The organism is Desulforamulus aeronauticus DSM 10349 (genome assembly GCF_900142375.1).
GTDB classification, from domain to species: domain Bacteria; phylum Bacillota; class Desulfotomaculia; order Desulfotomaculales; family Desulfotomaculaceae; genus Desulfotomaculum; species Desulfotomaculum aeronauticum.
The window spans coordinates 230,686-274,542 of the sequence record NZ_FRAR01000004.1; the positions used below are offsets into that span (position 1 = coordinate 230,686).

Consider the following 43,857-nt stretch of genomic DNA (forward strand, 5'->3'; position numbering starts at 1 on the left):
TCTCCGTGAGGGGTGGCTAGTTTCCCTAACCTTGCTCTGGTGTATTTTTCTTCCTTTTCTATGGTAATTTTTACAGGCATAGTTCCTCCTAAATAATTAACATGGCATCTCCAAAACTAAAGAAGCGATATCTCTCCTGTACCGCCTGTTGATAGGCTGCCAACATTTTTTCTCTTCCTGCTAAGGCACTTACTAACATCAAGAGAGTAGACTTTGGTAAGTGAAAGTTTGTAATCAGGCCATCAATAATTTTAAACTGATAACCCGGGTAGATAAAGATATTCGTTAGTCCAGAGCCGGGTTGAACAATTCCTTCTTCTGTACTGGAGCTCTCTAGGCAGCGAACACTGGTGGTGCCAACTGCAATTACGCGCCCCCCCCGCTTTTTGGCCTGGTTAATGGTCTCCGCGGCCTGAGGTGAAATTTCAAAATATTCTTCATGCATCTTGTGTTCAAGAACATTTTCTACTTGCACAGGTCGGAAGGTACCTAAACCTACATGCAATAATACAGTTTCTGTTTGAATTCCTTGATTTCTAATAGTTTCTAATAGCTCTAATGTAAAATGAAGCCCGGCGGTGGGTGCAGCGGCGGACCCCTCTTGCCGGGCATAGACCGTCTGGTAGCGTTTTTGATCATCCAGGGGCTTTTTAATATAGGGAGGTAGAGGCATGGTGCCAATCCGCTCCAACACCTGTAAAAAAGGTTCCTGGTGACTAAATTCTATGATTCGACCGCCTACCTCTGTATGGTCGATAATGGTTCCCGTCATAAGCCCTTGGCCAAAATCCAGTCTTTCACCAACTTTAGCTTTCTTCCCGGGCTTTACCAGCGTCTCCCAACGATTAGGGGCAATTTGGCGTAGCAAAAGCACCTCAATTTTTGCCCCGGTAGTAGTCTTAATACCAAAGATTCGGGCAGGCAATACTTTGCTGTCGTTCATTACCAGCACATCTCCGGGTTTTAGATAGTCTAGGATATCTTGAAAAATCTGATGTCTAATCTGGTCGTTATTTTTGTTTACAACCATTAAACGTGATTGATCACGTCTTACAATAGGTTCCTGGGCGATGAGTTCTTCTGGTAAATGGTAGTCAAAATCAGATAACTGCAAAGCACTGTTCTCCTTCAATATTTGAACATTTGTAATAGTATTGCAAAATCTTTCCTATTATATAACCACAAAATGGCAATATCAACTCAACATTCATTCGACAATGTATGAACATTTCCTGCTTTGGAAGATGATTTATCCAGACATATAAGAAATATAAGTAGCAAATTTGTTTATTAACGTCTAAGCAAAAAATTCAGCAGCAAGGTCAAGCATATACTTAATAATATTGAGGTTACTACCGGAAAGTAGAAAGTAAAATTGCCTCTTTGTATATGGATGTCACCAGGTAATTTACCTAAACCTGGAATTTTACCGACTAACAAAAGAAGTCCCCCCATGATTACCATCAGAAGCCCAAAAAAGATGAGTAATTTGGCCATGGATGACAAGGGCGTCACTTCTTCTCCCCCTTTTTATTAGGAACATTTTTTTTCGTCTGTCGATAATACCGATCCCGTTCACTATAGATACAACCACAATACTGCTGACGATACATCTCTAATTCCTTTGATTTAGCCGTAGCGGCTTTAAAGCCAGGGCGAAAATCCTCATAATAAAAAGGCACTCCGTACTGTTCTGCTAGGTTTTCACCAATTTCTTTAATCAGCTGGTGGTTCTGAAAGGGGCTTACCAATAAGGTTGTGGAAAAGGCAGTAAAATTTCCTTTTTTGGCCATCTGCGCCGTTCTTCTTAGGCGCATGTTGTAGCACATCTGACAACGTCTTGTCTCTCGGTGCACCACTTCTTGGAGGTATTCATCCAGGCGATAATCATCATCAAAAATAACATGCCAGTTCTGCTGCCTGGCATAATCTTCTAACTGATCTCTTCTTTTTTTAAATTCGGTATAGGGGTGAATATTGGGATTATAAAACAATCCATGAACTTCGAAATCCTTTTCTCGCAGACTATTTAGCGGATAAATCGAACAGGGGCCACAACAGGTGTGTAAAAGTATTTTTTTCATTTACCTTTAGACATTCCCTTTATGCAAAATTTTACTCTATGCAAAAGTATATCCGGATTGATAGCGAAATCATTCTCATACAGAAAGCCTTTCTTTAATGGCAAAGATGTCTTTATCATGTTTGTTAACCATACTCACTGCATAATTAGCATTTAAAGCAACCTCGGAAATAAGGCTAAGGACTTCTTTATGATTATCATCAATCCGAGCAGACTGAGTAAATAGTTCCTCTCGGAATAATTCCTGATTTCTTTTAAGTTCTTTCACATCAGTTTTCAGTACTATTACATCAGTTTTAAGCTCTGCTACATCGGTTTTAAGCTCTGCTACATCAGTTTTAAGTACCGCCACATCAGTTTTCAACTCCGCTACATCATTTCTGGTATCGACTAGTAATGCATTGTTATGACCAACCATTTTAATTAAATCTTCCATTAAAGACTCCAGCCTTGCCAATCTCTCCTCACTCATCAAAAAATCCCTCCTCTAAAAGCATTACCCGTTACCTGATTATACCATGAACCGTTAAAATAAGGTTCCCTGTTCCTGTTTACCTGTCTCTTCCATTTTAACTGGAATACCCAAGTGTTTATAGGCTGCAGGCGTTACAATTCTGCCCCTGGGGGTTCGGCTGAGAAACCCCAACTGCATTAAAAAAGGTTCCAGTACATCTTCCACCGTCTCGGTTTCTTCACTGATGGCAGCAGCTATGGTATCTAATCCCACTGGGCCACCATTAAACTTTTCAATGACAGCAAGCAATAATGTACGGTCAGAATGATCTAAGCCTAGAGGATCTACCTCGAAAAACTCTAAAGCCCTGGCAGCTACATCAGAAGTAATCTCCCCCTGTGCCCTTACCTGAGCAAAGTCCCGCACACGTTTTAATAGACGATTGGCTATTCTGGGGGTACCCCGGGAACGTCGGGCAATTTCTTCAGCTCCGGATGGATCTATGGTAACAGTAAGAATAGTAGCCGCCCGGAGAATAATTCTTGTTAAATCCTCAGGTTGATAGAACTCCAGTCGACTGATGATACCAAAGCGATCTCTCAACGGTGAGGCCAACATACCTGCGCGGGTGGTAGCACCAATTAGGGTGAATTTAGGCAAATCCAATCGAATGGAACGGGCACCGGGACCTTTTCCCAAGACAATGTCCAGGGCAAAATCTTCCATAGCAGGATATAAAATTTCTTCCACTGCTCTGCTGAGACGATGTATTTCATCAATAAACAGCACGTCTCCCTCAGAAAGATTGGTTAAAATGGCCGCTAAATCCCCTTGACGCTCAATGGCTGGCCCGGAAGTAGTTCGTATGTTTACTCCCATTTCATTGGCTATGATATTGCTAAGGGTAGTTTTTCCCAGGCCTGGTGGTCCAAAGAGCAGCACATGATCCAAAGGCTCTCGCCTTTGCCGAGCTGCTTCTATAAAAATGGAAATAGTCTCCTTAGCCTTTTGTTGACCAATATATTCATTTAATTTCTTAGGACGCAGGCTGGTTTCCAAGTCGTTATCCTCATTTTGTATGGCAGCCGATACCAGTCTTTCCGTCATAGTAACCTCCGGTTTACTTTAATGGAGTTAATTCCTTGAGAGCCAATTTAATAAGTCCAGAAACATCCTGCTGAGAATTTTTATGTTGTACTTTGGTGATGGCTTCTCTGGCTTCAGATTGAGAATATCCCAATGCCACCAAAGCAGCCAGAGCATCGCCCGCTCCGCCCTGGACAGACATTTCTGCCACTTCCCCTTGGGACACAATATTCGAACCCTTTAGCTTATCTTTTAATTCTAATAAGATTCGCTGAGCTGTTTTTTTCCCAACACCGGGCACTTTCACCAGTTGGTTAACATCATTTTCAATAATTATTGACCGAAGACGATTAGGAGCTAGACAAGAAAGGACAGCCAATGCTACCTTCGGGCCAACTCCAGCCACGTCTAGTAAGGCCAAAAAACAATCCCGTTGGTCTTCGTCAGAAAAGCCATATAATTGAATACCGTCTTCCCTCACTGCCATGTAGGTAAGTAATTTAATCTCTTGACCAGAACCAGGCATTGGGGTTGACAAAGGAACTTGCATTTGATAACCGATCCCATTAACATCAATCACAGCCCAGCCTGCACCCGAAGTTGCTAAACTTCCTTTAATATAGGCAATCACTTTATTCGACCTCCTGGTGATGAACTCCAGTGGGCATGGCAAATAGCAACTGCCAAAGCATCTGCCACATCGTCAGGTTTAGGAATCTCCTGCAACGCCAAAAGGGTTTTAACCATAAACTGTACCTGTAGTTTTTCTGCCTTACCATACCCGGTTACTGCTTGTTTAACCTGCAAAGGCGTATATTCTGCTACCGGCAAACCGGTGTTGGCTCCTGCCAGCATAGCAATGCCTCTGGCGTGGCCCACCGCCAGCGCGGTCCGGGCATTTTTATTAAAAAACAACTCTTCTATAGCCATGCAATCGGGCTTATATTGAGTAATTACCTCCATAAGTCCCTGATAGAGATATTTTAGCCGTAATGCTAACGGTAATTCCGGACCTGTCCTAAGACAATGATAAGCAATAGATTTATAACTGTTACCCTTAGCTTCCACCACTCCATAGCCGGTAATGGCGGTGCCTGGGTCAATTCCGAGAATGATCATATTGTGCCCCCAGTTTATTATACTGGAAACATTATACTACAAACTGCTGTTCTGTTGGGGAATAATTTGGCAAGTCTATTCTTGCAGTTCATCCAAATTTTCTAAAGCAGCATTCAAACCATCCTCGCTGGAAAATTCCAGTTCATACCGCAACTTAGCCTGTGTTTCGGGATTCATTTGAAAAAAGTCCATGGCTTGCTGAAGTTTTACCTGAAAAGTGGGCTGTAAAGTATTGATGTCAATGTTCTCTTCTATACAGATTAATTTTTGATTATAGCCAAGGGGTCCCTGAAAGATAGCCAATTTATTATTTTGTATCCCAAAATGCCGGAAGGAATTGTGATAATTGCAAAAATCATTTACTTTGGTCTGGGCTAAAAAGTCATTTTTAAGTTTTACTACTGAATAGCCTTTAGCTGCATATTGATTACTTAATTCCTGCTCTGTTTTGATATTTAAGGAACCGACAGTTCTTCTGGCCACCTCTTGTACGTCGCCGCAGATATATACCCTTTCCTCCCTAATTACCACATCCTGGAGAATAGCAGAGTCAGGTTGTTGTGCTAATGCTTGTAGAATAGTTGAATTGTTAAACAAACCAGGATTACTGATAAAACCTACCCCGCCTACTAAAATGAGCACTACCAGGATAGCCAAACTCCACGTTATTTTCTTATTCATACTAACCACTCCTTTAACTGGTTAGTATTGCCATAAGCAAAAAGGAATATTCACCAAAGGGACTAATTGAATATTCTTTTGGAGACGGCTTGCCAAATTTCGATAGACCTTCAAAATAGATCTTTTAGGCCTAAGGCTTATAGCCCATCGTTAAAAAAAGAAGTGACACAAAAAACTTTTTGCGTCACTCTCTTTCGTTATTCTTCTAGCTCAAAATTTGTATAAACCGCCTGCACATCATCATTATCTTCCAATAAATCGATCATCTTTATCATTTTTTCCGCCTCTTCACCCACTATTTTTACAGTGGTTTGGGGCACCATGGTGATTTCGGCATCAGCAACTGGGACACCCTGCTCAAGTAAGGCCGCTTTAACCGTAGGAAATTCCTCTGGTTCCGTGATAATCTCGAAACTATCCTCTTCTACCTTTACATCCTCTGCACCAGCGTCTAAAGCAGTTAGCATCATTTCATCTTCGCTAAGTTTGGTTTCAGATCGATCTATAATAATCACACCTTGCTCCTTAAACATCCAACCGACGCATCCTGTTTCCCCCAAGTTGCCTCCGTGTTTAGAGAGAATATGGCGTACCTCACCGGCTGTACGGTTACGATTATCGGTAGCAACGTGAAGTAGTATAGCGACCCCACCTGGTCCATATCCTTCGTAGCTAAACTCCTCAAAGTTAGCTCCTTCACCACCGCCAACTCCCTTTTGGATGGCCCGTTGGATATTATCATTCGGGATGTTTGCTGCTTTAGCTTTTTCGATAGCAGCCTTAAGCCGCATATTACCGACTGGGTCACCACCGCCGTTCCTCGCGGCAATAATGATCTCTTTAGATATTCTAGTGAAAACCTTACCTCTTTGAGAATCTACTTTCGCCTTCTTGCGTTTGATAGTGGCCCACTTGGAATGTCCAGACATAACAAACCTTCTTTCTATAAAGATAAATAACTCGAAAAAAGCTTGGTTTCAACCCAAAATAAATGGGTAAAACCTAGCTTCGTAGTACAAAATATGCTTTTAAAATTCTGGAGGAATGGGAGGCATATGTCTTTTATGTTCTCTCTTCTTTTCCAGGGCTTGAATCGTTTTTTTCACAGGCTCCGGTACATCACCATGCAGTATATAACTATCTAGATCTTTATAGGAAAAACCCATTTCCTGTTCATCACAATGACCAAACCATAATCCCGCGGTGGGAGCCTTATCAATAATACACTGTGGAACTCCTAACTCCCTAGCTAGCTCTCTAACCTGAAACTTTACCAAATTAGCAAGGGGCTTCAAATCCACCCCACCATCACCATACTTTGTATAGTGACCAACAACACGTTCCGCTTTGTTTTCGGTACCTACAACTAAATAGTTGTTTGTAGCGGCCAAGAAATATAACGTAAGCATCCTTAACCTGGGTTTAATGTTGGCGATCGTTAATTCACAGCTAGTAACATCATATTCTTGTCCTGTAAAACGATGTACGAACCAGTCAAAGGGTTGATCCAAGTTAATTTCCTGATAAGGTATTGAGAAGGTCTCAGCAACCAGTCTGCCATCTTGAGCGTCCTGTGGGTTACTATAACAGGGTAAAATTACACCTAGTACAGAATTCGGATAAGCTCTTTTGCATAATGCAGCAACACAGGCCGAATCAATTCCCCCGCTTAAACCTACCACAGCACCCTGGGCACCTGCCTTTTCAATCTCTTCTTTAATCCAGTGAGTTAGTTTAGCTGCTATATCCTTCATGACTCTGGACAAGCCCCCTTAGGCCATTGTTAAATTTATCATATCACATCCTAAGCTTGCGGTGCAAACACAAAGCAATATGGAGAAAAACTTCACAAACTAAAGAAATTTTAATAAAATCAATTTTCAATATATTCTGATTTGCCACACTGTTTAAACTAGTAAATATAGTAATACTATTTATTCAATTTGTATAAAGTTTTGTACGTTTATTTCGAGAATTCCTATTCTTTAATTGACAATCCATAATTTGCAAGACTATAATATATTCAGAATGTTTAACCTTTAAAAACAATTTCGGCAACAATGACTCATTTAGACAAATTATCATTTAATTTCTCTAGATTGCTAGCATTATTACCATTATAGCCTGTCTTTATTTTTTTCTAAAGCTATTTTTATTGTATAACTAATTGTCTAAATATCTAAACAGTATTGTTAATTAAGTTAATTTATAAACGAAATGTTTTTTCGCTTTATACATAGCATTATTATATAAAAAGCAAATGGACTAATTCCTTCTTTCTCTTAAGTTAATCCCATGAAAAGAGGTGGTCAAAGAAATTCCTCACAAAGCGTTTTTAACTAGATAGTTAGGGTTTTTTACACCAAAGGGGGGTTTATGATGGAAAATAAAGAGATAAAATTTTTAAAACTACAACAAATTATTGATGCACACGAAGGTAAGATCTCTCACCTTATCGCTATTTTGCAAGAGTCACAAGCTGAATATGGTTACCTCCCCAAAGAGGTACTCACTTACATTGCCACAGCTATGGGCATTTCTCCTGCCACTGTGCTAGGTGTGGCTACTTTTTATGCCCAGTTTTCGCTAATTCCCAAAGGTAAATACGTCATTCGTGTATGTGATGGAACTGCCTGTCATGTACGGGGCTCTGAACCTATTATGATGGGCTTGCGGAAGGAATTAAGTTTGTCTGCAGATAAACCAACCAGTGATGATTTAATGTTTACACTTGAAACTGTCTCCTGCTTAGGTGCATGCGGATTGGCTCCGGTAGTTGTAGCCGACGAAGAAGTTCACGGGCAAATGACACCGGATGGTATATTAGAAGTTGTTAAAAAATTGGCATCCGCTGCCAGTGAAAACTAAGGGGGGACCATAGATGCTGAAATCACGTGAAGAATTAATAAGCCTGCAGAAAAAAGCCAAAGCTGCACTGGATCAGGAAAAAATGCGCATCTTGGTCTGTGCCGGTACCGGTTGTGTAGCCAATGGATCTTTAAAAGTATATGCATCTCTGAAAAAGCTCATTGCCGAAAAAGGTTTGCTAGCTGAGGTTAATTTAGTTGAAGAAGTAAGCCATGAAGGTATTGGTGTTAATATCAGTGGTTGCCATGGTTTTTGCCAGATGGGCCCCTTGGTACGTTTTGAACCCTCTGGTTTGCTATATTGCAAAGTTCAGGAGTCTGACTGTGAGGAAATTATAGAGGCCTCTGTTGCCAATGATTCTGTAGTAGAACGTTTACTCTATGTCAATCCTACTACCGGTGAGTCTGTTAAGACCCAAGATGAAATTCCTTTTTATAAACGTCAACAGCGCGTTACCTTGAAAGATTGTGGTCGTATTGACCCCGATGATATCAATGATTACATCGCACATGGCGGCTACCAAGCCATTGCTAAAATTTTATTTGAATTGAAGCCGGAAGATGTTGTTAAGGAAGTTTTAGATTCTGGTCTACGCGGTCGGGGTGGCGGCGGTTTCCCCACCGGACGTAAGTGGTCCTTTGCCGCTTCACAGCCAGGTCCGAAAAAATACGTTATCTGTAACGGAGACGAGGGTGACCCAGGTGCTTTTATGGATCGTTCCGTCATGGAAGGTAACCCACACTCTGTTTTAGAAGGTATGATGATTGCTGGCTTTGCCATTGGCGCTGACGAAGGTTATATCTACGCCCGTGCCGAGTATCCCCTTGCCATCAAGCGTATGCGTAAAGCTATTGCTGATGCTGAGGCCCTTGGTGTGCTTGGCCAGGGTGTTCTGGGAACTGACTTTAACTTTAAGATTAATATTAAGGAAGGTGCCGGTGCCTTTGTTTGTGGCGAGGAAACTGCTTTGATCGCCTCCATTGAAGGTGAACGCGGTATGCCCCGTCCCCGTCCTCCCTTCCCTGCTGTCAAAGGACTTTGGGCTTGTCCAACCATTATTAATAACGTCGAAACCTTGGCTAACTTATCAGCTATTATTTTAAATGGTGCTAACTGGTTTAAGGGTTTTGGTACACCCAGTAGTGCTGGTACCAAGACTTTCGCCTTGGCCGGACAAATTCAAAATACCGGCTTAGTAGAAGTTCCCATGGGTATGACCCTGCGGGAAATTGTTTTCGATATTGGTGGTGGCTTGCGAGAAGGCAAAAAATACAAGTCTGTCCAAATCGGTGGCCCTTCTGGCGGTTGCTTAACAGAAGATAAATTAGATTTACCTTTGGACTATGATGAACTCTTAAAGGTTGGTGCCATGATTGGTTCCGGCGGCTTGGTAGTAATGGGTGATGACACTTGTATGGTAGAAACCGCTAAGTTCTTTATGGGCTTTGTGCAAAATGAATCCTGCGGTAAGTGTGTCCCCTGCCGGGAAGGTACCAAACAATTGCTGGCCCTCTTGACTAAAATTACTGAGGGTAAAGGAACTGAATCCGATTTAGATTTGTTAGCAGAACTGGCACAAAACGTAAAAGATGGTTCCCTCTGCGGCCTTGGTAAAACCGCACCTAACCCGGTTTTAACCACTCTCCGTTACTTCCGTGACGAATATCTTGCACACGTCAGAGACAAAAAATGTCCTGCCGGTGCCTGTCAGGCCTTAAAAGAATATTACATTGTTCCAGAAAAATGCAAAGGCTGTACTGTGTGCTCCAGGGTATGTCCTGCTGATGCCATTACCGGAGATAAAAAGCAGCCCCACGTTATCAATGTAGATCTTTGCCTGAAGTGTGGTGCCTGCATGGAAAAATGCAAATTTGGCTCCATCATTATCAGGTAAATGCTTAGATACTGAGAAAGGGTGTGACGTGATGAGTGGTAAAATAACCATAAATGGTCAACTTATAGATTTTACTGATGAAAAGAATATTCTAGCTGTGGCACGCAACGCTGGTATTGATATTCCTACCCTTTGCTACCACCCAGAATTAACGATTGTTGGCGCCTGCCGTTTATGTGTGGTAGAGATTGAACGGATGGGGATACAAGCCTCTTGCTCCACTGCTCCAGCAGACGGTATGGTGGTATACACAAATTCTGAAAAAGTCAATAAAGTACGTAAAATGGTTCTGGAGTTACTGCTGGCCAATCACGACCGTGAATGTACCACCTGTGATTCCAGTGGTGCCTGCAAACTGCAAAAATATGCCAGTGACTATGGTATCAAGCGCTTGCGTTACCCCAACCGTGCCCAAATGCTACCCTTAGATGTTTCTAGCTTATCGGTAGTACGTGATCCTAACAAATGTATTTTATGCGGACTCTGTGTACGCGTCTGTAAAGAAAAGCAGGGTATTGGCGTTTGGGATTTCAAAAACCGTGGGTCCCGTACTGAAATTGTGGCAGCTATGGATCAGCCTCTTTCCGAGTCTGCCTGTATTAACTGCGGCCAGTGCATTGCGGTTTGCCCCTGCGGTGCTTTAACCTCTAATTCCTCTGCTATCCAAGAGGTTTGGTCTGCTATCCGCGATCCCAAGAAAACCGTCGTCTGCCAAATTGCTCCCGCCCCCCGGGCTGCGCTAGGCGAAGAATTTGACCTTGGTTCCGTGGAAGTTACCGGCAAAATTGTATCTGCTTTACGAAAAGTTGGCTTTGATAAAGTTTTTGATACAGTATTCACAGCCGATATGACCACTATTGAAGAGTCTAATGAATTCCTGGGCCGTTTGGTAAAGGGAGAAAACCTGCCCCTCTTTACCTCCTGCTGCCCCGGTTGGGTTAAATATGCCGAACAATTCCATCCTGAGCTACTGAATAATCTTTCATCCTGCCGTTCACCTCAGCAGATGTTCGGTTCCTTATTGAAAAAGAAATACGCCAAAGACTTGGGCGTTGCACCGGAGGATCTATTTGTCGTCTCCATCATGCCTTGCACCGCCAAGAAGTATGAAGCCAAGCGTCCTGAATTTATGACTGAGGGTTCCTATGACGTGGATGCTGTGTTAACCACCGTGGAAACAGCCCGTCTGTTCCGGGAAGCTGGTATCATTTTCAAAAATTTAGAAGATTCTAGGTTTGATCAACCTATGGAGCAAGCCACTGGTTCCGGTGTTCTCTTCGGTGCCACCGGTGGTGTAATGGAATCGGTAGTTCGTTATGTTGCCGGTAAGCTTCTCAATGCCGAGGGACGGGTTGATGTAGAATTTACCCGTGGTATGGAAGATACCAAGATAGCTAGCATCAACGTAGGCGACAATAAATTAACCCTGGCCGTGGCCAATGGTTTAGCTGCTGCTGAAGCACTGATTGAAAAAATTCAATCCGGTGAATTAAATGTTCATGCTGTTGAAATTATGGCTTGCCCCGGTGGTTGTGTAGGTGGTGGCGGACAGCCCTTCCAAAATAATAGCGAACATCGGTTAGCCAGAGCCAAGGAAATCTACAATATTGATTCAAAATTAGTTCTGCACAAAGCCCAAGATAACGAAGATCTTGACAAGATCTTTGAAAAATACTGGAACGGTTGCTGCAATCATGAGACTCACCACGACCTTCACACTCACTACCAGGCGAAAAAACGTATTGCCGGTAACGAAATCGTTATTAAAGATGGCGAAGGTCCGGAAATTACTGTTTGTTTGGGTGAAGGCTGCCTGAAGAAAGGTTCCCTGGCCATCGTTGAAAAACTGGCCAACCTACCCGTTAAGGTAAAAGGAGTTTTCTGCTTGGAAAGCTGTGGTGAAGGTATCTCTGTTAAGGTAAATAACGAGATCCTCCATGTTACCGAGGAAAACGTAATAGACTCTATTAAGGCCAAGTGCGGTTGCAGTTGCGGCTGCTGTTCATAACGTAAATATTATAAATCCTGGGTGCTAACAGTAGTTAGTACCCACTTTTTTATGATAAAATAGATTTGGTGATGAATATGACGAAAAAACATCTAACTTTACTCATTGGACCTGCTAAATATCCTGAAGACGACCAAAGAATGGTCACTATGTTCTTAGCCGAAGCAGGGAAAAAAATTATCTGCGGCTCCAGCACTGCCAACATGGTTTCTCGACTCTTACCTCCGGAACAAAGATTGGATAGTGTCAATGATTTGCTCCTGGTTACCGATGGTACTGTCATTTTAAGTGAAGTGCTGGATATCTTTATGAATCAGGATCAAGCAGAGGCTTCCCCTTCCCCAAATGACGCCAGCATCCTGGCCGCTGCTTTAACTGAGGCTACATCTATCTCTTTTTTAATCGGCATGGCGGTTAATAAATCTCAGCGGAGTTTAAGCTTACCTGCTAAACCTATCGTAAAAAGTCGGTTTGCCAGGGAACTGGTGGAGATTCTAAAAAATATGGGCAAACAAGTAATGGTGGAGTACTTTTAACTCCACCATTTTAATTATATTCATATATAATTAAAAAATTGCTATTCTAACACTATGCTTTGTCGAAATATTGCTGGCAAAATCCACGCAAAACTACTTGACGCTCACGAACGTTCTAGGTTAGAATTATTATAGTTGAAATTGTTTGAATATTTATAATCTTTTAAGAAGTGATACTTGTCTAATTAAAATAATAATTATGTCATTTGTCAGACAGTTTTAACTGCGGTAAAACAATAGAATATTTAGTAGGGAATGGAGGTGTGACAGTTGCTTACTCAACAACTGATCAACGGGCAAATCCTTATAACGAACATTGCCAAATACTCCATCACCAGTGATAGTTCTGTAATCGTACCAAAATTCGAACCATGTATCGATGCTTATGAGCAATATGTTTTTATGGATTCCCAAGAAAAAAAAGAATTGCGACCATCCTTTGATCATTATGGTCAACTAATTTGCCTATCCTAAATACTTCGTTCACCTGTAAAAGTTTCCGACACGAAAAGGTCATATTCAGAATTTTTCATCATAAAATTCATTACACACTAATTGTATTACTACTAACTATTGAATTTACCTTTCGGTTAATGTATTTTCAGCCGGGAAAATTAATTTTCGGAGGGTGGTGGTTCCTAAGTCAGTCTTTTGATTAGCTACTTTCAGGGGTTTTGTGGTGGGGTAGCAAAACAAAAATAGATGCTACCTTTCTTTCCACGGATTTGCAGTACAGGCCTTACCATTTTAAACAAGCCCTCCATGGGCGTACAACTACGTAACCTTCGAAAGGAGGAACCATTGCATGGGTGCAGAGTGCAAATGCAATTGCGACCAAGAGAAAAAGCTGGATGCATTATTTGCTCAATATAAGGGCAATTCTAACGGCCTTATTGTGGTGATGGCCGCCATCCAGGAAGTACATGGCTACTTACCAAAGGATTTCTTAGTGAAAACCGCCGAAGAACTGGGTGTTCCCCTTAGTGATGTTTATGGGGTTGCCACCTTCTATGCGGCCTTCAGTCTGCGTCCAAGGGGTAGACATTGCGTTAACCTTTGTCTGGGAACCGCGTGCTACGTTAAAGGCGCTCCAGATGTACAAACAATACTGGAACAAGAAATGGGCATTAAAGCCGGCAACACCACTGAGGATCGTCGCTTTAGCCTGGATTTAGTAAGATGTTTAGGTGCCTGTGGCATTGCACCTGTCTTAACTGTTAACGGTGAAGTTTATCCCCGTATGACAGCAGAAAAAGTAAACGAAATATTGGCCAAATATGAATAATACCTCTAGGGAGGTGAAATATATGAATTTTGCTGAACTCGAATTATTAAGAGCAACTGCAAAGGAATCTATTAAATTGCGTTTGGGTGAAGAACCCTCTGATAACTTCAAATATCACGTTCTGGTATGCGGTGGTACCGGTTGTTTATCAATTGGTTGTCAAAATACCCTGGATGCATTCCAAAAGGCTGTTGACAGCCACGGTTTACAAGATTCTGTAAAAGTGGTGGTAACCGGCTGTATGGGGACCTGTGAAATGGGTCCTGTTATCACCGTATTTCCCGAGGGTTATTACTACTGTCGGGTACAACCAGAAGATGCAGAAGAAATCGTCTCTTCTCATCTAAAGAATGGAAAATTTGTTGAGCGTTTATGTTATCATGCTGCCGATGGGTCTGTACAGGCTCGCAAGTCTGACATGACCTTCTTCAAGAAGCAAAAGCGTAATGCTCTGCGTAATTGTGGTCTAATTAGCCAAACCTCCCTTGAAGAATACATCGCCATGGATGGTTATAAAGCTCTGGCCAAAGTCCTACAAGGCATGAGCCCTCAACAGGTTGTGGATGAAGTAAAAAAATCCGGTCTGCGTGGCCGCGGCGGTGCTGGCTTCCCCACCGGAGTAAAATGGCAATTTGTTTTGGATCAGCAAGCTGATCAGAAATATATTGTTTGTAATGGTGATGAAGGTGACCCAGGTGCTTTTATGGATCGTTCGGTACTGGAAGATGATCCCTACTCCGTCATCGAAGCCATGACCATTGGCGGATATGCGGTTGGTGCCAGTAAGGGCTTCGCTTATATTCGCTTAGAATATCCCAGAGCCATTGATCACTATAACAAAGCTCTGTGCCGTGCCAGAGAAGTTGGTTTATTGGGCAATAACATCCTAGGAACCGACTTTAGTTTCGATATCGAAATTCGTGTTGGTGCTGGTGCCTTTGTCTGCGGCGAAGAAACTGCTTTGCTCGCCTCTATCGAAGGTCGTCGTGGCGAACCTCGTCCACGTCCCCCCTTCCCGGCCGTTTCAGGTCTGTTTGCTAAACCCACCGTCATTAATAACGTTGAATCCTGGGCTAACATCTGTCCTATTATTATCAATGGCGGTGATTGGTACGCTTCTATGGGTACCGAAAAGAGTAAAGGTACCAAGGTATTCACACTGGCTGGCAAGATCACCAATACTGGTTTAGTGGAAATTCCCCTGGGTCTGACCCTACGGGAAATGGTTGAAGATATCGGTGGTGGTGTACCCGATGGCAAAGCCTTTAAGGCTGCCCAAACCGGAGGCCCCTCAGGTGGCTGTATACCCGCTGCTTATCTGGATACCCCCATTGATTATGAAAACCTGGCTGCCCTAGGTTCCATCGTAGGTTCCGGTGGTATGATTATCGTTGATGAAGGAACCTGTATGGTCGACTTAGCTAAATTCTATCTGGGCTTCACTCAGGACGAGTCCTGTGGCAAGTGCACTCCCTGCCGTATTGGTACCAAGAGAATGTTAGAAATTCTCGAACGTATTACCAAAGGTTTAGGCAAGGAAGGCGATTTGGAATTGTTAGTTGAACTGGCCAACTCCATTAAGGCATCTGCTCTGTGTGGACTGGGTCAAACTGCTCCGAACCCCATCCTCAGCACTTTGCGTTACTTTAAAGATGAGTTTGAAGCTCACATCAAAGATAAAAACTGCCCGGCGGGAGTTTGTAAAATGCCCCGTAAAGGCCTAAAATCCTAGAGGATAGGAGGGAAAAGGCATATGGCAACCGTAACACTTACCATTGACAATGTAAAATTGGAAGTTGAGCAGGGTACTAGCATATTAGATGCTGCGAAACAAATCGGCATCAATATCCCTACTCTGTGCTATATGAAAGAGATTAATGCCATCGGCGCATGTCGTATTTGCGTGGTTGAAGTACAAGGCGCCCGGGCCCTCCAGGCAGCTTGTGTAACTCCTGTAACAGAAGGAATGGTTGTAAAAACCAATTCAGCAGCTGTTAGGGCTTCCCGCAAGATGACATTGGAATTAATTCAATCCAATCACCCGCAGGAGTGCAACACCTGCCTGCGCAACAATAACTGTGAATTACAAGCCTTGTCTGAAGCAATGAGACTTACGGAAATTCGTTTTGTTAGACCGGCTCAAAGCCATAGCAAAGACGATATTGATAATTCCTCCCCCTCTATTGTTCGTGATCCGCGCAAATGCATCCTTTGCCGTCGTTGTGTAGCCGTCTGTGAAAAGGTTCAGGGAGTTAAGTGCATTAGTGCTGTGAACCGTGGTTTTGAAACCATTGTTGCTCCTCCCTTTGATCAAGGCCTAAATGATGTAAACTGTGCTATGTGTGGTCAGTGTTCCTTAGTCTGTCCCACCGGTGCCATTACTGAAGTGGATGATACCGGCAAGGTATGGCGAGCTCTGGATGATCCCAGTAAGCACGTACTGGTACAAACTGCACCTGCCGTACGGGTAGCCATTGCAGAAGAATTCGGTATGGAACCCGGTACTGTTAGCACTGGTAAACTAGTTGCTGCTCTGCGTCGCCTAGGCTTTGACAGTGTCATGGATACAGACTTCACTGCCGACCTGACAATCATTGAAGAAGGAAACGAGTTCATCAAGCGTGTCACCGAAGGTGGCGTGCTGCCGATGATTACTTCCTGTAGCCCTGGTTGGATTAAATACATTGAAATGTACTATCCTGACCTATTGGCTCACCTGTCCACCTGTAAATCGCCGCAACAAATGTTTGGTGCCCTGGCTAAAACCTTCTATGCTGAGAAGAAAGCCATTGACCCTGCCAGCATTTACAGCGTATCCATCATGCCCTGTACTGCTAAAAAGTTCGAGGCTCAACGTGATGAACTTACAGACAGCGGCTATCAAGATGTTGATGTTGTACTTACCACTCGTGAATTGGCCCGTATGTTGCGCGAAATCGGTATCGATTGGGAAAGCTTGCCTGATGAAGATTACGATGCTCCCATGGGTCTTTCCACCGGTGCAGCGGTTATCTTTGGTGCCACTGGCGGTGTAATGGAAGCTGCCGTACGCACCGTTTATGAAGTTATCACCAAGGAAGCGATGCCTGATATTAACTTGACACCCGTTCGTGGTATGGAAGGCATTAAGGAAGCGACCTTAAAGGTTGGCGATCTGGAAGTAAAAGTTGCTGTGGCCCATACTCTGGGTAACGCCCGTAAGCTGCTGGATAAGATCCGCGCCGGTGAAGCAGATTACCACTTTATCGAAATCATGTGCTGTCCTGGTGGCTGCATAGGTGGCGGCGGTCAACCTATTCCTACCAACCTGGACATTCGCCTCAAGCGTATTGCCGGTACCTATAAGGCTGACGAAGATCTACCGATCCGTAAGTCTCACGAGAACCCAGCCATCACGGCTATTTACGAAGAATTCTTAGGTCAACCTCTGGGTGAAAAATCCCATAAACTGCTGCATACCCACTATGTCCCACGCGGCGTTTATAGAAAACCCGAAGGCTTACCTGATAAAGTTCCCAGTGGTGATCATCACTAAAAATCTTGAGGGCTTGCTAAATGCAAGCCCTCTCTTTTTATCTATCCTGATAATAACTGAAAGACTAGTTGGGGATGGTATTATCCACCGCTCAATTCCATGCTCTGCGACATCATCATTTTCTGATAAAGCCCACCTAGAATTAAACCTATAACGCAGACTGGGGAGAATTATATTTCCAGTTGCATTCTTCCATATCTTTAAAGAACGTAACAACCGCTTTCACCAATACTTCTTCCATTAGTTTACCTTTTTCCTGTGTAGCCTTTGTAGGATCACCTGTGGCACCACAGTCAGTCAATTCAGCAAAGTTCCATTTAATATCTACACTGTCCGGCAAATTGGGAACAACCCCCCGAGCATGTTCCATCTCAATCAATTCAGGGAACAAAGCTAAGCCAATGGAGGTTTCTCCTTCACCAGCATGTCCAAGGCCATCCCATACTTCGAATGTGTTGGCAGGCAGTAGTTTACCTGCAGTTACCCACCAGGCATCCAATGAGACTATTTTTGCCTCGGGATATTCCATTTTAATGGATCTGGCAGCCACTTCAATAGGAGCTATATTTCCATCATGTCCGTTCATAATAAAGATTTTTTTAATCCCATTTTTAATGACAGAAGTCATTATATCCTTTAATACAGCAATTAATGTTTCATAGCGCAACGTGAGAGTAAAGGGAAAGTGAGCGTAGTGTTCGCTTACCCCAACATTGATCGGGGGTAAAACCAGCAAATCAGGCACCTCGGCTGCTACCTTTTCAGCCAACATGGAGGAGACAAAGGTGTCTGTACCAAAAGGTAAGTGAAAACCATGGTTCTCACAGGAACCAACTGCTAAAATTGCTTTGTCATATTTACTACCATTTAAATATTGATGCCCCGTCATTTTCTGGAGAGTGCTCATAGTAAATACCTCCTTTTAAGTTAGAAAAACTTGGCTTACGCCAAGTCTTTGACGTACCCTATAGGGCAGGTCATAACCTTATAGGTCACAGGCAGGCAAGCAGAGGCGAAGCCTTAGTTTTTCTTATACTTTCATCAATAGAAATTTTATACTTCTATCCTAAAAGTGATAAAAAGCAGGTTAGGGTAACAGTATCTACGCCCAACCTGCTACTTACTATCTACTAATTAGGGAGTAACTTCTTTAATTAATGAAAACTTGCCATCTTGTACTTTTAAGATGGAAACAGATTTCTTAGGTACACGCTTGCCATCGGCATAGGTAATGCTACCAGTAACCGCTGCAAAATTATTGGTTTGCAACAAAGCTTCCCGAATGGCTTTCGGGTCTGCAGAATCGGCTCGCTTGATAGCATCTGCAATGAGGTGCATGGTATCGTAACCGAGGGCTGCAAAGGCGTTTTCGGGTTCTTTATTGTACTCAGCTTTATAATCATCTACGAACTTCTTAACTTTTTCTCCATCACTATTTAAGCAGGTGTGGGTCGCAAAGTAAGTATCAACCTCGGCACCCTTACCACCCAGTTCAATCAACAGAGGAGTATCAAAGCCATCGCCGCTGACAACAGGAATATTTACGCCGGCATCACGCAGTTGTTTAACAATGGGACCACAATCGGAAGGGCCGGAGGAAATAAACAATACATCGGGTTTTTCTTTAAGTGCCTTTAAGCGGGTAATCTGGGCAGAGAAATCTTGATCCCCGGTTTTGAATGTATCCTCTAGAAGGATTGCGCTGTCACCATTCTTACTCTTAAAACGTTCTTCAAAAAAGGCTGCTAAGTTCATGGTAAAGTCCATAGCAGTGTCTTTTAAAACATAGGCTTTTTTAGCCTGTAAAGCATCTACAGCGTAGTCCGCAGCAGCATAAGCTTGGGCATCGTCACCAAAAGCAGCCATAAAGAAGAAGTCACCCACTTGCTCTGGCATGCTGGGCAGTGTGGCACCAGAAGTGATAAAGGGAACTCCGGCAGTCTGAGCGATAGGACCAGCCGCTAAGGCATAGTTGGAATCACTAAAGCCAGCAATGGCAGATACTTTTTCTACATCTACCAATTTCGAGGCAGCGTTCGTGGAGGAAGTTTGATCTGTCTTACCATCAATACTAACAACTTCGATCTTTTTACCATTTACTCCACCAGCAGCATTAATCTCTTTGGCAGCTAATTTAAAACCATTGAGTGATGGACCATCCAGAGAAGCCTGGGCACCTGTCACATTATAGATAGCACCAATTTTAATAACGTCGCCACCGCTCTCCCCTGCTTGCTTAGGCTGTTCTTTTTCTTGGGAACCACCGCAACCAGTCAGCGCTATTCCCAATACCAGTGAGAAAAGTAAGACCAAGAGTTTTTTCACTTTAATTATCCTCCTTTATTATTGAGTCTACTTTAAAAAAGATTATTTCTTGATGAATCACCTCCTGAATAAAATAAAATGCCTAATTTTCCATTTGATTCATGGTATTCCACTTTTTCTTCTTAAATAGATTCCAGCTAAATTCTCTTGAGCCAACGATACCTTTAGGCCGCACAATAATCACAATAATCAGCACAACGGACAGTACGATTTGACTGATCCCATACAAAGGAGGAATGCTGATTCCCCCGACGGTAATGCCAACTTCCAAGTTGCGCAACAGTTCTGGGACTAAGGTCATTAGGGATGCCCCCACTACCCCGCCGGTGATGCTACTCATACCACCGATAACTGACATTACCACCAATGAGAAGGTACGGTCGTAGGAGAACGAAAGAGGTGTAACCACAGTAATTAAATGTGCCCACAGAGCACCACCAATGCCTGCAAAAAAAGCACCCACACAAAAGGCCAACAAGCGGTACTTCGTTAAATTAACCCCCATCGCCTCCGCAGCTAAATCATCCTCACGTATGGCCATCATTCCTCTACCATAGGCTGAGTTAATAATACGCCACACAACATAGATGGTAATACAGGTAAAAATCCATACCCACCAAGTATTGGTATATTGAGTAAGGCCATTAATTCCTCTGGCACCCCGGGTAAAGTCTTGCAACTGGGTAATTACTACTTGTATAACCACCAGAAAACCTAGTGTGGCCACAGCTAAATAATGACCCCTCAGGCGAAGCACAGGATAACCGATGATCAGGGCACAGATAGCAGCCACTAACCCGCCAATGATTAATGAAGGTAAAAAACTTAATTCCACAGAACCTAGCCACTTCGGAAGTTCTGGTAAAATAATTGCTTTTTTTACCAAGGGTAGTGATAAAATAGCAGCCACATAGGCACCAACCGCCATAAAGCCTGCATGTCCTAAAGAAAAAACCCCACAAAAGCCATTGGTTAGGTTAAGGCTGACAACCAAAGCAATATTGATGCCGACCAAATTGATTATCCGCATATGGTACGGGCTTAACAGCATATTACAAATAAACAGTATAACGAACAGAGCCACCAGAGCCAGTAGGGTGTAAAGCTTTTTCTTTTGAAGGTTCATCATACCTTTCTCCCTTCAGCAGAACCGAGAATACCGTTGGGTCGTAGGAGCAACACTAAAATTAACAAAATAAAGACAAAGGCATCACGGTATCCGGTATACTCTATTGGCAAAAAACCAACTAATAAAATTTCAAATAATCCCAGTAAATATCCCCCCAGCACAGCACCGGGAATACTACCAATACCACCGATAACCGCTGCCACAAAGGCCTTAAGGCCGGGGATAAAACCCATTAATGGATCAATTCTGCCGTACTGTCCCCCCAGCATAATCCCTGCCACAGCCGCCAGCGCAGAACCGATAGCAAAGGCAATAGCCACCACAATATTGATATCTATCCCCATCAGACGTGCTACTCCAATATTTTCTGAGCAGGCCCGCATGGCGGTACCCAACCGGGTATTCTTAACAAAAAAGGTCAATAAGATCATCAGAAGAACCGCCACACCTACTGTGAGAATGGTCATATTATTAAAGGTCACACCAGCAAGCTCATGATTCTTGGCAAAAACCTCTGGAAAAACGAATTTTCTTGGTTGGGCACTAACAGTCAAGATGCCTAGATTTTCTATTAAAATAGATAGAGCTATGGAGGTAATTAACATAGATTCCTCACTAGCAGTTCTTAAAGGACGATATGCAATCCGTTCCACCAGCATACCGATCAGAGCAGCAAAACCCATTGCCAAAAGTAGACCTACCACCAAAGGAACCTTACCGGAGAGAAAAATAAATAATGCACAATAACTACCAATCATTAAGATATCACCATGGGCAAAGTTAATTAGGCGGAGAATGCTATAGGTAATAGAAAAACCGATGGCTACCAAAGCATAAATACTACCTAAGCCAATGCCGTTTACAATTTGCTGCAATAAATATGTACTGTCCATGGATTAACCCCCTAAATAAGCACGTTTAACTTCTTCATTGGAAAGCAATTGTTCAGGGGTGCCCTCCAGCTTAATGGTCCCAGTTTCCAGAACATAGGCACGGTCGGCGATGCCCAGTGCCTGAAAAGCGTTTTGCTCTACCAATAATACTGTGCGTCCCTGTTCTTTAATTTTTTTAATAACATCAAATATTTGCTCCACTATTAAAGGTGCCAAACCCAAGGAAGGTTCATCAAAAAGAACTAGTTTCGGACGGGACATTAAGGCCCGGCCAATGGCCAGCATTTGCTGTTCTCCCCCGGATAGTGTCCCTGCCGATTGGGAACGCCGTTCTACCAAGCGGGGAAAAGTACTATAAATCCATTCCAAATCCCTTTTTACTTCTTCCTTGTCCTTCCGACGGAATGCACCCAGTTCAAGATTCTCTTTAACGCTCAAGCGCCCAAAAACCTGCCTTCCCTCGGGACAATGGGCAATGCCGAGGTCCACCAAGCGATGAGCAGGTACTTTCGTAAGATCCGTTCCTGAAAAATGGATACTTCCTTCCTTGATGGGATGCATACAGGAAATCGCTCTTAGGGTACTTGTTTTACCCGCTCCATTGGCACCCAGCAAAGCTACCAGTTCACCCTCTCTTACAGACAAGGAGACATTTTTTAAAGCCTGAATTCTGCCATAATATAAATTAACATTATTTAGCTCAAGCATTGGCGGCGGCCCTCCCTAAATATGCTTCAATCACCTGTTGATTGGACCGGATATCTGCAGGTTTACCTTCCGCAATAATTTCACCGTAACTCAATACCTGAATGTTATCACAGAGATTCATTACAACGTGCATATCGTGTTCAATGAGCAGAATCGTTAAATCATACTTGTCTCTTATGATTCGAATGGTTTCCGTTAATTCCTGACTTTCTCGAGGATTCATACCGGCTGCCGGTTCATCAAGCAGTAATACCCTTGGGCCAGTGGCTAAGGCCCGGGCAATCTCTAGTTTACGTTGGTCTCCGTAAGGTAAATTGCCAGATAATTCATCGGCTAGGTGAAGTAATCCCATATCTTCTAACAGGGCACTTGCCCGTTCCCGAAGGTCTTTTTCCCCTTTTTTAAAGGAAGGTAAACCAGCAATAGCAGCCCAAAAACCATAGTCTTTATTAATTTGAGCCGCTACTAAAACATTGTCAAGAACTGTTAACTTAGTAAATAAGCGAAGATTCTGAAAGGTGCGTGCCATCCCTAAGCTTACAATTTGATCCAGTCGTTGACCCGCTATATCCTGTTGATGTAAGCGGATAGTTCCACTGGTAGGTGTAAAAACCCCTGTCAGAAGGTTAAACACGGTTGTTTTACCAGCTCCATTTGGTCCGATTAAACCTGCAATAACACCTTTTTCTAAGGTTAACGAATAATCGCTCACAGCCTTAAGTCCACGAAAATACTTAGTTACTTTATCTACTTCTAAGATAGAAGAAGCCATCCTGTACGCTCCTTTCATTTTGCTCGTCAATTCTGCCTAAAAACAAGGATTCCATTATAACAACAGACTAACTTCTGCTAAATACTTCATAAATCCTCCTTGTTTACTAAAAATATACATTGCATAGATAATTATTTAACCCTTTAAAAATCAAGGTTTTATCAGGAAATAAACTTGATCCAATTAGAAAAACCTGGCTTGCGCCAAGTCCTTGACGTAGACGAAATCCTTATTTTTTCTTATACTTTCGTCAATAGAACATACTTTCTGAAAGTGAAAACAAAAAACCCCCTTGCGGAGGTTTAGATTGAGAACTTTTGAGTTTATTTTTTGTCTAAGACTTTCTTTAGTTCCAGAAGCTTTTGATGATTACTTAGATGATCAGGTAACCAGTCAAAAGCAAACTTCATTAAGCTAACATCATCCTGCATAATGACCGGCAGATTCTCTTGAAGTTGTTCTTCTATTAAATCTGGATGCTCAGCCAGAATATTTTTAAAGCGATCGATATCATAGCAACCAATTAAAATCATATCCATCATAATTTGGTCTAAATTTGGATTACCGGTGGTTTTTGTTTTAAGTGGTATTTGCCCAAATAATTCTTCTGGTTCATTGTACTCTGCTAAACCTTGGTTCATCATCCATTCCTCTACTGTCCATTCCTTTGCCTCTTGAAGACCATGACAGCGAGATTTCTCAAAGGCTATACCATATACCCCATCCCCACGTACTTCCACAGGCGCCATCCGGCATGACCAAGGACGCACATGATAAACCTGACAACCAAAATCAGTAATAAAGGGACAAACCAAATTATCTTCCCGCATCTTTAAAATTACTACCGGAAACCCTGACTTAGGTGCTCTTAAAACATGCGTATATTGTGCTAAAAACTCACTGGATGGCATAGCTAATTTATTTTTCATCCTTAAAACATCATAGGGTGTCAGAAATATATTGATATCTCGGCAACATTGTTTGAAACAGGCCAGCCCGTCATGACAGGAAAATTTAAATGCATCTGTTAGCTTTAAATTTTGGCTCATCTTTTTGCTCCTTATTTTTTTATCATGGCACCATTATACCATATCTTTATGATAAGTCTTTACCAGCGGGGCCAAAAAACCGCCATTGCAGCCCCGAGAAGAAGTGCCAAGCTAAGACCAATGGTTGCCGATGAGCCTGTACCTTCAACATATGAGTAGGTTATTCCTAAAATGCCTAGATAGGACCCGTAAAGGATTATTCCCTTCCAACGAAATTTCTTGGCCATGCACCTAACTCCCCTCGCCATACTCTAGTGAACCCCTACAGGAGTTTGTTTCACTTTCAGAAAATATAAAATTTCTATTGACGAAAGTATAAAAAAAACTAAGGCTCCCGCCAACGTCTAGACTTGGCGTAAGCCAAGTTTTTCTAATGAACTTTCCTTGATATATTCTTCCCGCAGATTTAATTCCTCGGGAGCATGTAAAATCAACATTTTGTAACTAGCATCCTTGGGAACTCCGGCCGGTGTCAGCCATGAAACAACAAAAATAAGTAGTAGGGCTAGGGGCACAGCCCAAATAGCTGGCTGTTCTGCCAATGATCTCATCACGGGATGGGCTGCATAGTAGACACTTAGGGCAGGAATCGCCATCTTGTCGGCTAACATTACGGATACGATAGCAGCCAGAGCAGCTATCCCACCACCTAACATGCCGATAGCAGCTCCCATCATACTGGTGCCTCGCCACCATACGCTGACGATTAGCATCGGAAAATAAGATGCTGCAGCGATGGCAAAGGCCCATCCTACCATCATATTAATATCAAAATTCTCCACCAGGGTTCCGAGAACTATAGCTGTTACACCCCCTATAACAGCAGCTACGCGGAAGGCTCTCAGACGTTGCTTGTAGGATGCCTTTGGATTGATCATGCTGCCGTAGATATCGTGGGCCAAAGCTCCTGTAATGGAAACCAGTAGACCGGAAAAGGTAGTCATAAATCCGGCAAAGGCCCCTGCCGATGTGATACCTGAGAGCAAGTCACCTAAATAGGGGACTGTATTATTTAATAAACGAGGCATGGTTAGAACCACTGAATCGGTACTAAAGGCACCGCCGGTGACAGCGTAAAGATGGGGTACTAAATTACGCCCCAGTGTTCCCCAGATAGGCGGGAAGAGATAGAAACATCCCAATAAAATAATCACCCAAAAGGCTGTGCGCTTAGCTGTGCGTCCATCGGGATTGGTGTAAAACCTTACCAGGATATGTGGGAGACCTGCAGTGCCACAGATGAGAGCAAGAATGAGCGAATACGTATACAGTAAAGGGTGTCCATACTTATTGGTGAACGGTCCATAGGGTTCCATCCAGGCTTTATTCATCGGAGCGTTAGGAACCACTGCCCCTTTAGGATAAACAATCTCAACACTTTCCTGTCCAGCAGCAGGAAAAACCGTTAGTTTGACAGACCCAACTCCAGCCAGTGGATCGGACACGGTAAAAGTATCTCCGGCTGAGAACCGATAAAGAGTTTGGGATTTACCCGCCAATTCTCTTGCGTATTTTTCATCCGGCAGACCAGAGATTATCATGTTCTCTGCTGATAAGGGAAGAAAATCTTTATTTGCAGGCTTAGCCGTTGCAACAACCACCTCTGCTCCATTGCCAAAGGTTGCCGTGACACCCGCTGGGAAAGTGATTTCATTGGTCGGAGCCAGCGGCTTATAGGACACTGTGGTATCTTCTTTGAAGGTTGGTAACGGTTTGCCGATCTCGTCGGATTTGGCAATTTCATTCATATGACCTGGATAACCACCCACAACGGAAAAGAGGATAAAAATTGGCAGAGAGATGGCAAACATTTTTACCCAATACTGAAATGCCTGCACAAAGGTAATTCCTTTCATTCCTCCCAGGGCTACATTTAAGGTAATAACGCATCCTACCAAAACAACACCAACCCAGTAAGGGGTATTTAGGATATTTACTAAGGCTACACCTGCACCTTTCATCTGCGGCATGGTGTAAAAAAGTCCAATGATCAAAACAAAAACCACCGCAATTTTTCGGAAAACCGGACTGGAGAACCGACCTTCGGCGAAATCCGGAATGGTATACGCTCCAAAACGACGTAGGGGGCTGGCAATGAAAAGTAACAAAAAAAGATAGCCGGCTGCATACAAGGCAGGATACCAGAGGGCGTCATAACCAAATTTCATGATCATGCCTGCCACTCCCATAAAGGAAGCTGCAGATAAATATTCACCAGAGATGGCTGCCGAATTCATCGGTACACTCACCGAGCGAGAAGCCACATATAAGTCAGCGGTACTACGTACCGATCGCTGCACATAAAATCCCAGACCAATGGTGCCAATAACAATAAAAGTAACACAAATTAACGGAATCCAGGCAATGGTTGTCATATTTTTACCTCCCTTTACTCTGGGCAACCTCTTGAGCAATCTGGTGCTCTAGTTTTAACGAACGTTTTACATAGATATAAGCAACAGCCCAGGTTACTGGGTAGAAAAGAACTCCTAAAGCAAGCCAGCTTATGGTAAAACCAAAGACCCTAACATTAGCCACCGTCGGTAGATAGTAATTCACTAAAGGCAAGCCGGCTAGAATAATGAAAAATACGCCAAACAGAGCTAGGCTTAATCGGAGTTGTCGGTACATGATCAGCTTCAAATACTGCTCGCTGTGAATATCCACAAGCAACGAAGCCTCTTTATCTTCCCGAGTACTGGCCAGTGGTTTCAGTGCTGTTTCAATTTTCGCCATCAATATCACCCCTTATTTTTTCTAGAAGTCATTATAGCGTTCTACCCATTACCGCAGCTATAAACTTCCCGTCAATTGCATTTTTTTCAACTCCAATGCATGTTGAAGCAGTTTTACCCCTAAATTGCCAAAATAAATATTTTGCAAGCAGCCAACCGCACATTTGAGGAGGCGAATCGTCCTTTTTACCACTCAATCAACCACTTACCCTTTCATTAGGGCATTTGAGTAAGTAATCTTTCGACGTCAATTAGAAAAAACACTAGCTTATGAGCTAGTGTTTTTTAGGGTAAGACTCGATCTATTGGTTTGACGGAGCGCATTAAAGGCTAGTGCATGTAAAGCAAATCAAGGACTAGTAATTTAGTTTAATTGCTTTACCATTGAAGATGACAATGAATATGTTAAAATTAATCATGACATGCCAAAGATGTTATTCTTTAGACTAAAAATCTCTACAAGGATGAGGAAAATGCTTCAGAAGTTTTCAGGTTGGAATAAATGGCTTGGCCAGAAAATATTTTTCGTCGTATTATTTGCTCTTTTGTTCGGATTTGTTTTACCTCTTCCTGCTACTAAGTTCTGGGGCCTCGTAGCTACTTTGTCTTTTGCCTACATGACCTTTGTAACATCATTGGAAACAGGTTTAAAAGAATTTTTTACCACCTTATCCAGACCTTGGGTAAATATCTGGATGCTGCTTTTAATTCACGTAGCGATGCCTTTATTAGCCTTCTGTATCGGTATTCTTTTTTACCCGGAGAATGAATATCTGAGACTGGGCTTTTTAATCGGTGCTGCCATTCCTGTGGGAGTGACCTCTGTACTCTGGACCTCCATGGCAGGCGGGGATGTTCCCTTGTCTATGGTGGCAGTAACCATTGATACCTTAATTTGCCCTATCTTACTGCCACTATTTATATTACTTGTTGCTGGCAGTACCATCCATATTGACATTAGCCACCTGCTATTGGGCCTTTTATGGATGATTACTCTCCCTAGCCTGCTTGGTATGCTAACGCATGATCTTACCAAGGGATCACTTGATAAATATGCCCAATCCATTGGCGGTTTCTTTTCCAAAATAGCTATATTCGTAGTTGTCTATATCAATGCCAGTGCTATCGAACCGGAAATACACTGGAATCATTCTATTATCAAGCTTTTGCTAGTGATTCTGATCATTTCCATTAGTGGTTACTCCCTTGGTTTTCTTGGCTCTTACGTGCTTAAAGGAAATCAGCGTGATAAGATGGTTAGTATGATTTATGGGGTTGGCATGCGTAACAACAGTTTGGGTTTGGTCCTAGCTTTAACTTATTTTCCTGCTAGCGTTGCCATGCCTGTAACACTGGCTATGCTCTATCAGCAACCTCTGGCCGCACTGATTTCATATTTTTTAAAGCGTACAGAACGTTGTCAACAAGAAAACCACAGTTGATATTCAATATAAACTTTATTATTAAATCATTAACCCTCTTCTTAATATACAGAATGTCATGTTCTCTGACAAAGCACATCTATCAGCTGGAGAAGCTGTTCCCGGTCATGCACAAGGCGATAAGGTATCTTCTGCATAACATCATTTTGCCCATCACCGATGTGCAGTATCTGATCGTACTCCACACGGTAGAGACGAGATAGAAAGGCAAGGGCATTTTCCTTTCCCGCGTATTTGTGCACCAAGTATAAAGAATCCTCATCGGTGAAAATCTGATACCGTGCAGCATCAATAGCCGGGCGGAACCCTTTAAACATAGCCCGAACCGGCTCCCCCTTTTCCACAGCGACAAATTTGGGCTCGGGTAAGGCATCGATATAGGCCTTGTCCATGGCCCAGGTGTGGTGGAAGGCTTTCTGAAAACAGCGGATGTCCCCGCCATTGTTAAAGATGCCTCCTTCGAAGAAAGGCAGGAGTTGCTTGATCTGGCTGTGGCACCCGGCGTATCGCCGTGCCGTATTGAAAAACAAGAGTCCCTTCTCCGCTAGCTTTTCCAGCCGCTGCGCTATCTCCGGCTCCACCCTTGCTGCGCCAAAATCCAGGAGCGTGCCGTCGATGTCGAAGGAATAGATGGGCTGACTATGCCTTTTGGGCAGCCGAAGCTTGCCGGTATCCCCGAAAAAATCCTCCATCATGTCCAGCTTTCGCTGGGCGTAGGCCAGAAAACAGGAGCAACTCCTGCTCCGGCAAGTAGCCTCCCGATATTCTTTGGCAGCATACAGGTTGCCCTGGCGGGTTCTGGCAATATTGCATGGCGCAATATCCCCGTTCTCCTCCACAAAAAAGGAGCTTCTTCCACCATCACATTTTTGCAGGTCAGCCTTCGGCTGGCTAAGTTCCAGGCTGAAAAATGGGTCGATCCAGGTGAAATCCTGTATTTCTTCCCTTGTGTAGGGTTGGCACCTACCGTCTTGGGCGTTGAGCCAAAGGTAGGTCGCCCTCGACAGAGCCTGCCGTAGCCGGCTGATTGTCCCCATGTTTTCAGGCACGGCCACCGCACCCACGCTGAAGGGAATCCGCATAGCTGCCAGCGTCCGGCACTGCGCTAGAAAGCTATCCAAACTTGTCTGGCTAGGGTGGAAAGAGCACCAAAGTAGGAGCTTCTCCAGTTTGGCATCTGCTTCGGCAAATACTCTCGCCAGTTGCTGTAAATCCAGGCTAAGATTGGTCTGAATGGCCGCAAATCTCACCTGCTCCAGTTTAGCAAGCTTCGCCAAGGCCCGCATCGTATGGACATAGAGTAGGCTCTCCCCATAGGGAAGTAGGAAAACGTCTTTTTTTTCCTGCTCTCTTTGCTGCATGGCGCTGACAAATCGAACCAACGACCGCTCGTCTTGCAGCAGCAATTCTGGCGAGACCTTCCCTTTGGCAAAGGGACAATAGCCGCACTGGTAGTTGCAAAAATCAATAGCTCCTCGATAATACCAGGTCACTAGGTTCTCCATGGGTCACACCACTTCTTGGAAAGCCTGGTAACTTCTTGGGAAATTAGTTGCGGTGCAAGATAATCCGACAGACCCATGCCAGCTGTTGTCAGCTTGAGTTTGCCTTCCTCCCTATACACATAACCAGCGGCTTCCCATTCAAGGAGCCGGGGGAAGTCCATCAAAAGCTCGGCAGCAAAGCTCTCTGCATACTCTAACAGCGATACACCTGCCGCCACAAAGAGGTTCTTCATGACAAAGCGTCGGCTTTGTTCCTCTTGCGAAAGATAAATCCCATGGGTAAAGGCACGGATTTCTGGCGCTGCGATAAAATCTGCTATGCTTTGCCGGATATAGGCAGACCGATCGCTGTAGGGCACGCAAGTATGGAAGCCGCCAAGGTAGCTCCGTCCGCCGCAACCCAGGGCAAGCATATTCTCAAAGCCACAACTGGCGCTTTTCCCGCCGTCTTTGGAAAATCTCCGCATGGATTTCTGCTCATAGCCGTTGGCAATAAGAAAATCCCTCGCCAGTTCATAGAAAGGTGCCATCTCCGGCTGATGCCGATCCAAGGTTTTGTGCTCCCGAATGTACAGCGGGTAGATGAAAATCTCCTCGGGAGCATAGTCCACCGCCCTATCCAGGCTTTTATGCCAAGTCTCCCTGGTCTGTCCGGGAATGCCGTAGATCAAATCCAGATTGAGCAGTGGGAAATGGTAGTTTTTTAACAGCCCGAGGGCACGCTCCACATCCTGGAGCGTGTGATGGCGCTTAAGGGCGGCAAGCTCCTCCGGCCAAAAGGACTGTACCCCAAGGCTGATCCTCTGGATCTGGTATGCCTTGAGGATGTCCAGTTTTTCCGGGCTGGTTTCCTTCGGCGATGTCTCAATGCAGCTTTGCAGCGATTTAAGGTCAAGGGAAAAAGCCTCTTGTACACTGGTAAACAAACGTTCCAGTTGCCCTGCGGACAGCACCAGCGGCGTGCCGCCGCCTACGGTAAAGGACTTTGGCCGAGGTACCGCCACTTGGGCAATAGACTCTGCCTGCTTGGCCACAGCATCAATATAGTCCTCCAGCAACTCCGTGCTTCCTGCCACAGAGAAAAGATTGCAAAAACCACACTTGCTGCTGCAAAAGGGAATGTGTAGGTACAGCTCGCTGCAATCGGCCAGCGCAGCGGCAACCGCAGCCAGCGGGACGGGACGAGCCAACTGGCGGTAAGCGGTTTTGTGGGGATAGCTATACATATATTGGTGGTAGCGTTCTTGATTACTGATCATTCAATAATAAACTCCATATAGGGTACCGCATTAACCACTTCATGATTAATACCGTGATACTTTTTTCCGTCATCTCCATAGCAGGTACCATGGTCTGAGGTGGCAATAACCAATGCCCCGCCCCGGCGCAGGATACTTTTCCACAACGGCGGCAGGCAGCTGTCCACGTAGCGCAGGGCCGCTCCTTGGCTGGCCACACTATCCCCAGTCGCCCCCTCCAAATAATGGGCATTGGGGTAATGAATGGCGGAGAAATTGATATACAGGAAGACATGCTTGTCCGCTGGCAGTTCCGCCAACTTTTGGCAGGCAAAGTCAATCTGCCGCTGGGTGCTATCCTTGGCATCACAACCAAAGCCTGGGTTCCAGTAGCTGTGCCTAAACATGTTAGGTAGTACCCGGTTTACCTGGGTACGCTTATTAAAAAAGCTAACTCCGCCGATGCAAATGGTCTCATAGCCATCCTTGGCCAAACCTTCAATAATATTTGCCCCATCAAAGAGATAAGCCCCCGGAGGCACCTGCCTGCCCATGCCGATATCTTTAGCAAAGAAGAGTGGCCTGGCATCAAAGACACTCTCACTTTCCCAGGGAAAAGGCAAAAAGCCGGCAAACATCGCATGATGGGAGGGATAAGTAAAACTTCCGGCAGCGTGACATTTTCTCCATTGGCCATAACGGTTGATGTTAGGCGTACGACCGGCCTGCTGCTCCTGCATAGCGGCATCATAGCGCAAGGTATCGTAGCAAAGGAAAAGTATGTCCTTGCGGCCAACTACCTGCGACATATCAATTTTATCTCCCCTATGGGCAGATTTCCTGATCTTCATCAAAATTTCCGACTGACAGCCCACTGGTCCCTTGCTCACAATCGTGACATCCCTTCCACTTGTTTTTGGTAGATACTGTTCTCTCCATAAATATCCTGATGAATCAAATCCCCCTGGGCATTGATCTCAATCACGTACAGCCGCTTGTCCGGCGTGAGCAGAAGGTCTACCCCCGCCACCTGCAGGGTAGGTGAAAGGGCCCGCACCGCTCGGCTGGCAGTATCTTTCACCTGTTCCAGGACATCTTCTGTCATGTCCAGTTCAGCCAAGTCTATAGGGTGATTATTTAGGTGCAAATTGGTAATCATTTTTTCCGAACCCCGGGCTACAAGATAGTCCACCGAGCCAAACTGAACCACCGCCCGTAGATCGTAGCTGTATCCGTTATGGCGCGCCTTGGGCAGCCATAACTCGACGATGGGATGCTTGCTCATGGCAAAATCTAACAGTGCCGCCACCTCGCTGGGGTCATCCACTCGGTAGATTTTCTTGGCATTGTGGTAAGTTCCCTTGCCCTTAGCCAGGGTGGTGTAGGCGACGCCCCTACCAGTGGAATATTGCCGCCGATAGGCAATAATTCCCGCCGCACCGGAACCATGGTTGGGCTTGATAAAGACCCCATAGGGTCGTCTAGCATCCATGGCAGCAAAAAGGGCCTCTCTCTGTATCGCCTCCAGCACCAACTCCGGCGTCACCGGAATACCCGCCCTTCGGAGCACAGCTTTGGTCTGTCGCTTGTTCAAGGCACGGATGATATCCTGGGGAGTATTTAGAAAAGTGGCCCGGCCTGATGAGATCGCCAATAATTTTTCGCTATAGCCCTGTACACTTTCCTCCAACCGAGCAATATCGCTACTGTTATAGCTAACCGGGTCGATCTTCACGGCGCAATTAGTCAGGTCGCTCTCGACAACAGAAAACAAGGGTCGAAGGATAACCCTCTTCCCTTGTGCTGCCGCTGCCTTTGTGAAATAGATGCTACGTTTGCTGGTCGGTTCACCCAGTAATAGGATAGTATCCATTATTCGGACAACAGAATGCTATAGTAAGTCTCTCCAGAGTAGACTTCAGCTTCCTGTTGGTCGTCAAAAACCACATTGATGCCATGCTGATTGCCGGCCGCTATGACTTTTTTCTGCATTACCCGGCTCACATAATGATGCTCAATATCAATTTGCATAAGCTCGCTCAGCCCGGCCATAGCTTCTATTATCACTTGAGCCCCTTTATCGGTCAATGCGCCATAGGAAAAATTGAGTTCTTCGCATCTTTTAGCTATAGAGGTTTTTAGAATCGCTTCCACAATCTCATCCTGGATGTAAGAATTGACCAACCCCAGCCCCTGTAAGGCTGGAAGCTTGGCATTGTTACCAAAGTCCTCTATTTCCTCTTTATTGATGTTGGCACCATAGTTATCATCCCCAAGAAAAATCACTAAAGTTTCCAGAGCCGGTAAATCCGCATCCCGAATTTCGGCCAAAACCGCTTTTTCCAGGCCGCCGTTGATCAGCATTAAAGATTTTAGCCTGGAATGGGAAATTTTCCCTAATGTGAGAGCATTGGCACCCTTAATTGTGAGTTCCTCCATATTTGGAAAGGCTCCCCAAATGGGGGTATAATTCCCTTGGGTAATCCAGGATACCTCGCACTCTTCGGAATCCATATCCCCAAAATAGAATGATTTGATATGTTGCAATTTTTCCTTGTTGTCAACCAAGCCCTTGATGATGGTATCCATATTTTCTTCGTCATCATAGCCTACGGTAAACTGGCCAATGACAAGCTCTTCCAGTTCGGTCAGTTCTGGATCGTTGATGATTTCTGCCACCAGATCCTCCATGGTTTTCTTTTGCTCCTCAAGCATTTCCCAGTCAAGAGAGTAGCGTTTACTTTTCACCTTCATAGCCCCTTTCCCAGCGTGCAAAAGTTAGCAATATTATATAACATTTTTTCCCTTTCGGCATAAGCGATTTCCATATACATCAAATAGTGGTTTCAGCTTGGCTCGTAACTTGGTATAATATTTGTTGTGTCTTACGTTGTATTATAAGGGAGTGTTTCACATGTCTAAAAATAATTTAGAAATAGCTTTATCACCATCCGGACACCAATACGATAAGGAGTTAGCCAGGGTAAAAATAAAAGTGTCTCCATCTCTTCAAGCCCTGATTGCTAACCAGTTGGATTTCATAGAAATGATTGAAAAAAGCAACCTGGAAAGTCATATTTTTATTGAACAACACAAAGCAGAACTTTATCAGTTAGAAGAAGAAGTGTCTCAGGCCTTTGGTGAATATGTCTTAAAAAAAGAAAGGGCCCGCGAGAAAAGACTACAAAAAAAGAATGATACCACCCCTGAACCTACAGTAGATATTGAAAGAGACTTCGAAAATAGCCTCGGTGAAACAATGGGGAGCAATTCTTCTGATCTTGATGATCTGCCTTGGTTTTCCAATGATTCTACTCAAGACTCCTCCCCAGCAACAAAAGAGGGTGCTTATGAAAGAGAAAGTCTTGACTTTGACCCTCTAAATGATCTGGATAAAATGGCTGACAAGCTAAGTCCCGGTCTGCCATCGGCTAAATATACCTCTCCCACCGTGTCGGTCGAACAGAAAGCCGATATCGATGTACGGCGAGTTGCTATTGGAGCATCCGTAAAAGCCTTGGTTGACTTTCTAAACAGACCTCTGACAGAAGAAGAAATTCAAACCATTGAAAAACAGGTAGACTCATATTTGAACTAAGAAATACCCCTACAGCACAGACTGTAGGGGTATTTCTTAGTAAACTAAATGTTATCGAATCATCTGATAGGCTTCTAAGATCTTAGGTACCACTTGCTTTTTCCTTGACACTAAACCTGGGACAAATACCCCTTGTTGGGAACTAACCTGAAAGGCAGTGGAAATTACACTATTATTTTCTGCATTAAATAGCAGATAAGAACCTTCTTTTAAGATATCGGTGATTACCAATAAGGTTAAGAAATAATCCTTATTCTTATGGGTTTCAGTTGCAAAATCAATAAATTGACTCTCCCTGTTAAAAACATCCTCAATATCAAGAGTAAATACCTGAGAAATTCCCATTTTATGTTCTTCTAGGTTAAATTCTTTAAAATCCTTATAAAAGATTTCCTCAACGGAAATACCCTCTAATGATGTACCCACCTTGAACATATCCATTGCATATCGTTCTAAATCCAAGCCTAAAATAGAGTTTAGCTTCTCAACAGCTAACCGATCCTTTTCTGTAGTAGTTGGTGATTTAAATAATAATGTATCTGAGATAATACCAGATAAAAGTAGGCCTGCAATTTCCTTCGTTAAACCAATCTGATACTCTTGATACATCTCATAGATGATGGTACAGGTACTCCCGACTGGCATATTTCTGAAAGCTATCGGTACAGTGGTAGCTATATCACCAATTTTATGATGGTCAACTATTTCTAAAATCTCTGCCTCTGCTAATCCATCGGCACTTTGAGCATATTCATTATGGTCAACTAAAAACACCTTTTTCTTTCCCGGTGAAAGGATATGCTTTTTATTAATAAAACCCAGTAATTCATTGTCATCATTAACCACCGGGTAATTTCTGTATTGTGTCGAAATCATCTCTTCCTTTATCTCATCTAAATATTGATTCTCATTAAACTTAAGTAAGCCCTTTTGTTTCATGATGGAAGAAACATAGTTACACTGACTTATTAGCTTTGCAGTGGTATAAGTATCTAATCCAACCGAAATAATCGGTATCTTCTTTTCTTGCGCTAAATCCAAGTATTTTTGCGGCAGTTTATTTACGTTAGTTAGGATAATTGACTTTACTTGAGTACATAACGCATATTCTATAATGTCGTATCGGTCACCGACAATAATAATGTCATCTTGACCAATGGATCCCTGAATCGTTTTATGATAATAAGCAATTACTGATATTCTTCCATCTAATGCTTTACCCCCCACTTCGCCAACTAATAATTGACCTTGCAAATCGTTAACAATGTTGGTTATCGAGGTATGCAGCTTATAAAAGTCCCCTGTAATCAATGCCATCGCGATATCTTTCATGGTGATAATACCCAATAAGCGGTTTTTGTCGTTAACAACTGGCAGGGTCTTTACGTTTAGTTTTTCCATTAAATTATAAGCTGATAAAATAGAAAGATCGGGTTTTATGCTGGGCACAATATCATAATTTAAGTCCTTAACTTGGGTTTTTACATTTTTTATTTCCAAAGGAATTGGTACCTTAAAGTGGTCCAGCACAAACTTGCTTTCTCTATTGATATTTCCAAGAACGCAGGGAGTGGTATCGTATCCCAACTTATTCTTTAAATACGAAAAAGCAATAGAAGCAGTGACTGAATCTGTATCAGGGTTCTTATGTCCAAATACTAAGGTTGCCATAATTTTCTCCTCCATTTAAATAATAAAACCCCTATCCCAATAAAGATAGGGGCTTGTTTATCAAAATCATAGGGTATGTCTAAAATATATTATCATTCCAGAGAGTTCATAACAAGTAACTTTTTATAACTAGGCCGACTATTAGATTTGCTTTTTCAGTTTTCTCTTTTTTCTCTTTTATCAAGCACTTTTTTTAATTCATCCTCAGTACTTTCTTGCGCCAATTCAACACCGGAACGATAGGCTGCCCTACATATTAAATGACCGGCTACCGGGGCTGTTAAAAAAACAAAAACGATGCCTAATAATAGGCGTATACTAACGATATCCTGTGTCTGCCAAAAATAAAGAAACGTTCCTAGTAAAGTACAGAGAACCCCCAGGGTGGTACTTTTCGTAGCCGCATGGGTACGGGTATATACATCTGGCAAGCGCAACATACCAAAGGCACTTAATATACTTAACGCTGTACCTCCGAGGATTAGTACCGTTACAACAATTTTAACAATCACGCTTATACTCAATAATATACCCCCTTTCAATAAATTTTGAAAAGGAGATCGTGCCAATAAAGGATAAAATGCCAATTAATAAAATTATATCAAAGAAAGCATGGGTATTTAGCAAAATAGAAAAAATAGCCACCCCTGCAATGATATTAATTCCGATGGTGTCCAAGGCCACCACCCGATCAGGCAGAGAAGGTCCCTTGATAACCCGGTATAAACCCACCAAGATGGAAACAGTTAAAAAAAACAAAGCAATCAGAAGTATCCTTTCAAACATTAGCGGGTCACCTCCATAATCGCCTTTTCAAAGGATCTTGTCGCATGTAACACAGCATCCCTAGATTCAGGTATATCCATCACATGAATATAGCAGAGATTTCCTTCGGGTACTACTTCCATCACCACAGAACCTGGTGTCAATGTCAATAATAGCATTAAAGTAGTAATCTCCCAATCCCCTTTTAGTTTCGTCGTAAGCTTAAATATACCCGGCGTAATATTCATTTTAGGGCGTAGTATTTGTTTTATAACCAAAATACTAGATAATATTAACTCTTTAATAAATATAAATATCAGCTTAATCACAGCTGTCAACCTTTTGACGTAAAAAACCGAAGAGAAGAACCTGCGCATGAAAAAAATCAAAGCCAGTCCGACCAAATAACCACTAAAAAAGGTTAAAAATCTCCACTCATCTTGAAGAAACATCCATAAAAAAGCAATCAATAAATTCAATAAAACCTGGCTTGGCAGGTTAATCACCTCTCTCTAATGAGCCACCCTAGGGGCTCTTTAGTACCGCCTTAATATAAATATCCGGGTTCATTAAACCATTAGCTGCTTGGTCAATATAAAAAGTAATTCCTTCAACCCCTAACCCGAAACCAATACTCACCATGGTTAGAAGAATACACGGAAATAGCAGACCTGAGGTAGTTCCTTTCTCCTGTTCCTTACTTAAATAAGTCTCTCCCCAAAACCCATTGACAAAAATCTTCATAACAGAATATAAAACCATCAAGCTTGACAAGAGACCTATCACTGCCAGCCAGTAAAACTCCGCCTCCATTGTCCCCTTGATTACTAAAACTTTGCCGATAAATCCGCTCAAAGGTGGTATACCGGCTAATGCCAGCACAGTAATAAAGAACATCCAGCCCAAGAGCGGATGGTTCCGAATAAGCCCACTCATCTCCTTCAGTTTGCTGGTGCCGGCAATTCCTATTATTGTCCCGCCTAACAAGAAAAGGAGTGCTTTAACAATCATGTCATGTATTAAATAATAAATACCGCCAGCCACTGCCGTAGATGTAAATACCGCCAATCCAGAGACGATAAAACCAACCGCAATAATCACATTATACGCTATTATCTTTCTGATATCCCACTGGGAGACTGCTCCTATCCCCCCTAAAAGCATGGTCAAAGCCGCCATCACTCCTAGCAGCAGATGGGTTATCTCTGGTTGGTGATAAAAGACCAAGGTAAACATGCGAAAAAGGGCATAAATTCCTACCTTCGTTAACAATGCCCCAAATATTGCGCCAATGGCAGTGGGTGGGGCAGCATAGGACCCAGGCAGCCAAAAATAAAGAAACAGGGCTGCTTTCAAACTAAATACAACTAAAAATAATATAGCCACTGTAGTTAATAGGCCCTGTTGCCCCACTTCAGCAATCCGAACCGAGAGATGAGCCATGTTTAAGGTGCCCGTAATGGCATATAGGTAAGCAATTCCTAAAAGGAACATGGTGGAAGACATAATATTAATGAGTACATATTTAATTGATTCCCTTAGTTGTACTTTCGTTCCGCCTAGTGAGATTAGTACATAGGAAGAGATTAGCATAACTTCAAAGCATACAAAAAGGTTAAACAGATCCCCCGTTAAAAAGGAGCCATTAACTCCGGTAATCAAAAACAGCATAAAGGGATAAAAATAAAATTGCTCCCTTTCTAGGCCAATTGAGTTAAAGGCAAATAAAATGCATCCGAAGCTTACAATACTGGTGGTTAGTATCAGTAGCCCCGAAAACATATCTATCACCAAAACAATCCCAAAAGGCGCTTCCCACCCACCTATTGCCAGTGTCTGAATCCCATCATCAGCAACCATCTGCAACAGATAGGCGGCAACTACTCCGGTGGAAAAAATCGCCACTATACTAAACCATCTTTGAAGCAGGATATTCTGCCGAAAAATCACCAGGAAAATTCCTGCTAACAGCGGAATCAGTAATGGTAAAATCACTAGGTTATTCATCCGCAATACCCCTTAATTTATCAATGTTGTCAGTACCTAATTCCTGATAGCTTCGATAAGCCAATACCAAGAAAAATGCTGTCACTGCAAAATTAATCACGATGGCAGTTAAAATAAGGGCTTGGGGCAAGGGATCTGTATAGGATACATTCTCACCTCTTACGATAGGAGGCATGCCTTTTTTTAATCCTCCCATGGTAATAATCAAGAGATGGGTACCATGGGCTAAAATTGAGGTTCCCAATATAATTTTTAAGAAATTCTTAGATAAAAGCAAAAAAACTCCCACAGTAAAAAGTACACCAATAAGTAAAGCCATTAAAGTTTCCATTCTAGGCATCCCTACTTATACTTAAAATGATGGTAACACCTGTTCCGACAACCGCCAGAGCTACGCCTAAATCAAATAAGACAGCCGTTGCCAACTCGGTCTTGCCAAATATGGGCAGGTTAAAATAACCAAAAGCTTGGCTTAAAAAAGGTTGATCAAATAATATAGACCCCATACCAGTTGCAACTGCAATAAATACCCCTACTGCAGCAACAACTTTAAAGTCCACAGGAAGCCCCTCACGCACCGTTTCAATATCAAAGGCCAGATAAAGAAGTGTTAACGCAGAGGCAATAACCAAACCACCAATAAACCCGCCACCCGGTTCATGATGACCGGCCAGGAACAAATAAATTGCAAAGGTAAGGATAATAAAAGTAACAATTTTAGTCACCGTTTGCAAAATCACATCGTTTGGTTTCATTTATTATCCCTCCTGGCCAAAGGCAGTTTTATCAAAGAGTAAACACCTAAACCGGCAATGGATAGTACCAGTATCTCAAGCATTGTATCAAAACCCCTGAAATCTACGAGAATCGCATTAACTATATTGCGAGCTCCTGCCAACTGGTAGGAATTTTCAAAAAAAGTGGAAATAGGGTCAACCAAAGGATTACTCTGGGCTGTCAGGGCAAGCAGTGTAACCAATACGCCAACCCCTAAAGAAACAATCAGGTTAGCTGCTCGCAAACCAACTCCCCCTGTTTCTCGCCCCAGTTCCGGCAGGTGATAAAAACATAGCAAGAATAAAGCAACCGTCACTGTCTCTACCACTAATTGTGTTAAGGCCAAATCTGGTGCTCTGAAGATTACAAAGAACATTGCTACCACAAAGCCGATAACTCCCACACCAATAACAGCTGTTAAGCGCGATTTGGTCAACATAACCAAAACTGCAGCGCCAATTATCACTAATATCAGGACAACTTCGTAGGCACTAACTGGTCCATTGCCGGAAGGATTAAAGGTAAAGTTATTTAATAGCACCATCGACCCACCGACAACAACTACAAAGAAAATAAATATATATAGCAAGTAGTCACGGACAATTCCCGTCATATATGTCTTGGTAATTTTAGCGGCCAGCTTTTCCATGCCAACCAATCCTCGATCGTAGATATAATTAAAGCTAATCTTTTCGGGCAGATACTCATATATCCCTGACCACTTTGGGAAAGAAATATACAAAAGCATACCCACCACTGCAACGCCAAGGGTCATAAACACTTCTGTTGTCCAGCCATGCCAGATTTTAATATTATTTTCAAACCCGCCACCTTCCAAAAGACCTGGTAGAATTGCCTTCATAGCTGGTTGGAGCAAATTATTAGAAATAATATTGGGGAAAAAGAAAAACAAAATTACCAACGACGCTAGAAATATTGGCGAAATTAGCATTCCTAAGGGAGCTTCATGGACCTTTTTCTCATATTTATTGGGCTTATATTTGCCGGTAAAGGTTTTCAACACCAGAATCATGCTGTATATAAAGGTAAATATACTGGCAATCCAAGCTAGGATCGGTAATAAAATACCCCATGTTTCCAAATGAAATATATTTAACCGGGCTGCTTCTAAGACACCTGTGAAAAATAGTTCCTTACTAAGGAACCCATTAAAAGGTGGAAGTCCAGCCATTGAAAAACTACCAATGATCATTAAAGTAAAGGTTATGGGCATAATGTTCATTAGTCCACCCAGTCTGCGAATATCCCGGGTCCCGGTTTCATGGTCCACAATACCCACCACCATAAACAAACAACCCTTAAAGGTAGAATGATTTATTAAGTGGAATAAGGCCGCTAATATGGCGGTGCTGGCATATAATGAGGCAGAACCTATCCCTAGCAAACACATAATTAGACCCAATTGGCTGATTGTAGAAAAAGCCAGCATGGCTTTTAAGTCGTTTTGCTTAACTGCCGAAAAAGAACCCCATAATAAGGTAATCATACCGGTACCTGTTACTAACCAAAACCATTCAATAGTACCGCTAAACACAGGGGTGAATCGAGCCACCAAATAGATACCAGCCTTAACCATAGTGGCCGAATGCAGATAGGCACTAATCGGAGTAGGTGCTTCCATGGCATCAGGCAGCCATATGTGAAAGGGGAATTGCGCCGATTTTGTAAAGGCGCCAAGGAGGATTAATAGCATAGAAGGTAAAAATAATTGATGCTTCACTATCATTTGATCTGCTTCAATCATTTCTCGAATGCTGAAGGTATTTGTCATGATCGATAGTAGGATCAAGCCTGCCAGCAGTGCTAATCCACCAATTACTGTGATAATCAGGGATTTTTGTGCTCCATAACGGGATTGTTTCCGTTGATACCAATAAGCAATTAACAAAAATGATGCTATGCTGGTTAATTCCCAAAACATGTATAAGATAAAAATGTTATCAGAAAAAGCTATGCCTAGCATAGCCCCCATGAAGATCAATAAATAAACATAAAAGTTATGTAAGGCTTCGCGTTGTTTCGACATATAATATATAGAATACAGGACTACCAATGCTCCTATTCCTGAAATAAGTAGACCAAATAGCAATGTTAATCCATCTACATAGGTACTATAATTTATCCCCAAAGTAGGAATCCAGGGAACTGAATTAACCAGTTTTTCCCCTTTAGCGATTATGGGAATTAAATTTATCATATATATAAATATTCCAGTAGGTACCACTAACACAAACCAACCAGTATGAATACGTGGCATATATCTATAAAGTAAGGGAACTAAAAGGGCAAATAAAAAAGGAACTAGAAGAGTAAAATAAAGCAAAAGCAAATGATCTCCTTTCATGAGTTACTTTTTCCACAACTGTTTATCCATTGAGCACATTATGCTCATAATTCAAATACCTACTCTATTATTATATACTAATTTTCCCTTCTATGCACGTAACGGTTCCCCTAAGAAGTATAATCATAATTGATATTTTTTTTCGCTCATTATATAATAACTAAAGTCTGCCTAGTGGCTATCTAGCCAGATAAGTAAGAGAGTTGATACTTCAACATACTTAACTGAGTGAGGTGATCTGAGATTGAAAATACAAAGAGCCAGAGTGGATGAAAAAATTCTTGTATGTGTATATTACGGACCCAATGGGGAGCGTCTAATCCATCGAGGTTGTAAAATTGCCAATATGCTGGATTGTCCTCTTTATATATTAACCATTGATCCACTACCCATTGACGAATTGGACGCTGAAAGATCCGATTATATCAGTAGGTGGCAGCAGCTAGCAGAAGAAAATGGCGTGGAAGAATTTATTATTAAAGATAATGAAAAACGAGCTGTACCCAAGGTAATCGCCGACGTGGCTAGGGAAAAACAAATCACCCAGATCATCATAGGTCAAACAGCTCAAAGCCGCTGGGAGCAAATTACCAAGGGATCCCTTATCAATACTTTATTAAGGGAAATTCCTTTTATAGATCTCCATGTTATCTCTGTGGCACGTACCATTAGGGGCCTACAAAATAGGTTTGAAAAAGGTGTTCGTGCCTATTTAATTAAAGAAGGTGACGGCTACAGTTTAAGTTTCGTCCATACCAAAGAAGTGGTCTATGAAGGTATCTTCTTCAAAGAAATAGGTACAGATTTCGACAATGGCATATTTAAATTTATGAAGGATAACAAAATGATGCAGGTGTATGTCAATGAAGATTATGTAAAAGAGCTTAAAAATGTTTGTATCACAGAGTAGAGGACTAAGGGCCATTGGCCTTTAGTCCTTAGCATTATCTTGAGAAAGCAACTTTGTGAGATTCCTTTTCTTTTGGGTCTGTCTATGGTCCCTTAGCCTTTTGGCGCTTCCCCTTCTCAAACCTTTTATGTTCCTGTAAAGCAACAACTATATGATTTTTGTAGGGGCGACCTTTGGTCGTCCGTAGGACTGGTGCTAACACCCCTGCGGACGACCAAAGGTCGCCCCTACGTTTTTAGGCAAAATAAAAAGCTCAGCAGTTATGATAAACTGTGAGCCTTTTTAAAATTACTCTGGCGACGACCTACTCTCCCAGGGACTTGCGTCCCAAGTACCATCGGCCCTGAAGGGCTTAACTGCTGTGTTCGGGATGGGAACAGGTGTACCCCCTCCGGTATCGCCACCAGAAATCTTATGCT

The 43,857-nt window shown here is 42.9% G+C and carries 45 protein-coding genes and 1 rRNA gene (1 of these 46 only partly in view); 11 read left to right on the forward strand and 35 right to left on the reverse strand.

Features of this window, described 5'->3' with window-relative positions; all coding sequences use genetic code 11:
• The 11 genes from tgt to nadE form a co-directional block, all read right to left on the reverse strand.
• Window positions 1-80, reverse strand: the 5' portion of a protein-coding gene (gene tgt, locus BUA78_RS01075; RefSeq protein ID WP_072910426.1) for a tRNA guanosine(34) transglycosylase Tgt. Its footprint begins 1,033 nt before the window's first position; the window shows 80 of its 1,113 coding nt (coding positions 1-80); it begins with the start codon at window positions 78-80; the stop codon falls past the left edge of the window.
• 8 nt (window positions 81-88) lie between these two features.
• The gene (queA, locus tag BUA78_RS01080; RefSeq protein ID WP_072910427.1) at window positions 89-1,114 is read right to left on the reverse strand and encodes a tRNA preQ1(34) S-adenosylmethionine ribosyltransferase-isomerase QueA; all 1,026 of its coding nucleotides are present in this window, start codon (window positions 1,112-1,114) and stop codon (window positions 89-91) included.
• Between the two features lie 176 nt (window positions 1,115-1,290).
• Window positions 1,291-1,515, reverse strand: coding sequence for a DUF2905 domain-containing protein (locus tag BUA78_RS01085; protein WP_072910428.1), 225 nt, complete (start codon window positions 1,513-1,515; stop codon window positions 1,291-1,293).
• Window positions 1,512-2,084, reverse strand: coding sequence for an epoxyqueuosine reductase QueH (locus BUA78_RS01090; RefSeq protein WP_072910429.1), 573 nt, complete (start codon window positions 2,082-2,084; stop codon window positions 1,512-1,514). Before BUA78_RS01090 ends, BUA78_RS01085 begins: the two co-directional genes overlap by 4 nt.
• Before the next feature lie 75 nt (window positions 2,085-2,159).
• On the reverse strand, window positions 2,160-2,555 hold the full coding sequence (locus BUA78_RS01095; protein WP_072910430.1) for a hypothetical protein: 396 nt from the start codon (window positions 2,553-2,555) through the stop codon (window positions 2,160-2,162).
• A 54-nt stretch (window positions 2,556-2,609) separates the two neighbouring features.
• Window positions 2,610-3,644, reverse strand: a complete 1,035-nt coding sequence (gene ruvB, locus BUA78_RS01100) for a Holliday junction branch migration DNA helicase RuvB (protein WP_072910431.1) — start codon at window positions 3,642-3,644, stop codon at window positions 2,610-2,612.
• A 13-nt stretch (window positions 3,645-3,657) separates the two neighbouring features.
• Window positions 3,658-4,254, reverse strand: a complete 597-nt coding sequence (gene ruvA, locus BUA78_RS01105; protein WP_072910432.1) for a Holliday junction branch migration protein RuvA — start codon at window positions 4,252-4,254, stop codon at window positions 3,658-3,660.
• Window positions 4,251-4,742, reverse strand: a complete 492-nt coding sequence (gene ruvC, locus BUA78_RS01110; RefSeq protein WP_072910433.1) for a crossover junction endodeoxyribonuclease RuvC — start codon at window positions 4,740-4,742, stop codon at window positions 4,251-4,253. Before ruvC ends, ruvA begins: the two co-directional genes overlap by 4 nt.
• 75 nt (window positions 4,743-4,817) lie before the next feature.
• Entirely contained in the window at window positions 4,818-5,423 is a 606-nt protein-coding gene (locus tag BUA78_RS01115; RefSeq protein WP_072910434.1) for a hypothetical protein, read from the reverse strand.
• 197 nt (window positions 5,424-5,620) lie between these two features.
• Entirely contained in the window at window positions 5,621-6,352 is a 732-nt protein-coding gene (locus tag BUA78_RS01120; RefSeq protein WP_072910435.1) for a YebC/PmpR family DNA-binding transcriptional regulator, read from the reverse strand.
• Window positions 6,353-6,451: 99 nt separating this feature from the next.
• On the reverse strand, window positions 6,452-7,177 hold the full coding sequence (nadE, locus tag BUA78_RS01125) for an NAD(+) synthase (protein ID WP_072910436.1): 726 nt from the start codon (window positions 7,175-7,177) through the stop codon (window positions 6,452-6,454).
• Window positions 7,178-7,802: 625 nt separating this feature from the next.
• Between nadE and BUA78_RS01130 the strand changes: the two genes are divergently transcribed.
• The 8 genes from BUA78_RS01130 (at window position 7,803) to BUA78_RS01165 (ending at window position 17,549) form a co-directional block, all read left to right on the forward strand.
• Window positions 7,803-8,291 carry an NADH-quinone oxidoreductase subunit NuoE family protein gene (locus BUA78_RS01130; protein WP_072910437.1) on the forward strand — a complete coding sequence of 163 codons (489 nt, stop codon included), beginning with the start codon at window positions 7,803-7,805 and terminating at the stop codon, window positions 8,289-8,291.
• Between the two features lie 13 nt (window positions 8,292-8,304).
• Entirely contained in the window at window positions 8,305-10,185 is a 1,881-nt protein-coding gene (locus tag BUA78_RS01135) for an NADH-quinone oxidoreductase subunit NuoF (protein WP_072910438.1), read from the forward strand.
• 31 nt (window positions 10,186-10,216) lie between these two features.
• Window positions 10,217-12,193, forward strand: coding sequence for a [FeFe] hydrogenase, group A (locus tag BUA78_RS01140; protein ID WP_072910439.1), 1,977 nt, complete (start codon window positions 10,217-10,219; stop codon window positions 12,191-12,193).
• Between the two features lie 77 nt (window positions 12,194-12,270).
• A complete protein-coding gene (locus BUA78_RS01145; RefSeq protein ID WP_072910440.1) occupies window positions 12,271-12,729 on the forward strand; it encodes a phosphatase in 459 nt (152 codons plus the stop codon).
• Between the two features lie 270 nt (window positions 12,730-12,999).
• Complete coding sequence (locus tag BUA78_RS01150) at window positions 13,000-13,203, forward strand: hypothetical protein (RefSeq protein WP_072910441.1); 204 nt, start codon at window positions 13,000-13,002, stop codon at window positions 13,201-13,203.
• A 331-nt stretch (window positions 13,204-13,534) separates the two neighbouring features.
• Window positions 13,535-14,014 (forward strand): NADH-quinone oxidoreductase subunit NuoE, encoded by a 480-nt coding sequence (gene nuoE / locus BUA78_RS01155; RefSeq protein WP_072910442.1) that lies wholly within the window; start codon window positions 13,535-13,537, stop codon window positions 14,012-14,014.
• A 22-nt stretch (window positions 14,015-14,036) separates the two neighbouring features.
• Complete coding sequence (locus BUA78_RS01160; protein ID WP_072910443.1) at window positions 14,037-15,746, forward strand: NuoF family protein; 1,710 nt, start codon at window positions 14,037-14,039, stop codon at window positions 15,744-15,746.
• A gap of 21 nt (window positions 15,747-15,767) precedes the next feature.
• Window positions 15,768-17,549, forward strand: a complete 1,782-nt coding sequence (locus BUA78_RS01165) for an NADH-dependent [FeFe] hydrogenase, group A6 (protein ID WP_072910444.1) — start codon at window positions 15,768-15,770, stop codon at window positions 17,547-17,549.
• Window positions 17,550-17,697: 148 nt separating this feature from the next.
• Here the strand turns inward: BUA78_RS01165 and BUA78_RS01170 are convergent, their stop codons facing one another.
• The 10 genes from BUA78_RS01170 to BUA78_RS01210 all read right to left on the reverse strand — a co-directional run bounded on the left by BUA78_RS01170 (window position 17,698) and on the right by BUA78_RS01210 (window position 27,161).
• Window positions 17,698-18,456 carry a creatininase family protein gene (locus BUA78_RS01170; protein ID WP_072910445.1) on the reverse strand — a complete coding sequence of 253 codons (759 nt, stop codon included), beginning with the start codon at window positions 18,454-18,456 and terminating at the stop codon, window positions 17,698-17,700.
• A 227-nt stretch (window positions 18,457-18,683) separates the two neighbouring features.
• On the reverse strand, window positions 18,684-19,874 hold the full coding sequence (locus tag BUA78_RS01175) for an ABC transporter substrate-binding protein (RefSeq protein ID WP_072910446.1): 1,191 nt from the start codon (window positions 19,872-19,874) through the stop codon (window positions 18,684-18,686).
• An 82-nt stretch (window positions 19,875-19,956) separates the two neighbouring features.
• Complete coding sequence (locus BUA78_RS01180; RefSeq protein WP_072910447.1) at window positions 19,957-21,003, reverse strand: branched-chain amino acid ABC transporter permease; 1,047 nt, start codon at window positions 21,001-21,003, stop codon at window positions 19,957-19,959.
• Window positions 21,000-21,896, reverse strand: coding sequence for a branched-chain amino acid ABC transporter permease (locus BUA78_RS01185; RefSeq protein WP_072910448.1), 897 nt, complete (start codon window positions 21,894-21,896; stop codon window positions 21,000-21,002). The genes BUA78_RS01180 and BUA78_RS01185 overlap by 4 nt, the downstream gene beginning before the upstream one ends.
• Before the next feature lie 3 nt (window positions 21,897-21,899).
• Window positions 21,900-22,604: an ABC transporter ATP-binding protein gene (locus BUA78_RS01190; protein WP_072910449.1), complete on the reverse strand. Its 705-nt coding sequence runs from the start codon at window positions 22,602-22,604 to the stop codon at window positions 21,900-21,902.
• Window positions 22,597-23,376 carry an ABC transporter ATP-binding protein gene (locus BUA78_RS01195; protein WP_072910450.1) on the reverse strand — a complete coding sequence of 260 codons (780 nt, stop codon included), beginning with the start codon at window positions 23,374-23,376 and terminating at the stop codon, window positions 22,597-22,599. Before BUA78_RS01195 ends, BUA78_RS01190 begins: the two co-directional genes overlap by 8 nt.
• Window positions 23,377-23,699: 323 nt before the next feature.
• A complete protein-coding gene (locus tag BUA78_RS01200; RefSeq protein ID WP_072910451.1) occupies window positions 23,700-24,425 on the reverse strand; it encodes a YkgJ family cysteine cluster protein in 726 nt (241 codons plus the stop codon).
• A 59-nt stretch (window positions 24,426-24,484) separates the two neighbouring features.
• Window positions 24,485-24,652 carry a hypothetical protein gene (locus BUA78_RS20035; protein WP_175548942.1) on the reverse strand — a complete coding sequence of 56 codons (168 nt, stop codon included), beginning with the start codon at window positions 24,650-24,652 and terminating at the stop codon, window positions 24,485-24,487.
• Between the two features lie 117 nt (window positions 24,653-24,769).
• Window positions 24,770-26,800 carry a solute symporter family protein gene (locus BUA78_RS01205; RefSeq protein ID WP_072910452.1) on the reverse strand — a complete coding sequence of 677 codons (2,031 nt, stop codon included), beginning with the start codon at window positions 26,798-26,800 and terminating at the stop codon, window positions 24,770-24,772.
• A 4-nt stretch (window positions 26,801-26,804) separates the two neighbouring features.
• Window positions 26,805-27,161, reverse strand: a complete 357-nt coding sequence (locus tag BUA78_RS01210) for a DUF485 domain-containing protein (RefSeq protein WP_072910453.1) — start codon at window positions 27,159-27,161, stop codon at window positions 26,805-26,807.
• Between the two features lie 472 nt (window positions 27,162-27,633).
• Here BUA78_RS01210 and BUA78_RS01215 point away from each other — a divergent pair, with 472 nt between their 5' ends.
• Window positions 27,634-28,602: a bile acid:sodium symporter family protein gene (locus BUA78_RS01215; RefSeq protein ID WP_072910454.1), complete on the forward strand. Its 969-nt coding sequence runs from the start codon at window positions 27,634-27,636 to the stop codon at window positions 28,600-28,602.
• A 56-nt stretch (window positions 28,603-28,658) separates the two neighbouring features.
• On the opposite strand, the gene BUA78_RS01220 is transcribed toward BUA78_RS01215, so the two are convergent.
• From BUA78_RS01220 to BUA78_RS01240, 5 genes are read right to left on the reverse strand one after another with little or no spacing between them, the layout of a single operon-like run.
• Window positions 28,659-30,107: an STM4011 family radical SAM protein gene (locus BUA78_RS01220; protein ID WP_072910455.1), complete on the reverse strand. Its 1,449-nt coding sequence runs from the start codon at window positions 30,105-30,107 to the stop codon at window positions 28,659-28,661.
• Window positions 30,095-31,366: an STM4012 family radical SAM protein gene (locus tag BUA78_RS01225; RefSeq protein WP_084082255.1), complete on the reverse strand. Its 1,272-nt coding sequence runs from the start codon at window positions 31,364-31,366 to the stop codon at window positions 30,095-30,097. The genes BUA78_RS01220 and BUA78_RS01225 overlap by 13 nt, the downstream gene beginning before the upstream one ends.
• Window positions 31,363-32,235 carry an STM4013/SEN3800 family hydrolase gene (locus BUA78_RS01230; protein WP_238456673.1) on the reverse strand — a complete coding sequence of 291 codons (873 nt, stop codon included), beginning with the start codon at window positions 32,233-32,235 and terminating at the stop codon, window positions 31,363-31,365. Before BUA78_RS01230 ends, BUA78_RS01225 begins: the two co-directional genes overlap by 4 nt.
• Window positions 32,232-33,218, reverse strand: coding sequence for an STM4014 family protein (locus BUA78_RS01235; protein WP_072910456.1), 987 nt, complete (start codon window positions 33,216-33,218; stop codon window positions 32,232-32,234). Before BUA78_RS01235 ends, BUA78_RS01230 begins: the two co-directional genes overlap by 4 nt.
• Complete coding sequence (locus BUA78_RS01240; RefSeq protein ID WP_072910457.1) at window positions 33,218-34,093, reverse strand: STM4015 family protein; 876 nt, start codon at window positions 34,091-34,093, stop codon at window positions 33,218-33,220. Before BUA78_RS01240 ends, BUA78_RS01235 begins: the two co-directional genes overlap by 1 nt.
• 166 nt (window positions 34,094-34,259) lie before the next feature.
• Here BUA78_RS01240 and BUA78_RS01245 point away from each other — a divergent pair, with 166 nt between their 5' ends.
• A complete protein-coding gene (locus BUA78_RS01245) occupies window positions 34,260-34,943 on the forward strand; it encodes a hypothetical protein (RefSeq protein ID WP_072910458.1) in 684 nt (227 codons plus the stop codon).
• A gap of 51 nt (window positions 34,944-34,994) precedes the next feature.
• Here BUA78_RS01245 and BUA78_RS01250 read toward each other — a convergent pair whose 3' ends face one another.
• From BUA78_RS01250 to BUA78_RS01285, 8 genes are all read right to left on the reverse strand, one after another.
• Complete coding sequence (locus BUA78_RS01250) at window positions 34,995-36,614, reverse strand: putative manganese-dependent inorganic diphosphatase (RefSeq protein WP_084082256.1); 1,620 nt, start codon at window positions 36,612-36,614, stop codon at window positions 34,995-34,997.
• A gap of 155 nt (window positions 36,615-36,769) precedes the next feature.
• Complete coding sequence (locus BUA78_RS01255; protein WP_072910460.1) at window positions 36,770-37,138, reverse strand: Na+/H+ antiporter subunit G; 369 nt, start codon at window positions 37,136-37,138, stop codon at window positions 36,770-36,772.
• A complete protein-coding gene (locus BUA78_RS01260; RefSeq protein WP_072910461.1) occupies window positions 37,116-37,400 on the reverse strand; it encodes a Na(+)/H(+) antiporter subunit F1 in 285 nt (94 codons plus the stop codon). Before BUA78_RS01260 ends, BUA78_RS01255 begins: the two co-directional genes overlap by 23 nt.
• Window positions 37,400-37,885: a Na+/H+ antiporter subunit E gene (locus tag BUA78_RS01265; RefSeq protein WP_238456674.1), complete on the reverse strand. Its 486-nt coding sequence runs from the start codon at window positions 37,883-37,885 to the stop codon at window positions 37,400-37,402. The genes BUA78_RS01260 and BUA78_RS01265 overlap by 1 nt, the downstream gene beginning before the upstream one ends.
• A gap of 19 nt (window positions 37,886-37,904) precedes the next feature.
• Window positions 37,905-39,386: a Na+/H+ antiporter subunit D gene (locus BUA78_RS01270; protein ID WP_072910462.1), complete on the reverse strand. Its 1,482-nt coding sequence runs from the start codon at window positions 39,384-39,386 to the stop codon at window positions 37,905-37,907.
• Entirely contained in the window at window positions 39,379-39,717 is a 339-nt protein-coding gene (locus BUA78_RS01275) for a Na(+)/H(+) antiporter subunit C (RefSeq protein ID WP_072910463.1), read from the reverse strand. Before BUA78_RS01275 ends, BUA78_RS01270 begins: the two co-directional genes overlap by 8 nt.
• 1 nt (window position 39,718) lies before the next feature.
• Window positions 39,719-40,141: a Na(+)/H(+) antiporter subunit B gene (locus BUA78_RS01280; protein WP_072910464.1), complete on the reverse strand. Its 423-nt coding sequence runs from the start codon at window positions 40,139-40,141 to the stop codon at window positions 39,719-39,721.
• Entirely contained in the window at window positions 40,138-42,528 is a 2,391-nt protein-coding gene (locus BUA78_RS01285; RefSeq protein ID WP_072910465.1) for a Na+/H+ antiporter subunit A, read from the reverse strand. Before BUA78_RS01285 ends, BUA78_RS01280 begins: the two co-directional genes overlap by 4 nt.
• Before the next feature lie 244 nt (window positions 42,529-42,772).
• Here BUA78_RS01285 and BUA78_RS01290 point away from each other — a divergent pair, with 244 nt between their 5' ends.
• Window positions 42,773-43,438: a universal stress protein gene (locus tag BUA78_RS01290; RefSeq protein WP_072910466.1), complete on the forward strand. Its 666-nt coding sequence runs from the start codon at window positions 42,773-42,775 to the stop codon at window positions 43,436-43,438.
• A gap of 291 nt (window positions 43,439-43,729) precedes the next feature.
• Here the strand turns inward: BUA78_RS01290 and rrf are convergent.
• Window positions 43,730-43,846 (reverse strand): 5S ribosomal RNA (gene rrf, locus BUA78_RS01295).
• Window positions 43,847-43,857 lie beyond the last annotated feature (11 nt).

Coding starts and splice junctions, on each gene's coding strand:
- BUA78_RS01090 (WP_072910429.1), bottom strand. CDS start 2,084: ATGAAAAAAATACTTTTACACACCTGTTGTGGCCCCTGTTCGATTTAT.
- BUA78_RS01095 (WP_072910430.1), bottom strand. CDS start 2,555: ATGAGTGAGGAGAGATTGGCAAGGCTGGAGTCTTTAATGGAAGATTTA.
- ruvB (WP_072910431.1), bottom strand. CDS start 3,644: ATGACGGAAAGACTGGTATCGGCTGCCATACAAAATGAGGATAACGAC.
- ruvC (WP_072910433.1), bottom strand. CDS start 4,742: ATGATCATTCTCGGAATTGACCCAGGCACCGCCATTACCGGCTATGGA.
- BUA78_RS01115 (WP_072910434.1), bottom strand. CDS start 5,423: ATGAATAAGAAAATAACGTGGAGTTTGGCTATCCTGGTAGTGCTCATT.
- BUA78_RS01120 (WP_072910435.1), bottom strand. CDS start 6,352: ATGTCTGGACATTCCAAGTGGGCCACTATCAAACGCAAGAAGGCGAAA.
- nadE (WP_072910436.1), bottom strand. CDS start 7,177: ATGAAGGATATAGCAGCTAAACTAACTCACTGGATTAAAGAAGAGATT.
- BUA78_RS01130 (WP_072910437.1), top strand. CDS start 7,803: ATGGAAAATAAAGAGATAAAATTTTTAAAACTACAACAAATTATTGAT.
- BUA78_RS01135 (WP_072910438.1), top strand. CDS start 8,305: ATGCTGAAATCACGTGAAGAATTAATAAGCCTGCAGAAAAAAGCCAAA.
- BUA78_RS01140 (WP_072910439.1), top strand. CDS start 10,217: ATGAGTGGTAAAATAACCATAAATGGTCAACTTATAGATTTTACTGAT.
- BUA78_RS01145 (WP_072910440.1), top strand. CDS start 12,271: ATGACGAAAAAACATCTAACTTTACTCATTGGACCTGCTAAATATCCT.
- nuoE (WP_072910442.1), top strand. CDS start 13,535: ATGGGTGCAGAGTGCAAATGCAATTGCGACCAAGAGAAAAAGCTGGAT.
- BUA78_RS01160 (WP_072910443.1), top strand. CDS start 14,037: ATGAATTTTGCTGAACTCGAATTATTAAGAGCAACTGCAAAGGAATCT.
- BUA78_RS01165 (WP_072910444.1), top strand. CDS start 15,768: ATGGCAACCGTAACACTTACCATTGACAATGTAAAATTGGAAGTTGAG.
- BUA78_RS01170 (WP_072910445.1), bottom strand. CDS start 18,456: ATGAGCACTCTCCAGAAAATGACGGGGCATCAATATTTAAATGGTAGT.
- BUA78_RS01180 (WP_072910447.1), bottom strand. CDS start 21,003: ATGATGAACCTTCAAAAGAAAAAGCTTTACACCCTACTGGCTCTGGTG.
- BUA78_RS01185 (WP_072910448.1), bottom strand. CDS start 21,896: ATGGACAGTACATATTTATTGCAGCAAATTGTAAACGGCATTGGCTTA.
- BUA78_RS01190 (WP_072910449.1), bottom strand. CDS start 22,604: ATGCTTGAGCTAAATAATGTTAATTTATATTATGGCAGAATTCAGGCT.
- BUA78_RS01195 (WP_072910450.1), bottom strand. CDS start 23,376: ATGGCTTCTTCTATCTTAGAAGTAGATAAAGTAACTAAGTATTTTCGT.
- BUA78_RS01200 (WP_072910451.1), bottom strand. CDS start 24,425: ATGAGCCAAAATTTAAAGCTAACAGATGCATTTAAATTTTCCTGTCAT.
- BUA78_RS20035 (WP_175548942.1), bottom strand. CDS start 24,652: ATGGCCAAGAAATTTCGTTGGAAGGGAATAATCCTTTACGGGTCCTAT.
- BUA78_RS01205 (WP_072910452.1), bottom strand. CDS start 26,800: ATGACAACCATTGCCTGGATTCCGTTAATTTGTGTTACTTTTATTGTT.
- BUA78_RS01210 (WP_072910453.1), bottom strand. CDS start 27,161: ATGGCGAAAATTGAAACAGCACTGAAACCACTGGCCAGTACTCGGGAA.
- BUA78_RS01215 (WP_072910454.1), top strand. CDS start 27,634: ATGCTTCAGAAGTTTTCAGGTTGGAATAAATGGCTTGGCCAGAAAATA.
- BUA78_RS01220 (WP_072910455.1), bottom strand. CDS start 30,107: ATGGAGAACCTAGTGACCTGGTATTATCGAGGAGCTATTGATTTTTGC.
- BUA78_RS01225 (WP_084082255.1), bottom strand. CDS start 31,366: ATGATCAGTAATCAAGAACGCTACCACCAATATATGTATAGCTATCCC.
- BUA78_RS01235 (WP_072910456.1), bottom strand. CDS start 33,218: ATGGATACTATCCTATTACTGGGTGAACCGACCAGCAAACGTAGCATC.
- BUA78_RS01245 (WP_072910458.1), top strand. CDS start 34,260: ATGTCTAAAAATAATTTAGAAATAGCTTTATCACCATCCGGACACCAA.
- BUA78_RS01250 (WP_084082256.1), bottom strand. CDS start 36,614: ATGGCAACCTTAGTATTTGGACATAAGAACCCTGATACAGATTCAGTC.
- BUA78_RS01260 (WP_072910461.1), bottom strand. CDS start 37,400: ATGTTTGAAAGGATACTTCTGATTGCTTTGTTTTTTTTAACTGTTTCC.
- BUA78_RS01270 (WP_072910462.1), bottom strand. CDS start 39,386: ATGAATAACCTAGTGATTTTACCATTACTGATTCCGCTGTTAGCAGGA.
- BUA78_RS01275 (WP_072910463.1), bottom strand. CDS start 39,717: ATGGAAACTTTAATGGCTTTACTTATTGGTGTACTTTTTACTGTGGGA.
- BUA78_RS01280 (WP_072910464.1), bottom strand. CDS start 40,141: ATGAAACCAAACGATGTGATTTTGCAAACGGTGACTAAAATTGTTACT.
- BUA78_RS01285 (WP_072910465.1), bottom strand. CDS start 42,528: ATGAAAGGAGATCATTTGCTTTTGCTTTATTTTACTCTTCTAGTTCCT.